The sequence below is a fragment of the Dehalococcoidales bacterium genome, from assembly GCA_041656115.1.
Lineage (GTDB): Bacteria > Chloroflexota > Dehalococcoidia > Dehalococcoidales > UBA5627 > UBA5627.
In genome coordinates this window covers 1-57,671 of record JBBAED010000003.1, presented here as the reverse complement: position 1 = coordinate 57,671, position 57,671 = coordinate 1, and the positions used below count along the sequence as shown (strand labels likewise).

Sequence of the window (57,671 nt, the reverse complement as noted above, 5' to 3'; positions counted from 1 at the left end):
CATCTCCACCCCTCTTTCCGCAGTACCAAGACCAAACGGACCTAAAGAAGACATTAAATCGCTCATTGGTTTTTCGTCATGTTTAAGTACTTTTTTAACAATTGAAATCGCTCTATTGTCCCTGACAAACACTTCATACTCATTAAGTTTTCTTTCTTGAGTTATAGTACTCTCCCCATCAATATATGTGTAAGTGCAAGTTCCTTCAAAGTTTTTATCCCAAATAAAATAACTAACACCACCAGCAATATCAACGCCAGGGAAGCAATCTGTTGAAAGCGAATAATCAACAATTTTCTTAATATGTTTATCTGATAACATTTCATTACGATATTCATCAAGTCCCATTCCCCCAGCAAACCACCTTGAAGGAGTAATCATCACTAAATAATTAGGGGTTAGCCTTTTTGCTTGATTCACAAAATGATGATATATAGGCTTTGCCTGCTTTCCAGCACCATCAGTTTCTAATTGATACGGCGGATTACTGATAATCACATCGAACTTCATTTTAAAAATCTCCTCAGGTTTTTGCGTATGAATCCATTCATAAGCGTGCGCTTCAAGTGTTTCCCCTCGCTCTTCATCTCCAAGCTTTGTACCACTCGAAATACCACAATGCACACATCTTCCGCTTTTCCATGTATGTTTAATATTTTTAAAGCGAATATTACCTTGCGCATCATCAAATAAAATTACCGAAAACTCGCTGTTTGGGTATTTTGAGCAATATACACTCCTGCGCGAAAGCAAGCTGGTAAGCTCGGTAATGGCAATTCCGTAAATTTGTTTATGAAAAATATGATCCAGGCGCTCTTGCAAATCCGGAAATTGAGGTTCAAGGCCTTTTATCAGCCTTTTTGCTATTTCCCGAAGAAACACCCCCGTTTTGCAAGCCGGATCAAGAAAAGTTGTATCGGGGTTTTGGAATAATTCGGGCGGGAGCATATCAAGCATTTGGTTGACGATGTTCGGCGGAGTGAATACTTCGTCGCTTGATAGATTCGCAAGGCAGGAGAGCACATCCGGATTATACACATTTTCAAATAATCCTACATTAGCCATCTTCAAACACCTTTTTGTAATGAGCAATATACTGCTTTAAGAATTTACCCTCCGCTTCCGGCTCCGGCTCAGGGTCTTCAAACAGCGAAGGCTGTATTTTAGCTTTGTTCTTCTTTTTTGACGTTGCGTTCCCGTTTAGCAACTGGTCAAAGGTATAATCTTTACGCTGTATTCTTGCATCATTGAACGGAAAAGTCCACTCTGAGAAAACAATCAATTCTTTTGTATCTTTTCCGTCGGCATCAACACAGCAAAGAGTCAGGGCGTTACCGCAGACAATATTACGGCTCAGAATATATTCCGCCGCCTTTCGGGTTTCTTCGCAATATTCTTTTTTAGACACCTTCTTGTATTCACGGTTCCATATATCAAAAAGCTTCTTTCGGCAGGCTTCGGCATTATCTTGAAGAATATCAATCCCGTAAATACTGCCTAAAGCAAGAAGGGAATTGCGCTCATAATCGTAAACGCTTTTTCGATACCTCTTTCTGACAACGGTAAGCTTACGCGATATCACTTCCGCCAAAAAATTCCCGTCGCCGCAAGCCGGTTCTAAAAATCTGGAGTCAATTCGTTCCGTTTCCTGCTTAACGAGGTCGCACATTGCCTTAACTTCGCGTTCGGCGGTAAAAACTTCGCCGTGGTCGGCGACGCGTTGTTTGGATTTTACTTGTTTTATCACTAATCTATTTGCCCTTTGTTCGGAACATGCCCAATATATCAATAATCTTGTTTTTACAAAATAAAAAGAGGTTTCGTTTCAAAGAAATCTTATCACGCAAAAGTGCTCCTGACAATATCGCAAAAATTCGGATACGTAAAATAGATGCCGGATTCGAAAATAAGGCAAAATTTCTTTGGGAAATAATATCCGTATGGGGTATAATAAAGGGACAAAATTATGGAACAGCAAGTCTTTTACCGAAAATGGCGTCCCCAAAAGTTGGCAGATGTTGCCGGGCAAGAGCACGTTACAAAAACGCTTTTAAATGCCCTAAGCCTCGGCAATGTGTCGCATGCCTATCTTTTTTGCGGGCCCAGAGGCACCGGTAAAACCAGTACGGGGAGAATCCTTGCCAAAGCGGTAAACTGCACCGTTAACGGTAAGGGTGAGCCGTGCAATACTTGCGAGATGTGCACCGCCATAACCGAAGGCAGAGCGGTCGATGTAATCGAAATCGATGCCGCAAGTAACAGAGGCATTGACGATATCCGGGGCCTGCGCGAATGCGCTAATTATGTACCCGCGGAAGCCAAATTCAAGGTTTATATTGTCGATGAGTTTCATATGCTTACCAAAGACGCCTCGAATGCCTTGTTAAAAACGCTGGAAGAGCCTCCGCCCTATGTAATCTTTATTTTGGCAACTACCGAGGCGCATAAGATTCTTCCTACGATTATGTCAAGATGCCAGCGCTTTGATTTCCGCCGGATAACCCAGAAAGATGTTGCCGGCAAATTAAAGCAAATATGCGACAGTGAGGGGATTAAAATCGAAACGGAAGCGCTCAATTTACTTTCCAAGAATGCTTCCGGCAGCCTCAGAGATGCCGAAAACCTGTTGGAACAACTCTACACATCTTACGGAGAGGATATCACCCTGCACCAAGTACGAGATATGCTGGGGATTACCGCAAACGAGCAAGTCCAAGAACTGCTAACCCATATCATTAATGCAAATATCAACGAGGGGATTCAAACCATCAACGCCTTAAAAAACGAAGGTTTCGATTTAAAACAGCTTAACAGAGAGCTTATCGCCTACCTTAGAGGCTTATTGCTTTTAAAAACCGGCTACAAAAACGACCTCGATTTTACCCAAGAGGAAATGGTTTTGCTTAACGAATTGGCTCAGAAAACAACGGTTGAGCATGCCTTAAATGCAATTAAAATCTTCGGAAAACTTGAACTTAGCCTCGACAGCTATTCCACCCTGCCGTTGGAACTGGCAATGGTTGATTGCGCACTTGCGGAATCCAAACCGGAAGAAAAACAGCCCAAGGCTTCCGTTTATCAGCCGGTAAGCACACCGGCATCGGCGGTTGCCGAGAAAAAGAAACAGGTTGTTAAAGATGTGCCCGAAACAAAGCCTGCCGAAGAGGTCAAAGAAATCAAACCGGAGGTAAAGCCGGAGGTAAAGCCCGAGGCAGCCCCTGAAGCCGAGGCAAAATCCGACAACAGACAAGAATACGATAACAAAACGGAATTCTTAAACAATAATTGGAAAAACGTCATCGAGAACGCTCCCGATAACATGAAAAGAAGTTCGGCGCTGGCAATTTTAAGAAGCGCCGGGGTAAGAGCGGTTGCGTTTGAGGGTAATACCGTTATCCTTTCTTTTAAGCATTCCATTCATAAAGATAAAATAGAACAACCCGAGCATAATAAAGATGCCGCCAAAATAATCGGTAATTTCCTTGGACATACCTGTGAGATTCAATGTATTCACGAGCCCGAAGAAAATTATCTGGTCCAGGAATTACAAAAAATGGGCGGTCAAATAGTCGAAGTGGAGGAAAAATGAACTTTAACATGGTCAAACAGGCAATGCAGCTGAAAAGCAGCCTGGAAAAAGCACAAAAAGAACTCGAGAAAATGAAGGTTGAAGCCGAATCTGGAAACGGTGCGGTTAAAGTTGTTGCTAACGGCAAACAAAAGGTATTATCGATTAAAATTGATCCCGAGGTTGTTGAAAAAGGCAAAGCATCCGACCTTGAGAAACTGGTATTTAAGGCAGTCTCGGAAGCCTTGGAAAAATCCAAGGAAATGGCTGATGAGAAACTGAAAAAATTAACCGGCGGAATGAAAGTCCCCGGATTAACCGATTAAAGGAAAGTGATTTGGAAGTAAACCCGTCTAATACAGCCGACCCCGTCAACCGGTTGATGCACGAGCTTGCCAAACTGCCCGGTATCGGGCCGAAGAGCGCGCAACGGCTAACCTATTACTTATTGCGTGCTCAGAAGGAACAGGCGGAATCTCTGGCGGATGCGATTGCGTCGTTAAAAAGCGGCACACGCCTCTGCGCAGATTGTTTTAATATTGCCGATTCTGCGCTCTGCCCTATTTGCCGGAACGAAAAGCGCGATAAGACCTGCATATGCGTTGTGGAACAACCGCAGGATATATTGGCGCTTGAGCATTCGGGGGTTTATAAGGGGCTTTATCATGTGCTCCATGGCGCCATATCGCCAACCGATGGAATCGGGCTAGGCGATATCAGAATCGAAGAGCTGACCGACCGTCTTAAAGATTGTGAGATAACGGAGATTATCCTTGCCACCAACCCGACACTTGAGGGCGAGCAAACAGCGATGTACCTTAATAAAATTATAACCCCGCTGGGGATTAAGGTTACCCGCCTGGCGAGGGGGTTACCGTTTGGCACAGAGCTTGAATATGCCGATGACGTGACCTTAACCCGTGCGCTTGAAGGCAGGCAAGAGCTGAAATAAAGGCAATTTTAAAATGCAATCGATCAGTTACGGGGATTTTGAAAAAGTTGATATTCGAGTAGGCAGGATTTTAAAGGCCGAGGATTTTCCCAATGCCCGCAAACCTGCCTACAAACTTTGGATTGATTTTGGTGAGTTCGGGCAAAAACAATCCAGCGCACAGATTACCGCCCGCTACCGCAAAGAAGATTTAAAAGACAGGCTGGTTCTCGCGGTAGTAAACTTCCCGCCGAAACAAATCGCCGATTTCAAATCGGAAGTGCTGGTGTTGGGGGTAGTTTTAAGCGACACGGATGTTGTTTTAATCCAACCCGATGAAGACGTCCCCGTCGGCAAAAGATTGCTCTAAAATTAGCGCCGGCAATTATTACACCCGCGACCATTTAGAAGTGAAATGACAGAACCGAGAAATTTTAAAAGCGAAGCAATTGTGCTTAAAAAGACCAAGCTGAGAGAAGCCGACCTAATCCTGACTTTTTACACCCTGCGCCACGGCAAGATACAAGCGGTGGCAAAAGGAGTCCGCCAACCGAAAAGCAAAATGTCCGGACATCTTGAACTCCTGACACACAGTATGGTTTCTTTTGCAAGGGGCAGGAATTTGGCGACGGTGACCGGCAGCCAAACCATTAACGGTTTCTTTGACCTCAAAAACGACCTTGAATTAAGCTCGTATGCTCTTTATATTACGGATTTAATGAACCAATTTACGGGAGAAGGGATTGAGGACTCGGCCCTTTTTTATACGTTTCTGGATGCGCTGCACAAGCTATCCGTTGAAAAGAACCGCGAAATGGTTCTGCGTTATTTTGAGGTGCAATTGCTGGAGCATATGGGGTATCGCCCCCAGCTCAAACAATGCGTAACATGCCACGTACAACTCAAACCGGTAGTTAACCATTTTTGCCCCGGTGCCGGTGGAACCCATTGCCCGACCTGTGCCAAGAACGACCTTTTCGGTTACCCGATTTCAATTAACGGATTAAAGGTCTTTCGGCTCTTGCAAGACGGCAATTACAATACCATCAGACGCATTAAAATGCCTAAAGAGCTCAGTTTAGAGCTTGAAAGGCTAATACGTTCATACATAAGATTTTTGCTGGAAAAAGACGTTAAATCGGTTGCATGGCTGGAAACGCTAAAGAGATGCCCGTTTTAACCCGGCAGCTTTACTATAACCGACCGATAAAATATAATGTCTAGAATAAGTTTGGCGGTTTAACATTAAAAGCCGCCATCAAATTAGTTTTTAAAAGGATCATTATGGCTTCGAGATTAGATGATTTAACACAACAAAGATTAGACAAACTGGAAAGAATGCGCAGTCGCGGGATTAACCCGTATCCCAAAAAGTACGGGCGCACCCACACCGCCAAAGAAGCTCGGGCGCTTTTGGAGAAAAACGAACAGGCGGGGATAACCGAACCCGAAACCATCAGTATTGCCGGGCGTGTAATGGCAATCCGCAAGATGGGCAAGAGCTCATTTTTGGATATTCAAGACGGTTCGGGAAAGATTCAGTTGATTTTTACGGGGGCGTTTCTTACCGATGAAACGTCGGCCGAGCTTTTTAAAGACCTTGATATAGGCGATTTTATCGGCGTTAAAGGCGGTTTATTGCGTACAAGAACCGGAGAACCGACAATAAGCGCCGAAAAGTTCGATATTTTGTCTAAATCCTTGTTGCCGCTGCCGGAAAAATACCACGGCTTGCAAGATGTTGATGCCAGGCATCGCCAAAGATATCTGGATCTTATCAGCAACCCCGAAGTTAAAGAAACCTTTGAAATGCGCAGCCGCATAATTGCAGCAGTGAGGAAATATCTTAACGAAAACGGTTTTTTGGAGGTGGAAACACCGGTATTGCAACCTTCTGCCGGCGGAGCCCTCGCCAGACCTTTTGTAACCCATCATCATTCGCTTGATTGTGATTTCTTCTTGCGCATTGCGCTTGAGCTGCATTTAAAGAGGCTGATTATCGGCGGCTTTGATAAAGTTTACGAAGTGGGCCGGATTTTCCGCAATGAGGGGCTTTCGGTCAGGCACAACCCCGAATTTACAATGCTTGAATGTTATGAGGCCTATGCCGATTACGAAAACGTAATGAACACTCTGGAAAATATGGTTTCTTTTGTTATTAAAGAGATATCCGGCAGCTTTAAGTTTAATTTCGGCGATAACGTAATTGATTTTACCCCGCCCTGGCAAAGGCTGGACTTACGCGAAACGGTTATTAAATACAGCGGAATTGATTACTTGCAGTTTCCGGACGTTGAATCGTTAAGAAACGAAATGCTGCGGTTAAACATGGAAGTTGACCCGACAAAAGACCGCGGCCGTTTAATTGATGAGCTTTTGGGCACATATGTCGAGCCCCATTTGGTACAACCGACAATTTTATACGACTATCCGTTGGATATGTCGCCCCTTGCCAAAAAGAAACCGGGTTATGATAATATAGTAGAGAGGTTCGAAGCATACGTATGCGGAATGGAACTGGCAAACGCCTTTTCCGAGATTAACGACCCGATTGACCAAAGAGAAAGGTTTGTTGACCAACAGAGAAGCCGCAACAAAGACGGAGAACAGGAAGTTATAGACGAGGATTTCCTGACGGCGATGGCTTACGGAATGCCGCCGGCGGGGGGGTTGGGAGTCGGTATTGACCGTTTAGTGATGCTTCTTACCAACCGGCAATCAATCCGCGAGGTAATTCTCTTCCCGCAGCTTCGAGAAAAGGAATAGGATATGTTAGACCCTAAGTTTATAAGAGAAAATCCGGATGTTGTCCGTCGGGCAATTGCCTTAAGAAACGATAATGCCTCGGTAGATGAGATACTTGAGCTTGATGTTAGCAAAAGGCAAAAGATGTCGCTTGTCGAAGAGCTGCGTTTTGAACGTAAAAACCTAGCAAAAACGGGCGGCGCCGAAACAGCGGAAAGGGGCCGTGAAATCCGCGATCAGATTAAAACTATCGATGATGAACTGAGAGAAATCGATCTGCGGCTTGATGACCTGTTATTGCGTGTTCCCAATATCCCGCAGGATTCCGTTCCGATTGGTAAAAGCGAAGACGATAACGTCATAGTAGAAACCTGTGGGGAGATGCGTACATTTGATTTTACTCCGGCCCCGCATTGGGAACTGGGCGAAAAGCTCGGGATTATCGATTTCGAAAGAGGCGTTAGATTATCCGGCACCCGTTTTTATGTCCTTAAAGGATTGGGTTCGCGCTTGCAGAGGTCGCTAATCAACTTTATGCTTAACCTCCACACGGAAGAACACGGATATCAAGAGGCCTATTTGCCTTATATGGTTAAAAAAGAATGTTTGGTCGGCTCAAGCAACTTGCCTAAATTTGCCGATAACCTCTATCGTGATATCGAAGAAGATCTTTGGCTGGTACCCACAGCAGAGGTACCGCTTACCAATATGCACCGTGATGAAATCATCGCGGCCGAATCCCTGCCCATCAACTATGTGGCCTATACCGCCTGTTTTAGGCGCGAAAAGATGTCGGCGGGCAAAGACACCCGCGGTATCAAAAGAGGCCATCAGTTTGATAAGGTGGAAATGTACAAATTTACCGAACCGCAAAATTCCAACGATGAGCTTAAAAAAATGGTTGATAATGCAGTCGATATTTGCCGTAAACTCGATATCCCGTACCGAATCAAGAAATTATGTACCGCCGATATCAGTTTTGCTTCGACTAAAACGTACGATATCGAAATGTGGGCGCCCGGTTGCCAGGAATGGCTTGAGGTAAGTTCATGCTCCAATTGCGGTGATTTTCAGGCACGCAGGGCCAACATCAGATACCGCCCTTCTGCCGATAGCAAGCCGCAGTATGTCCATACTTTAAACGGTTCGGGGCTGGCGCTCCCGAGAGTGGTCATCGCGGTTATGGAAAACTATCAGCAAGCCGATGGCAGTATTGCCGTTCCCGAAATATTACAACCCTATATGGGTGTTAAAACAATAAAATAATCTGAGTTTCCCAAGGGGATATTTTATGAAAAGAGAGGCATAATGGAACCCAAAAAAAATATTGGCAGAAACGAATTATGTGCTTGCGGCAGCGGCAAGAAATACAAAAACTGTTGTTACAACCAAAAACCGGTAACCGCGGGATTACAATTTAACGAAAAAACCTTTGATCCTTATCGCTTGAACCGGGAAATCGCTTATGTCGGAGAACTCGGCAAAAAAAGGGAAGAGTTCGCCAAAAACCAGGAAAAACAGTTAAAAAGTTTGAATGATTTTATCTACAAACAACAAATCGAAGAGGTTCAAAACAGCGAAAGGACAATATCCTGCCATAAGGGCTGCTCTATGTGCTGCTCGCAATATATCCCCGCCTCTCTGCAAGAATGCGAAGCGATTGTTTATTACCTTTACAATCACGAACGCAAATTAGTTAATTTCATTAATAATTACAAAAAATGGGAAAAAGCATTAGGGGAAAACAAAAGCATAATCGATGATTTTCAAAAAGCCTACAATGCTTTATGGGAATCCGAATTTGATTCGGAGAAAAGCCGCGATTTGGAAGAACTGGGTGCGCGTTATGCCAAACTGAAAATCCCGTGCCCGTTTTTGAAAGATAACGCCTGTATGATTTACGGAATACGCCCCCTTGTTTGTTCAAGCCAGGTTGCCGTTTCTCCGCCCGAATATTGCGACCCCGATAATCCGGACAGTATAAACCAAGAACTGATTCTGATGATACCGGAAGCTTTTGAATACTTGCCCTTCTATTACGACAAGTTTAATGAACTAAACTTAAACGGACTCTGCATGCCCTTTGTGGTTAACAGTTTGCTTGAGGGCGGATACCTTTACCTAACGGCGTTAATCGACGACAAAGAATTCAACGATGAAGTTGATAAAGATGACCAAGTAAAAAAGACTCTGGACGCCCAGTTGGACTATTACGAAGCCACTGACCCCGATTTTGAATATGTCTTTGAAGACGACGGAACCAAACCGGAAAACGCCGATGAAGCCGCAACAGACGAAGCCGAGGATAAATCCGGGGCGGAAGAAGAATCAGATAGCGCGGAAGAATCAAAACCCGAAAACGCAGATAATCCGCAAGAATAATTTACAAAATTATGTTTAATGCAATCACATCAGTCAGGGAAGGGAACCCCTTCAATCCGGCCCTCACCTGACGGTTTGATGGCAACATAATCACCCGCATCCTTGGTTTGATACATCGTAGGCGCGGCAATCAGTTTCAAAAGCTCAACAAAATTCTGCATTTGCATTGTGATATCTTCCGTTTCGTCCTTGTTGGTGCTGGCGAGAACAAAAACACCGTTTACGGAACGCGAATCGGCACAAACCTTCATAATGTCGTTATAAAGCATTTTAGTGCTGTAACCGAGTATCAATTTCCAAATACCGGGTCTTAGTTTATCAACGGATTGCAGATTCTTGATTGCCTCGTTGAGATTATCTTTGTTTAGCGTACCCTTAACCTGGATTACACATCGGACGGCTTCGGGGTTAACCACAACGATATCACCGGAAAGAAAGAGAGGGCCGTATTCGGCGGAACTGTAAACAATGATATCGCATTCGCGGGTGCTTTGTCCGTCTGCCGAAAGGATAACCCCTCGTTTTGCCGAAAAGTAATGCGATATACTTTCTCTGACGGCCTCCATAATAATCGCTTCGTAATAATCCCCAATCACTTTAGGGTCTTTAAGGAGTGAGCGAATTATGTCTCTCTGCACCAGTATTTTCTTTTGTACGTTCCAGTAATATTGCTGCATCTTACGACCTCTGTAATATATTACTCCTTAATGAGGATGTTAGCAATTTATCGCCCATATCCGCTATAATGTATATTGTTTTTTAGCGGGAGGGGTGTCCGAGTGGTCTATGGTGACGGTCTTGAAAACCGTTGTTCTCGCAAGAGGACCGTGGGTTCGAATCCCACCCCCTCCGCCATCTACTTTATTAAATAAACCTCATTTAATTTCACCGTTCCCAAGGCATTCAAATTATACCCTCCGACATACGGCTTAACCAAAATATCGTTTTTACCGAAGTATAAAGGGATACAAGCCGCATCATCAATTAAAATTTGCTCCGCTTCAGCGTAAAGTTTAAGACTTTGGTTGATATCTTGTTCGACCGCCGCCAACCGAAGCAAATTATCGACATCGTTACTTACGTACTGACCGTAATTACCCTCGGAGCCGCCGTAAAACAGGATTTGAAGGAAATTTTGCGGGTGAGGGTAGTCGGCACTCCATCCCCATAAAAAGACGTTGTCTTTTTCCTCTGCAAGCGAATATAAGAAGACTTGGGGTTCGAGTTGTCTAACCGAAACCGTAACACCGAGGTTTATCTGCCATTCGTTAATAACCGCTTCCAAGACTGTTGATATCCTGCCGCCGTACCCGCCGGAGGTAATCACAATTTCGGGTAAATTTGCGACGTCACCGTATATTGAATCGTTAATCAGTAACAGAGCCTGTTCTTTATCAAAGGCTAACGGCATAATATTTTCACTATAACCGGGCGTCCCCAGGGGAACGATACCGTCAGCCTCGGTTACCGTATCGTTAAACACTAAAGAAACAAGTTTTTGTTTATCGATAGCCATTGCGAATGCACGGCGAACATTTTTATCGTCAAACGGAGGGACTGAGCAGTTAAAGCACATATACATCAAACTTAATTCGGGAATGCTGTAAAATTGATTATAGAACCCTCCGTCCTTATCGGTAACGCGATAAATGTTACTAAGCCCGACGTTACAGACATCGATTTCACCGGTTTCATACATATCGAATTCGATACCGGCCATTATTTTGTAAACAACGTAATCCAATTTGGCAACGTTCCCGTAGTAGTTATCGTTACGCTTAAGAACCAGCTCACTGCCTTCTTTCCAGGAGGAAAGCTGAAAAGGTCCGGTGCCGTTAGGTTTTAGCCACCAATTTTTACCGTCGGAGATATTGTTCCGATCGAGGACAAAGGAAACCGGATAACTTAGTTTCTCCAAAAAGTAATTGACCGGTTTTCCCAAGGTTATTTGCAGCGTATAATCGTTAATTACTTCAACGCCGTTAATTGAGTTTGTGCGCCCCAAAATAAAATCGGTTGCCCCAAGGATATCACCCAAATACATCGATGCCGTTTGTGAGCCCGTTAAAGGATTGCACGCACGTTCCCAGGAATATTTGAAATCCCGGGCGGTTACGTTTTCTCCGTTATGAAAATAAACATCCTTTTTTAAGTAAAAGGTGTATTTTAAATTGTCATCGCTTATTTCCCAGTTTTCGGCAATATCAGGCACAACCTCAAGATTATCGTTAAAAGTGACAAGCCCGCTAAAAATCTGGAGAATGTAATTTACGGAAACGGAATCACCGGCCAGCGCCGGGTCGAGGGTATAGGGATTATCGCCGTAGAGATTCAGAACATCCCCCGAAACAGGAGTTGTTTCTATCCATTCACAATTACAAGCCGCCGGAATTGTGCTAAACAGTAAAACAAAAGCAAATATAATTGAACCGATTAAAGATAATCTCTTTTTCATAATCATCTGCCGCTAATTAGCGTATACTCCGCTAATATACGAATGCCACTTGGTGTTTAAGGTTTTCAAATCAAACCCGTAAACCTCTAAAAAGGCGTTATCGTAAGTTGACCCGTTTTTGAATACCCTCAACAGCTCGTGGATTTTGGCTTGACCGTACTCTTCAATTAAGAAAGCAACCAGGCTGTAGCTTTCGGCATACGACAAATAGCCAAGTTCGGGAGCAGCAGAAAACGGGCTGCACAAACTCTGTACCGACAGCAATGTTCCATCGGTAACCGCCGACTTTAAGAAATATTCGTATTCCGATTCCAAATCACCCTCGGCATACATCGATATCCCTTCGTTTAACCAAATCGGAATGCTGTTATAAGGATTTGAAGTCATTTGATGGGTAACCAAATGCGCTATTTCATGCGCCAGCGCCCTTTTACCCCATTCAACAGAGGTTGTTGAAATTCCGATGGCAATCACTCCGTAAGCGGGGTAAGCCACACCGCCTGTCCATTCCTTGGCAAAAAGCATCGCTTTTCTTAATGCCGAAGAACTTGAGTAGATATAGATACGAATCGGGAATTCAAGGTAGGAACCCGTACTCTCCCCTAACCTTAAAAGGGTATCCTGGCATGTTTCCATTAACTCGGCGGCAAATTTTGTACTGCCTTGATACCAATATAAAGAAACATTATTTTCGTTTAAATTTTGCCAGTTGTAATTTCCATCGTTAAAACTAAACGGGGTTATTTCGGTTAAATACAGGTTGTCACTAATATCGATAACTGACCACCAATATCGGATAACCGTGCCGGATGGCATTGTACCGGTGGTGCGCATATCCCATTCCCAACTAAACTCGTAATATCGTTGAGGTAATGGATTGACGTACAGAATAATTTCTTGGGTAACTTCACTGAAATTTGCTCTTTCGACAAAAAAATGGAGCCTGACATCTTTGATTGCGATATCGGTTTCAATACCAAGATTAAACCGAATTGAATCGGGGAAAGAAACCGCTATCGAATCGTTGAGTTTAACGGCATTTAACGAACTGCTTTGCGCAAGAAACGGATTACAGGAGACTGTCATCAGTATTAGCGAAAGCAGAACAATTGCCGCTTTTTTAATCATTGTCATCTCCGAGCCCGGACCTTAAATAGGCGTTAATAAACCCGTCCAAATCACCTTCCAAGACCGCGTCCGGATCACCCGTTTGGTAATCGGTGCGGTGATCTTTAACCATTTTATAGGGATGTAAAACATAACTTCTGATTTGATTGCTCCAACCGGCAACGATACGTTCCCCTTTTAGCTTTGCCCTTTCCAAGGCACGTTTTTCAAGCTCTTGTTTGAGGAGCCTGGAAAGTAAAATCTTCATTGCCGACTCTTTGTTTTGGTGCTGAGAACGCTCGCTTTGACAGCTAACCACCGTACCGCTCGGGATATGAGTAATCCTAACCGCACTGCTGGTTTTTTGCACGTTTTGCCCTCCGGGACCACTGGCTCTAAAAGTTTCGATTTTTAAGTCGTCGGGGATAATATTGATATCAACATCCCCTTCCGCTTCGGGCATTACCTCAACCAAGGCAAACGAAGTATGGCGGGCATGATCGGCATCAAACGGAGAAAGGCGCACAAGCCGATGCACCCCGTGCTCCGATTTTAAATACCCGAAAGCAAATTCCTGCGCCACCGAAAGTATAACGGTTTTAATACCGGCCTCTTCGCCGTAGGAAATATCGAGCACCTCGGCATTGTACTTTTTATTTTCGGCCCAACGCAGATACATTCGTAAAAGCATCTCGGCCCAATCCTGGGATTCAACACCGCCGGCACCGGCATAAATTGAAATTATGGCTTTGTTCTTATCATAACCGCCGCTAAAAGATAACCTAAATTCCAGTTCTTCAATCTGAGATTCTATGGAATCGATTTCTTTATTGATTTCGCGGTCTAAAGAAGGTTCATTATCATCGGCAACAAGCTCCGCCAGTTCGGTTATGTCAAATACTTTGCACTCCAAACCGCGCCATTGTTCAACCGTTTTTTTAAGATCGGACAAAAAGCGCATAACCTCTTGAGCTTTTGCGGAGTCCTGCCAAAAATCTTCCGCTAAAATCTGCTCTTCTATCTCGGCAATCTGTTTTTCTTTGGCAGGGACGTCAAAGACGCACCAATGCTGATGAAATTCTTTGTTTAAAATCTTCCAATTTATTCGATAGCTCGCTCATAATACTCCTTAAAAAATTCTATCGGTTTAATTAGTTTAATTTATTAGCCTCTTTTATTACAAGTCATTATTTAAAAAGAGAGGCTCAAGGAAGATTTAGGATAACACCGTAAGCCCTCAAACGCTGTAAGAGCGGCTAGACGAAGATATCCGAGGCTTCATACGGGGCAAAGCTGGTTTTTGATTTTAAGCGCTCTCAAGTATTTACTTAAAAATCGGTATTGTTATGATTGAATTTTAGGCCGAAAGCAGGTATGATTTAGAGACGCAACATTTCAATACTGTTGACATGTACGTATATTTTGTTGCATAATACACGAAAGTAAGGTAGGAAAGAACTGTAAAATATGGTAAAAATCAGATTAAGACGTGTTGGCTCTATTAAAAAACCGGCGTATCGTGTCGTTGTTGCCGATTCGCGTTCACCCAGGGACGGAGATTTTATCGCAATTATCGGGCAGTATAACCCTATGACTGACCCTGAGACGGTAAATATCGACGAACAGGAAGCCCTAAAATGGCTCGGTCAGGGCGCCCAGCCCACGGTTACCGTTAGTCGCCTGCTTAAAAAAGCAGGAATTTTAGATAAGTTTAAGGCGACAAAGGAGAAATCATGAAAGAACTGGTAGAATACATAGCAAAGTCTCTTGTAAACTCACCGGATGCTGTGGTTGTGACTGAAGAAGACGGAGAAGAGGGAATCACCCTCAAGTTACAGGTTGCCGATGAAGATAAAGGCAGAATAATCGGTAAACAAGGCAGAATTGCCCAAGCAATCAGGACTTTAATCAGAGTGAAAGCCGCCAAAGCCGGAACTCGCGCCACTCTTGATATAATCTAGTTTACATCCGTTAACAGATAAATAAATTCCGAACTACGGCAAATCACAAGGCGATTTGTACGGTTTGTTGTGTCTTAGCGGTAAAAGAAGAAATGAAAAAGGATGGGATAAAACCCATCCTTTTTTTAATCTGTAATTAGAACGATTTAATAACGCGGGGTCTTTTTCTTACGCCTTTCGGCAACCTTAAGTCTGACCAAAGAGCGGCGTAAAGCGGCTTCCGAGGCACCGATATCTTCGCCTGAGGCATATTTCTCAGACATCAATTTTTCGGCGCGTGCCTTAGCTTCTTCGGCTCTGGCAATATCAATCTCTTCTGCCCTTTCGGCGGAATCGGCTAAAACAATTACACCCTCGGGGCGGACTTCCAAAAAGCCGCCGGAGATAGCAAGCGAATACTCTTCGTTGCCTTTGCGGGCAACCAGCTCACCCGGTTGGAGCATAGTCATTATCGGCGCATGATTGGGGAGGATACCGAGTTCGCCCTCAATTCCGGGGGCAATAACGATATCCACATCATCGGAATAAACCGACCGCTCAGCCGTTACGATATCCAATTTAATTGTACTCATATTAAGCCCTCGCTTATTCCGCTCTCAATGCTTCGGCAGCTTCCAAAACGTCATCAATAGTACCGGCCATATAGAAAGCCTGCTCCGGTAAATCATCGTGTTTACCGTCAAGAATTTCTCTAAAGCCTCTGATAGTTTCGGCAATCGGTACATATTTTCCGGGACGTCCGGTAAATACTTCACCGACAAAGAATGGTTGAGTTAAGAACCTCTGAATCTTACGGGCACGGTAAACAATAAGTTTATCGTCTTCGCCTAATTCTTCCATACCGAGAATGGCTATTACATCTTGCAAGTCTTTATATCTTTGCAGAATCCTTTGAACCTCACGGGCAACAAAATAATGTTCTTCACCGACATTTTCCGGAGCCAAAATCCTCGAGTTCGATGCCAGAGGATCAACCGCCGGATAAAGCGCCTGTTCAGCCAAAGATCTTTCCAGAGCAATAACCGAATCAAGGTGACCAAAAGTTGCCACAACACCGGGATCGGTATAGTCATCGGCGGGAACATAAATAGCTTGGAATGAAGTAATTGAACCCTGCTTGGTGGATGTAATTCTGTCTTGAAGCATACCCATCTCAGTCGCCAGCGTGGGCTGATAACCAACCGCCGAAGGCATACGACCAAGCAAAGCGGAAACTTCCATACCGGCCAGTGTGTAACGATAAATATTATCAATAAACATTAACACATCTTGCTTTTGGACATCACGGAAATACTCGGCCATTGTAAGACCGGTCAGAGCCACGCGTAAACGCACCGCAGGCAACTCGTTCATCTGACCGAAGACCATAACGGTTTTAGCCAAAACACCGGATTCTTCCATTTCTTTCCAGAGGTCATTACCCTCTCTGGAACGCTCTCCAACTCCGGCGAACACGGAATAACCGCCGTGCTCGGTAGCAATATTACGAATCAGTTCCTGAATAACGACGGTTTTACCGACACCGGCACCGCCTAACAGGCCGGCTTTACCGCCCTTGGCAAAAGGAGTGATAAGGTCAATAACTTTAATACCGGTTTCAAGCATTTGAACAGAAGATTCCTGCTCTTCAAAAGAAGGAGGATTGCGATGGATTTTCCACTTCTCTTCACTTTTAACTTCTCCGCGGCCGTCTAAAGCCGCGCCGGTAACGTCAAACAAACGCCCCAGACATGCCTCTCCAACCGGAACCATAATTGATTTCCCGGTATCCACCGCCTCTACGCCTCTGGCTAAACCATCGGTCGGGGTGAATGAAAGGCATCGCACCCAGTTATTACCCAGATGACTCTGGACTTCCAAGATAAACTTATCATCGCCGCTGCCGATTTCTACCGCATTAAAAAGTGCGGGCAGTTCGTCAGGCGGGAATTGAATATCAACAACCGAACCAATAACTTGGACAACTTTTCCTTTTGCCATTACTTCCTCCTACTCAAGAGCTGCTGTGCCACCGGTAATGTCCAGCAACTCGTTAGTTATCATTTCTTGTCTTGCTTTATTGTAAACCAGCGTCAAATCCTGAACCAATTCCTTGGCATTTTGCGTAGCATTACGCATTGCCACCATTCTGGCCGATTGCTCGCTGGCGATAGATTCCAAAATTGCGTGATATACCTTCATTTCCACAAAGCGAGGGATAAGCCCGTTCAAAACAGCAATTTCATCGGGCTCGTAGGTATAGGGAATATTTTCGGTGGGAGGAATTTTAGCCGGCTCAACGGGCAACAACTTCTCCATCACCGCTTGCTGTGACATTGTGTTAATGAATTTGGTATATGATATGTATACTTCGTCCGTATTACCGGCGGGAAATTCGTCAAGGACAATGTGAGAAATCGGTAAGGTCGAAAGCAAATCGGGATAATCTCCTAAACCCGTAAATTCCGCATCGATTTGACGGCCGGTTCTTCTTAAGAAATCCAAGCCCTTTTTCCCAACGGCAATAACGCCGACTTTGGTGTTTTTTTCTAAAATAAACCGACCGGTAACGCGGTTAATATTACCGACCAAACCACCGGCAAGGCCTCTATCGGGTGTTATATGAATTATAGTAATCTTTTTGACATCTTCCCTGCTTTCCAAGCACGGATGCAAGGGCTGCCCGGAAGTAAATGCCATCAAGTTGGAAATAACCTGCGTAATTTTTTCCGAATAAGGACGACCGGCCAAGCCATATTCTTGGGCCTTCCTCATTTTTGAAGCGGCAATCATTTCCATTGCTTTGGTAATCTTAGCAATGTTTTTTACGCCCCTTATACGGTTTCTTATCAGTCGTATGTTAGCCATTTACACTCCTAGACATACTTGAAGCTTTTCTTGAAATCTTCAATCGCTTCTTTCATTTCCTCTTCCATTTTGTCATCGAAGTTCTTTTCTTTTGCCAATTTCTGAACCAGTTCGGAGTGAGTTGAACTCATCGAACTAAGCAATCTGTTTTCGAATTCTTTGACCCTATCAACAGGCAAATCATCAATATAACCGTTGATAACGGCAAAGAGAATAATGACCTGCTTTTCAACCGGCATCGGTTCGAATTGGAGCTGTTTTAAAACCTCTTCAATTCTCTTGCCCCGGTCAATCTGCAATTTGGTTGCTCTATCAAGCTCCGAGGTACCAAACTGAGCAAAAGCGGCCAATTCCCGGTATTGTGCCATTGCCAATTTCAACTTGGCAGCCACTTTCTTCATAGCCTTGGTTTGGGCCGCACTGCCGACGCGGGATACCGAAATACCGATATTAAGGGCCGGTCTGATACCGGCGTTAAAGAGATCCGGTTCAAGGTAAATCTGACCGTCGGTAATTGAAATAACGTTGGTCGGGATATAAGCCGAAACGTCGCCGGCCTGTGTTTCAATAATCGGGAGCGCCGTAAGAGAACCGCCGCCTGACTCATCGTTGAGCCTGGCAGCCCTTTCCAACAAACGGCTGTGTAAATAGAAGACATCTCCGGGATAGGCTTCTCGCCCGGGAGGCCTTCTAAGTAAAAGCGATAACTGGCGATATGCCCATCCGTGTCGGGAAAGATCGTCATAAACAATCAGGGCATCTTTGCCGTTTTCCATAAACTCTTCGCCGATAGCACAACCGGCAAACGGAGCCAAATATTGTAAGGCAACCGATTCGGAGGCATTGGCAGCGACAACAATGGTATGTTCCATAGCGCCCTGTGCCTCTAAGTTAGCGACAATCTGAGCTACCTTGGCAGCCTTCTGTCCGATAGCGACATAAATACAATATAAATCGCCGCCTTTTTGGTTAACAATCGTATCCAAGGCAACCGCAGTCTTTCCGGTTGAACGGTCGCCGATAATAAGCTCTCTCTGCCCCCTGCCAATGGGAATCATACTGTCAATCGCTTTAATACCGGTTTGGACCGGGGTATTAACCGACTTACGTGAAACAACGTTGGCAGCAACTTTTTCAAGGGGGCGAGTACTTTGTGTTTTGATGGGACCCTTACCGTCTAAAGGCCTCCCCAGAGGATCAACAACCCTGCCGATTAAGGATTCGCCAACCGGAACCTCAGCGATTTTACCGGTGGCACGAACTTCGTCGCCCTCTTTAATGTTATCGGCATCGCCCAAAAGGATAGCGGCAACGCTGTCTTCTTCCAAGTTAAGCGCTATACCGACTACATCACCGGGAAACTCCAACATTTCATTGTATTTAACACCGGCCAACCCGTAAATTCTGGCAATTCCGTCGCCGACCTCAATAACCGTTCCGACGTCAACCAGATTTACCTGGGTGCCGAATTGTTCAATTTGTTGCTTGATGATTGAAACTATTTCTTGTCCCTTAGCCAAATTACCCACCTCCTGTGTACAGCTTGGTAGTTATACAAACTAACTGATTTCTTTTTTCAGATTATTTAAAGCAGTCCTCGTGCTGCCATCAAGCAACTTACCGCCAATCTTGACGACAACCCCACCGATTAACCCCGGATCGGTGCTTTCCGGTTCAATTACAATTTTCTTATTTAACATTTCACCCAAACGGCCGGCGATTTTTCCTCTCAAGGCATCGGTAAGAGGAACAGCGGTAACAACCTCGGCCCTCTCAACACCCTTGGTATCGTCAACCATTTGCTGATATTCGTTAATAATAGAAGGAAGCATATCTATTCTGCCGTTAGCCAATAATAAATAGATTAGATTAACAACTGTTTCCTCTACATTCGGCAACTTTCCGGCAAGCAAGGTTTCTTTTTCTTTGAAACTGATAACCGGGTTACTCAAATAAGCGAAAACAACAGAATCGAAATTAAGTTGAACAACATTCTCCAACTCAACCGATATTTCATCCAGCCTGTTTTTCTCTTGCGCTACGGCAAAGAGCGCCTGCGCATATCTTCTGGCAGAAAATTTTTTTGCCACTTTAACTCCAAAAACCGTTTAACTAATTTTTATTCAGAACGCTGCTTTCTTCAAGCACCTTGTCTATCAATTGGCGATGCTGCTCTTCGCTTAACGAACCGGCAATTACTTTACCGGCGGCAATTATCGCCAAATCGGCAAAAGCACTGCGAAGTTCTCCGATAGCTTCGTCGCGTTCTCTTTCGATTTCCGCTTTCGCCTTGATTAACAGCTTTTCGGCTTCAACTTTTGCATCCTGTTTTGCCTTCTGCTTGGTTTCTTCGGCAACGAGCGTAGCCTGCTCAACTATCTTTTGACCTTCTTTGCTGGCCTCGCCGATTAACCTTGCCGTCTCTTTTTCCGCAAGCTGCGCCTGTTCTTTTATTTGCTCCGTCTGGTCAATGCTTTCCTTAATTTTTGCCGAACGCTGGTCAAGCATATTCATAATCGGTTTATAGGCAAATATATACAACAGGACTAAAAGGAGCCCGAAGTTAAATATTTGTGTTATTAATAATGGTAAATTGATTCCTAATCCTTCCAAAAGGATCCTCCTCTATACTTCGCGACTAAACAACAAACAGAAGTAAAATAGTAATTACCAGAGCATAAATAGCACACGCTTCGGAAAGAGCAAGCGCCAAGATCATATTAGTAAAAATCTGACCTCTGGCTTCAGGATTCCTGGCAATCGCCTGAACAGCTCCGGCGCCAAGTACACCGATACCGATTCCGGGACCGATAGCACCCAAGCCCATACATAAACCTGCGCCTAATAATTTCAATGCTTCTACTTCCATATTAATGCCTCCAAAAAATTTTACTCTTTTTAAGTCTTTTTATATTAATCCTCTTGATGCGAGGGTGTAATAGCCATTTGAGTGAACACCAATGTCAGGCTTGAGAAAACAAGCGCCTGGATAAAGCCGACAAGGACTTCCAATCCGTAAAAAGGAATCGCCAACAGGAAAGGCGCGAGCGATAACATCATAAGAAGCAGTATCTCACCGCCGATCATATTGCCAAAAAGTCGGAAGGTAAAACTGACAATGCGCATCAGCTCACTGAAGAGTTCAATAATTCCGATGAAAATATCGATAAAACCGAGCAGCATACCGCCGATTCCGGCCTTAACATCTCCCTTTAGTAATTTACCGGTTGAAGATGTGAATTTACGGGTATTGGCAAACCTGCCAAAGTATTTGAAACCGTTAATTTTAATACCCCAATATTCAATAAAAAAGAACGCGAGGATTGCCAATGCCAACGGCAGGTTAATATCAGTGTTAGCGGCCCTAAAGAGTTCGGCTTCACCCTCGGCTGTATGAACAATAATAGACCCTACACCGGGAATTAACCCCATCCAAGCGTTGGTAATAACAAACAGGAAAATAGTGGTAACAAATACAAAGAACTTGCGCCCGTATTTTTCACCGACTACATCGTTGCATAAATCGCTGACATAGCCGATAACGGATTCAAGCGCCATTTGGAAGCGACCCGGAACCATTTTTAGTTTGCGGGTGCCAAAGTAAAACACAACCGTCAAAAGAATAATTGACAACCAAGCGGTTATGGTCGTGTTGGTAACGGGATAATTGAAAACATGAAACAGTGTTGATGCCGGAATTTCCGGACTCGGAGTGGGCACGGAAAGCCAAGCGGGAAGACCCAAATCACCAAAGAATACTTTACCGAGCGTACCGCTCAGGAAGCTGACAACCCCGATACCCAATAAAGCCAAAAGAATTATAATAGCAACTGGAAAAGAGCAACCCAAACAGCCTTTCTTTTTTGCCACTAGTCGTTCTCCTTGTCTTTCATAAGCACTAAAACCATCCTATACACACCGTAAAACGCTAAAATAAGCCCTAAGAATAATCCGATTAGTATAAAAATTGGCTTGGTATCAAATCTGTTATCAAGCCAAAGACCGCCGAGTGTACAACCTGCTATTGCCAGCACTATGTACCACCCCGCCCCTATAAACTGTACGGCTGAACGCCATTTATTAATCCTCACGGCTTAGTCAACCTGCCAGAAAGCATATCAAATTAAGACGCCTTAAGTCAAGCCTATAAAACAGTTTATTTCTTGTTATTAACACAAGCCTATACACACATTTGTGTATAACTTCAGTATACAAAAAGACAAAATAATAAGCCCCCATTTTTTTGAGGCTTATTATTATTTTTCAAAGTTTAAGATTTATGCTTCCCGAAATCATCCATATCAAGATTATCAATAAAATCGCGGAAAGCGGAAAGCCTTTTCATTTCTTCTTCGCTTACTTTGCCGCCCTTGCTTTCAATTTCACCGTAATCTTCTTTCGGCAAAATGGGGTCACCGGTTTCTTTGTCCTGATCCAGCGGGATTCCGGCCTTTTCCAAAACGGATTCGTCGGCAAATATCGGCGTGTCCATTCTTACTGCCAGAGCCAACGCATCGCTCGGCCGCGAATCGATTTCTTCTTGCCTGCCGTCGATATTAAGTATGATTTTAGCATAAAAGATATCGCTTTTAAGGTCATTTATAAGGATAGAATCAACCGTAACACCCGTTGTTGCCATTACCGTTTGCAACAAATCGTGAGTTAAGGGGCGAGGGACATTTTCTCCCTTAAGCTTTATAAGGATAGCCTTTGCTTCGGCCGGACCGATAAAAATCGGCAGAAACCGCTCGGCTGCTTTTTCTTTGAGAAGAACAACATACTGATATTCCATATTTCTGTTCATCATACCGATACGCACGCTGTCAACCGTCATCTCTACCATTAAAAACGCCTCCTCTGCAATCGTCAATCCAGCTTATTCTACCCTTTGCTTTCTTGATGTGTCAAGAAATTTAAATACAAATTTTTTATAAATTAAGCGAATCGGATTTCTTTTCAAAACGAATGTTAAATACTTTTTTGGAGAACCGTTTTTTATCTTTCGCAAGGGCTTGACAAACAGACAAGCAATGTTTTATAGTAAACCTCAGTTGAATATTCAAAGGCTGTGAACAGGGTTAGTAAGTTTTAAGACGGGGCACAGAGAGTCGGGTAAGGTGTGAGCCGATGCCGCCGCAGAAGCCGAATGGGCCTGGGAGCCGTAAGCCGAAAGATGTTACAAGTAGGCTTTACCGCAGAGGAAGCGTTATCAAATCCGAAGATATTCTTATGTATCTGAATTAAGATGGTCCGTTTTATTGCGGACTAAGAAGGGTGGCACCGCGTAGGTAGACCTTATGCCCCTTCAGCCGTTTGAGGTTGAAGGGGTTTTTTGTTATTAAGCGAATTCAAGCAATTAAAAATAAAAATTTATAAAAGGAAGGGAGACTAAAATGAAAAGAACAATGTTTTTTCTGGACCAAAAGGATATGCCCACAAAATGGTACAACATTTTGCCGGATTTACCCGAGCCGTTAGCGATTGACTTACACCCCGTTACCGGTAAACCGATAACACCGGAGGACTTAGCGCCCCTATTTCCGATGGAGCTGATTATGCAGGAATTCAGCCCGGAACGTTATATTGAAATTCCGGAGGAAGTTCAAGAAATTCTGCTTACCTACAGGCCAACCACCCTGCACAGGGCTTATCAATTAGAAAAAGCCTTGGATACACCTGCCAAGATATTCTACAAATACGAAGGGACAAGCCCTGCCGGCAGCCACAAACTCAATACCGCAATCCCTCAGGCTTATTACAATAAAAAAGAGGGCATTAAACGTATCAGCACCGAAACGGGCGCCGGTCAATGGGGAAGCGCTCTTTCAATTGCCTGCCAACTTTTCGATATGGAATGTAAGGTTTATATGGTTAAAGTCAGCTATAACAGCAAACCTTACCGCCGTATCTTAATGGAAACCTACGGTGCAACCTGTGTTGCTAGCCCCAGCATGGATACGCAGGCCGGAAGGGATATGCTGGCAATCGACCCGGATTGCAACGGCAGCCTCGGGCTGGCTATCAGTGAAGCGGTTGAAGATGCCGTTTCCCGAGATGATACCCATTATGCCCTTGGCAGCGTTTTAAATCATGTTTTACTGCACCAAACCATAATTGGTGAAGAAACAATCAAACAGATGGAGATGGCCGGTGAATATCCCGATATTCTCGTCGGGTGCGTCGGCGGCGGTTCGAATTTTGCCGGCTTATTTATCCCTTGGCTGAGAGATAAAATGAGCGGCGCCAAACCGGATATGCGCGTAATCTGTGTTGAGCCGACGGCAACCCCAACCCTTACCAAGGGACCCTTTGCTTATGATTACGGTGATGTTGCCGGGCTGACCCCTCTTCTCAAGATGCACACTTTAGGGCATAATTTCATGCCTCCGCCCGTGCATGCCGGCGGTCTGCGCTATCATGGAATGGCTCCTATCGTTTCGCATCTTTATAATCTTGGAATTATCGAAGCCAGAGCAGTACCGCAATTATCCACCTTTGAAGCCGGTATTTTGTTTGCGCGCACCGAAGGCATCTTGAGTGCACCCGAATCGACTCACGCAATTAGAGTTGCGATTGACGAAGCGGTTAAATGCAAAGAATCGGGCGAATCGAAAAATATCCTGATTTGTCTCAGCGGCCACGGACACTTCGACCTTTCCTCTTATGATGCCTATCTGCAAGGCAAGCTCCAGGATTTGGAATTTTCCGAAAAAGAAATGCAAGAAGCCTTAACAAAGTTACCCAAAGTCGGATAGATATAAAACACAATAACGTAAAAGAGGGGCGAAAATTTCGCCCCTCTTTTTTATTTGCAATCAAAATTTATTTTAAATTAATTTGCTTTAACAACAGCCAGTTGCATTTCATAACCGTTTATTTTGCAGCTTGCCGAACAGACACCCTCAGTAGGAACACCCAGCTTGATATCGTCGGAAAGGGTCTCGTGCTTAATATAATCAGCGTAATCGTTAATTACCTCCGCAACGTACCCTTCACCCTCATAGTAAGAAAGAATACGGTCGGCAATCTCAAAGCCGGCTTCCTTCCTCATGTTTTGTAGACGGTGAACAATCTCGCGCGCCATTCCTTCTTTGAGCAGTTCCGGAGAAACCTCAGGGTTAACAACAACGGAATAAACGGAATCGGTTTCAACAATAAACCCTTTTTCCTCCAGGTCGCAAAGATCGCTAATAACCTCGACATCTTTTATGTTAAGTTCATCAATAACCTGCGTTTTTACTTTTTCGAGGCTGCCTTTTTCAGCGCTTGACGATAATTTGACCTGTACCTTCTCCAGCGGTTGGCGTACTTTTAACTTTGCCCTGCTTCGGGCTGCCCTGCCTAAACTCGATAGCTTAATCGCCAATTTGGTTGCAATTGATAAATCTTCATCGATTTTTGTTGCATCGGAAATCGGAAAAGCCGCCAGATGAACGCTTATCGGAGCCTCTTTATCAACAGAGCGAACCAAATTCTGATACATTTCTTCGGCAATAAACGGCATTAGCGGCGCAATCAATTTGGTCAGAGTAACCAAACACTCGTACAGAGTGGCATAGGCCGACAGCTTATCAGTATCGTTTTCGCTCTTCCAGAAACGCCTGCGGCTGCGGCGGACATACCAGTTCGATAAATCTTCCACAAATGCATCGATGCGCCTGCCGGCTTCAGTCGGATTATAGGTATCAAAAGCGGTATCAACATCCGCAATCAATTTATTTAATTCGGAAATAATCCAAAGATCCAAGGTTGACGGAACGGTTTCGCCTTTTTCGGTTAGCGGATTATATTTATCGATATTGGCATAAAGAACAAAGAACGAATAGGTATTCCAAAGCGTAAGCATAAACTTATGCGTAACCTCTGAAACCAATTGTTCCGAAAAACGGCGGGCATTACCGGGAGGAGATGCGGTAAAAAGGTACCAGCGCAACGCATCTGCTCCGTATTTATTTAAAATCGGCCAGAACTCGACAACATTCTTTTTGCTTTTACTCATCTTTTCGCCTTTGGCATCCAAAATATGCCCCAGGCAAATAACATTTTTATAGCAAGGGCGGTCAAATAATAAGGTCGATAAAGCGTGCAGGCTGTAAAACCAACCGCGTGTTTGGTCAACCGCTTCACAAATATAATCAGCCGGGAATCTGCCGTCAGCAAGAAGCGTATCGTTTTCAAACGGGTAATGATACTGGGCAACAGGCATTGCCCCCGAATCAAACCAGCAGTCAATTACCTCCGGCAAACGTTTCATTTTGCCGGTACAATCGGCACAATTGAAGGTTAAATCATCGACATAAGGGCGATGCAAATCGACCGGTTCGGAAAAACCCGAAAAGCCCTTTTTATTGTTTAATTCTTGCAAGCCGCCGATGCATTCCAACTGCCCGCAGGAATCGCATTGCCAAATCGGTAACGGGGTTCCCCAATAACGCTCTCTGGAAAACGCCCAATCGACATTGTTTTTAAGCCAGTCACCGAAACGCCCTTCCTTAATATGGTCCGGATACCAATTTACGATTCCGTTATTCTCAACAAGCCGGTCTTTTACGGCGGTGGTACGGATATACCAACTCTGTTTTACGTAGTAGAGCAAGGGCGCATCACAGCGCCAGCAAAACGGATAAGTGTGGCTGACAGTGGAACTGCGGAACAGTAAACCCATCTCATCCAACTCTTGGATAATCATTTGATCGGCCTTTTTAACAAATTTACCGGCAAAGCTGTAATTACCGATAACCTTACCCTGTAAATCAACCGTTTGCACAAAATCCATCAGGTTTTGCATACCGGCTTCGAAGTCTACCTCACCGAATGCAGGGGCAATATGAACGATACCGGTTCCGTCTTCCATAGAAACAAAATCGGTTCCCCAAACGCGATAAGTTAAATTATCATCAACGGGCTGCAGCTCCAATTCGGAGCTGTTAGGGGTTATAAAGCGCAGGCGCTCCATTCCGTAACTGTGAGGGTTATAAAGTGGTTTATATTCCAACCCGATAAGGTCTGAACCCTTTAGGGTTTGGAATACGCGGTTTTCATCAGGCATAACGGAACTTAACAGAGCGGTTGCCATAATGATATATTCCCCGTTAACCTCAACGATTGAATATTCGGAAGACGCCGAAACCGCCAGGCCGGTATTACTGGGTAAAGTCCACGGGGTTGTCGTCCACGCCATCAGAAAAAGCGGTTTTTCGGCAAGTTCGGGGTTTATTTTGGCGGAGGATTGAGGGATTACCCGAAACTTAATATAAACCGAGGGATCAACCGTATCTTCTTTATAACCGAGCGCAACCTCGTGAGAACTAAGCGAAGTACCGCAACGCGGGCAATGAGCCGCCGTTTTATAACCCTTATAAATTAAGCCTTTATCCCAAAGCTGTTTAATAATCCACCAGCCGGATTCTATATAATCGTTTTCCATTGTGATATAAGGATGGTCCATATCGCACCAATAGGCGATACGCTCCGTCATTGCATTCCAATCTTCCAAATAACGGAAGACGCTTTCACGGCATTTGGCGTTAAACTTATCGATACCGTATTTTTCAATATCGGATTTGTTGGTAAAGCCGAGCTCCTTTTCAACACCCAGCTCAACCGGCAAACCATGCGTGTCCCAGCCGGCAATACGCGGGGCATAATAGCCTTTCATCGTTTTATAGCGAGGGATAACATCCTTAAATATACGCGAAAGGACATGATGAATCCCGGGGTTGCCGTTAGCGGTCGGCGGCCCTTCGTAAAGTACAAAACGAAGGCAATTACTGCGCTCTTCGATACTTTTATTGAAAATATCTTCTTGGCGCCAAAATTCAAGAATATCCTCTTCTTTTTTGGCAAAATCTACTTTGCTGTTAACCGGTTGAAACATATAAACTCCTTATAAAAAAAATCCCGCCCCCAACTAGGGACGGGAAAAATTAACCCGCGGTACCACCCCGATTCCTCTCTAAAAAGAGGCACTCGATAAGGTGTCAAACACCTTTTGTCAGCTATAACAGGCGACAACTCCGTCCAAATCTACCGGGCTTAGTGCCTTTCGGTTGGCAGCTCCGGAGTGATTTTCAATAGAACTTACAGGCCCGCTTACACCGTACCGGGCTCGCTTTCCGCAGGATTCTATTTACTCTTCTCCATCATCGCTTTTTAAAAAATTACCACAATATTTTTATTATTTCAAGGTCGCATCTTTAAAAAGATTACAAACTGTTTTTAGTGCTTGGGAATAACGGAAACCTTGCGGTCTTCACCGTAACCGACACTTTCGGTTAAAACCCCCGGATGATCGATTAAGGCAAGGTGAATAATGCGCCTTTCATAGGGCGGCATCGGTTCCAAAGTAAACGACCTGCCGCTGGCTTCCACCTGCCCGGCAACGCGTTCGGCAAGCTCTCTTAAAACCTCTTTGCGCTTTTGTTTGTATCCGTTAACATCAATCACAACCGAAGGCAGCGCATCCTGGATTTGGTTGGCGGCAATGATTTTAACAATGTATTGTAAACAGGCCAGCGTTTGCCCGCGCCTGCCGATTAGAATTCCTAAATCATCGCCCTCGATGTTATAAACAGTCGGAGAATCTTCGCCTGTTTCGTCAAAAGGGGTATCGCTCTCCAGATATTGAACGGAAGCTTCCACCCCCATTCTCTCCAGAATATTTTCTAAAGTATCTTTAATAATGTCCATAAAACCCTTTTAACGCCTAAACAATAACGCCGGTTACAAACCGCTACTTTCGTTTAGAACGTTTACTTCTACCTCCTCTCGGTTTCTGCTTAGCTCTATCAAAGCTGGTCTTACGACCGGTTGCTTCTTTTGTACGCACTTCGTTTTCAACTACATCGCTTTCTTCTTCTGTCTCCGCTATTTCGGTTTCTTCCGATTTGGAGGCTTGTAACGCCTTAACATTATCTTTTTTAGTGTTTTCAACGGATGCAATTCGCTGTTTTAATTTTTTATCCCTGGAGCTTTCTTTTTTAGCGGGAATCAACCCTTTAAACATTGCAATATATTTGGGAACGTTTAAGGAACCCCAACTCTTTGTAATTTTGTACTGTATTGCAATTGTAATAACGTTGGACATAATCCAATACAATGCCAACCCGCTGGGGAAAGTCATCGAAAGGAAAACAAACATCAGCGGCATCATGATTGTCATCATTTGCGCCTGCGATTTTTGCTGGGGATTGGTTGTCTGAGGCGATGACATCTTCTGAGTTACCCACATCGAACCGCCGACAAGAAGAGCCAGCAGTAAATCGGGCGTTCCCAAGTTGAGCCACAAGAATTGGCTGTTGACCGGCAAGGCCTGGAAAACTATCGGCCAAGAGTAGAGAAATTCCGATAAGTTTAGGAAATTACCCGGAGCAACCGCCAGTACGCGCATGATTGATTGGTACAACGCAATCCATATCGGCATCTGCACCAACATCGGTAAAAGGCACCCTGTCGGGCTTACACCGGACTCTTTGTAAAGCCTCATTTGCTCCTGGGCAAACTTTTGGCTGTCTTTGGCGTATTTCTTTTGCAATTCCGCAAGCTTCGGTTGTAACGCCTGCATTGCTTTGGTGGCATTCATTTGCTTGCGGGTTAGCGGGAACATCAAAGCCCTGATTACAATAGTCAGCAATATAATAGTTAACCCGAAGCTGCCAAATAAGATATCAGATAAACCGATGAGAATATTTATCATCGGGCCAAGTGCGATTACATCCCAAATTGCACCTATATTCAATTTAAACCACCTTGCTTTCTAAGTTAACTGACTTCATAATACCAAACCATAACACCGGAGCCCGCATTGATTGCATAGAGATTTTCATCTCTGATTGTATGAACGTAGACAATACCTTCATCAACATAAAGCGAGGATTGAATTGTCATATCAAGCGACCTAAGTAAAACTTTTGTATTATTACTGATATTAATGGAGTACAAAGCGCCATGCTGAGTAGCCACAAGCACCCACTCGCCGTTAAGGACGGGATTGGATGAAACCGCAGTACCCAGCTCCAAAGCATTCATGAGTTTGCCGTCAGCCGCATCTATAATATAGACAAAGCCGTCCATATTGGGGGCATATATAACGCCGTTAACCAGTAACGGTGTTGCCCAGAACCAATTTTTAGGGGTACGGGAGGCATTACTTGAGGCATTAAATTCCCAAATCAGAGCCCCTGTTTCAGCACTTATTGCATATATCCCCCGGTCAAGCGAAGCGATATAAACAACCCCGTTATCGTAACCCGGCGCTGCGGTAATGGGGCCTTGTGTTTCAAAAGGCTTACTCCATTTCGGCTCGCCGGTATTTTTGTCAATAGCAAAGAGTTTCTTCCCGTAAGAGGCGACAAAGAGGGTATTACCGTTTACGGACGGAGATGCCCATATTGTATCTTTAGTATCGTATTCCCAGACAACAGCTCGAGTTTCGAGGTCCAAAGCGGTAACAACACCGCCGACCGCCGCAAAATAGAGCTTTCCTTCATCAATAAGCAAATCACCGATTATCTGTGCAACGTTTCCTTCAACCGGGTATTTCCACAAAAGATTCCCCGAAGCGGTGGCAAAGGCAAATATCTTGCCGGTGTAGGTTGCCACATAAACAACATCATCATAAACGAGCGGATCGGCATACATTACCGAAGCCGATGCCCCCATTCCGCAACCCAGGGATCCGGAAGGAGCGGTATCTTTTTCAATTTCCCTCTGCCATTTAACCGAACCGTTATCTTTTTGCAAAGCGGTAATCTTCCCTTGCGATGCAACAAAGATAGTGTCGCCGTCAACCACAGAACCGGTCCAACCGTAATTAACGTAAGCGGATGAAGAACAACCGGCGGTAAAGAAGGAAACAAAGAGGACTAAGACAGCCAACGCCGCCTTAAATATTGTACTTTTCTTTTTCTTCATATCAATACTCAAAATCTTTTTCCAATCAGCTAATTATTGGGGCTTCCCGTTTGCTTCCGGAACGGGGTCAAACCCGCCCTCATGCCAGGGATGACAACGGGCAATTCTTTTCATGCCCATCCAGGTACCGCGAAAAACACCGAATCTAACGATAGCCTCGTATGTATATTGCGAACATGTGGGGGAATAGCGACAGCTGGAAGGCAAGACCTTTGATATGGTTAACTGGTAAAACCTAATTAACATCAAAAATGGTTTTTTCATTGTGCTCCGTTATTAAAGCGGCTTGCGATAATAATCTCAAAACCGTCTTTTTTAATTCCTGATACCCTAAATCGGCTATCCCCGCCCGGGTAATAAAAACTATATCAAACCCGGGTTTTAGGTTAACCTGCCTCATTATCTCTCGCAGCAAACGCTTGGTTTTATTCCTGACAACCGCATTGCCTATTTTCTTGCTGACGACATATCCGTATCTGGAATAATCCATTCCGTTCGGCAAAACCTTCGCAACCAGAAATCGGCTGCCCCAAGGCCTGCCTTTGCGATGCACGGAGAGATAATCCGAGGTACAAGTAATACGTTCTTTTTTTGCCATAATCCAAACAACGAGGCAGAATTACATACTTAGAAATGTTACGGTGATAATATCAGTAAGAGATATATGAATGCTGCTTCTTCGGCAGTTTTTAAACAACGGTTAAACGCTTACGACCTCTGAGCCTTCTTGCTCTTAATACAGCTCTTCCGCCCCTGGTACTCATCCGAGCCAAGAAGCCGTGCTCTCTTCTTCTGGGAATCCTTTTCGGTTGGTATGTTCTCTTCGGCACTATAAACTCCTTAATAAATGCATATCCGTCTCGCTTACAGCGACAACCTTAAAAAATTGCCGACGCAAGGGGACAGAATTATTTTTTATATTTTTGTAAGTAACCCTCCGGTTAGGAGTGGGTTATTCCTATTCGGAAACCTCGGTTTCCTCTTCTTTAGGCTCAGCAGTCTCGACAGCTTCTTCCTGAACTGCCTCAACTTCTTCTGCCTTAACCGCTTCTTCTTTTACAGGGGCTTCCTGAGAAACCGCTTCCTTGACTTCTTTGGCGGCCTCCGGTTTAGCCTGTTCGGCTTTAGGCGGAGCAATTCTGATTGAAGCGACATCACCCATTAAGCTGATATGCTCGGGAGCAAAGGGAAGCAGTGCAATATGACGAGCCCTTTTAATAGCAACCGCCAACGCCCTTTGATGCTTGGCGCAAGTACCGGTCCGGCGGCGCGGTTCAATCTTGCCGCGATCGGTAATATAGTTGCTGAGCATTGTATTGTCTTTATAATCGATTTCTTTTATTCTCCCGGTACAGAACGCACAAACCTTTCTGCGTGAAGTAAACTTCCCGCCGCTTCTCCATGAACCGGTTCTTCTCGTGTTGGAAACAATTCGTTTAGCCACTAGTTATATATCCTCTACCCTATAATATTTTTCTGCTTTGTTATGCCGTTAAAACGGTATATCATCAGGTTCAATCTCAACCGTCTCCGGCTCGTCGTCCCTTTCTTCACCCATAGATGAAGATTGTTTATCTAAAAATGTTACCCTGTTGGCAATCACTTCGGTTCTGAAGCGTTTTTGCCCGTCCTGACCTTCCCAGCTGCGGTTATGTAACCTTCCCTCGACATAGACAAGCCTGCCCTTGGCAAGGAACTGATTGCACTGTTCGGCCAGTTTGTTCCAAGTAACTACGGTAAACCAATCGGTCTCTTGTTTGCGTTCCCCTTCGGGTGTGGTATAGATTCGATTTGTAGCAATGCGAAAGGACGTCACCGGATTCCCGCTGGGAGTATAACGCATCTCCGGATCACCACCCACATTCCCTATAATCATAACTTTGTTTAAATTCGCCATTCCGGTAGCTCTCCTTTTTCTCGTCTATCGCATAAATAAAATTAATCTTCGGACTTTATCACCATATGACGTAAAACATGCTCGGTTATACGAAGCCTACCCTCTAAATCGGCGACCTGAGAAGGTTTCATAACGCAGTGAGTCAGAATGTAATAACCTTCTGTGGCATTCTTAATCGGATACGCCAATTTTCTCCTGCCCCATTCTTCCACGCTGGATATCTCTCCGCCGAAATCGGCTATGCTTTGTTTTAAAGCATCGACTTTAGTTTCTATCTTTTCTTCCGCAGAACCGGAATCAAAAATTACAACCAATTCGTAATTTCTTTTTTGTTCCGCATCTCCGGCAACGCTAATTATTTCTTTCTTTTTTCTTTTTGATGTCACTACTCTGGCCACTAACTTAACCCCTCAGAAATTTTATTGCTAATTATAGCATATAAAAAGATTTGCAAACAACGCCGGGCACTTTATACCGATTTTAAATTTATCTCAAATAATATTTCATTCGGAAGAAGCTTGGAGTTTACGATTGATTTGACAGTTTTTAGGATACTTGATAGACTTTGTGATGTCAAAATCTTAGACATTACGGCCCCGTGGTGTAGCGGTCTAACATGCCACCCTGTCACGGTGGAGATCGGGGGTTCAAATCCCCCCGGGGTCGCCATCTCAAGCTCAAACTTTCGCAAGCCTATCTTAATTTCACATGCTTTGGGTTATAACTTGGATGCCCTTTTGCGTCTGATAACATTAAGGATTATTGTTAAAATCACAGCTATTACGGCAATAGCGGACCAAATAGTTATCAGAGCCGCCGTACTCCGTGTTTTTAGCTCGATATTAAACCCCTGCCCAAATATTGTGCTTCCGCCGGGGGTTGTAACGATAATATCCCTCGGACCCAATAATGCATCCGCCTTGATATTGACGTTTACGCGTAACTGGGTGGGGCTGATATTGGCAAAATCGATAATTTCAACCCTATCTCCGAAACTGACCGAGGTTGCACCGGCCAAGTTGCTGCCGTTTACAATAATTGTCATTGAAGTGCTCGGTTCTCCTCTATCCGGGTTGATTGATGTAATTACAGGCAAGGCTTGTTTGATCGTAAACCCTTCCGCAAATACCGAACTGCCGCCGGGAGTGGTAATTGTTACATCGCGTTTACCGGCAGCGGCACCGGTTTCAACGGTAATGCCGACAACTATCTGCTCGGGGGTAACGGCATTAAAGGAATTAACGGCGATTCCGGAACCGAATTGGACCTTACTTGTTCCGTTAAAATTGGCGCCGGTTATTGTTACATTTAATGTTGCCCCCTGATTTGCGCTGCCGATACTCAAACCCGTAATCAGAGGCAGTTCTTGTTTTACCGTAAAGCCGCCGGAAAGGGTAAAACTGCCTCCCGCGGTAATAACGGAAACATCTCTCGGCCCCGTTTCGGCATCGGGGACGATGACAATATTTACCTGTAACTGTGAGGGGCTTATGGTAATAAATTCACTTACCGTAATACCTTCACCAAAAACAACCGATAATGCCCCGTCCAAGTTATTGCCGTTTAAAATTACGGAAACAGTCGAACCGCGGTTACCGTTTGCAGGGCTAACCGATTTAATAAGCGGCGAAGCCTGTTTGACCGTAAAGCAATCCGCAAGGATAAAAGTGCCGCCGGAGGTCCCCACCGCAACATCTCTGAGCCCGACGGCGGCATCGGCGGAAACGGTGATATTTGCCGCTATTTGATGAGAACTGAGAACATTAAAACCGTTAACTGAAATGCCGATACCGAAATAGAGCATATTCGCACCGATAAAGTTATCACCGGTAATTGTCAGGTTTAAAGTTTCCCCCTGGCGCCCCAAATTTGGTTCAACCGTTAAAATTTCCGGCAGTGCCTGTTTAACGGTAAACCCGTTTGACAGCGTATAACTGCCGCCGGGGGTGGTAATTGTTACATCCCTGACCCCGATATCGGTATTGGGTGAAACAGTAATATTAACATTAACGGAATTGTTGTCGTTTACCGTAAAATCATTTATCGAAATACCGGCACCGAACGAGAATGCGGTTGCGTTACTAAAATCGGAACCGCTAAGCAAAACATCCAATGTTTCCCCTTGGCGGGCATTGTTTGGATCAGTGGAATCAATTACGGGCGGGGCCTGCATCACCGTAAACCCGTTTATTAACGTGTAGTTACCGCCCGAAGTGGTAACAGCTACATTTCTGAAACCGCCGGCAGCATCCCGAGCCACGGATATATTTACAATTAATTGATTCGGGCTAAGCTCGGTAAAATTATTAACCGTAACGCCGCTGCCGAAGTCCAGTTTGGTAACGCCCGTTAAGTTGTTGCCCGTAACGGTAACATTTAACGTTTCGCCTTGCTTGCCTTGTCCGGGCTCAACCGAAGTAAGAGACGGAAGGGCCTGTTTTACTTTAAAACCGGCCTCTAACGTATAGCTGCCGTTCGGTGTCGTAACGGTTATATTTCTGGAGCCTAATACAGCCCCCGAGGTAACGGTTAGATTAACGTTGATTATAGTTTTACCGATTAAGGTAAAACTGTTAACCGATATACCGGCACCGAAAGTGATTGCAGTTGTCCCGCCGAAGTTATCCCCCGTGATGGTTACGTTTAATGTTTTTCCTTGCAAAACCTCGTTGGGGGTAACGGATGAAATTACGGGTGGAGCATATTTTAAGATTGTCCCCGAATCCCCGACCGCAACCAGATTATAATAAGAGGATCCCCACAGCGAGCGGAGTTCGGTGATAATATTTCTATCCATCGGGACAAACACTGCCCCGTCGTAGCTTAAAATAACACCCGATTGCCCGACAACAAAAATGTGTGAACTATCGATCCCCCAAATTCCGTTAAGGGTTACCGCGGTACCGCTTGCTACGCCGGACCAGGCGGTACCGTTGTAGCGTAAAACAGTACCTGATTTGCCTACGGCATAGATGTTATCCGCACCGCTGCCCCATATCCCGTACAAATCGGTGCTGACCCCGCTTGTTTCCAAAGACCAACTTGTGCCGTTATAGTGTGTGATAATGCCCGATTTACCGATGGCATAAATGTTATCTGCACCACTGCCCCATATCCCGTATAAATCGGCATTAACTCCGCTTGTTACGGCGGACCAACCGGTGCCGTCGTAATGTGTAATAATGCCTGAATTGCCGACGGCATAGATGTTATTTGCATCGCTGCCCCATATCCCGTGCAAATCGGCGCTAATTCCGTTTGTTTCTAAAGACCAACTTGTGCCGTTGTAGTGTGTAATAACTCCTGATTTACCGACAGCATAAATATTATTTGCACTGCTGCCCCATATCCCGTATAAATCGGAGCTGACACCGCTTGCCTCCGAAGACCAATTTGCGCCGTCATAATGCAAAACGGTCCCTGCTTTACCGACGGCATAAATATTATCCTTACTTGCCCCCCAAACAGCGTTTAAATCCGCCGTAGCGCCGCTATCAGAAAGCGACCAAAAACCAATCCCCGCCGCCGATACCGAAGTACCTACCGGAATAGCGTAAACCGATAAAGCGATTATAATTGCAATGATTTTATGTATCGTTTTTATGGCACACCCCGTATCAGTAAAATAAAACTATTCTGGTATATCCATAATTATACGCAATTTTACCATATTAAACATCCCGGCGTTAGCCCTCCGGTAACTCGAATTACTTGAATTATTGAATATGTCGGTGATATTATGGCTTTAATCGGCGTTACGCTGTATTAATAACCGCAATTTGTTACAAAGGCAGCCATGAAACAACTGATAACGGCACTGATAGTAAGTATAGTCTCGGTTGCAATGTTATCCGGGGTCTCTGCACCGATAACCGTGCAGGCAGCGGAAGATTACGATATTAAAGAGATTAACTTTGTTTTTCTGCACGGCTTTAACAGTAATGCCGGAATGCCTCAACCGCTTGAGGATATGGTCTGGGATAAACTTCCCGAGTATATCGCACGCTACGAGCGCGAAAACCCCAATATTAAAATCAGCGCCGATACATTAAACAGATCTTATGCCAATAAAGTAGATATCGAAACTTGGGCAACCAATGTCGCCAAGGATATAAACAAGCGTTTTTCCGGTAAAAGCAATTTGGTTCTGATTGGGCACAGCATGGGAGGCAAAGCCGCCCTTTATGCCGTAGCCCATAATATCGAAAACATTGCCGAAAAGGTAGCAATGGTTGTAACGGTTAACAGCCCGATTAAAAGCCTCACCGATTATTATTTTATCGGCGGAGATACTAATTTGGGATACGAAGGGGTCCAGCTTTTAATCCCCGATCAAGGAGTGCTTAATTCGTTAGCCCACTACGACAGTTCCGCCGACGGGTTATGGGTCGCCCAAAACAAGCGTTGGCTGGCTTTGGTTTCAGCCGAATCGTATCCGTTAAGCCCTCAGTTTGATTCCGGCGGGGTTGACCTCTTACCCAGGGATATGGACGATAAAATAGTGCCTATTTCATGCCAGTACGCCGACGGTGCGGATGTGATTTATTACGGCGAATACGGCCACAACGACTTTAACACGGAAACGGAATTAGCCGCTAACTTGGCAGACCAAATATTAAAATATGTTTTCGGCGGCGTTATGGATTTTTCGGTTCTCGGCCGAGCCGGTTCTTTTGAGCACAAATCCGCCCTCCTGCCGGGAACGGATTATTGGGATGATGTGGTGGGGGGAATACCGGTTGCCAGCGGCACAATAAGCCACTTTAACGAATCCTACTTCAAATGGCAAAGCTGGGAGGATATTGTCGGAGAAAATGAAATTGAGGGCATTCGGGATATCTTCCAAACAAGCCAAAAGGTTTCTTTTCCGCTCTTTAGCGGTGTTACGGAGGTCGGTTGGGTTAATCTTCAAAACCTTGAAGACGGACGCATACGTATTAAAACCAGAGCCGCTCCCAGAAGCACGGTGCAAGTTTTTTGGAACGTTTACCGACAAGGGTTACTGCCAAGCGGAATTGAACGCAACCATTATGAGGTCGAGATTGAAACGGGAACTCAATCGACAGGCATCAGAGGCGTGTTTTGGGAAACCGGTAACCCCAATGATATTAGGCTGCATATCAGATCACAAGCGCAAAGACCCTTCCATTGGTTTAAAGTGCAGTGGCGAGTTTACTACACCGAAAGCCGTGAAGTTAAACTGATTGACACGCTGCCGCTAAAAGAATTAACAGAATAAATTGTTTTGGTGCAAAATTTACAGCCCGAATCCGGAGCGAATTTTGTAAGCATTCATTAAGGCGCGCATTTTGACAACCCCAACTACTTTTTCACCCTCTACAATCGGCACGTACTCAATGTTTTGTTGATACATATCGTCATATAACTCGTTTGCCGCTTGCTGTCTGAAGGCAGTCCGCATTTGGGAGTAAGGAGTCATAAAATCGATTACCAAAGCATCCGCTTTTCCTTTGCGCAGAGCCTTTTTAATCTGTTTTAGGGTTAAAATCCCTTGCAATCTGTCATTTTCAACAATAAGAACATAATGCAAGCTTTTAATAAGCACAACCTCTCGAATTAAGCGCCGAATCGTATATTGCGCAGGTATAATCGCAAATTCCCTTGTCATGACATCTTCAGCCTCAATCGGCTTTAAAACATCATGAATCCGCATTTGTTTACGCGTAAATCCCGCGGCGATATAAACGGTAAAACCAAACAGGACTATTAGTAGGTCAATCGCCCACTGTCCGGTTATAATCAGAAGCATTACCCCGGCAAAAATTAAAATTAAACCGAAAGCCCACCCTATCACGCTGACAATACGCGTTGCCCGGTAATAATTACGGGTCTTTTTCCATAATAACAAGCGCACGATTTCCCCGCCGTCAAGGGGGTAAATCGGAATAAAATGAGCTATAAAAAATAAGAAGAACATATAAGTAAATGCCTGAGAAGCCCTTGCCAAAACCAAAAGGTCTATATCGACAAAGGTCGCGTAAAGCCCGTAAAATAACGCCGCCAGCAAGAAGTTAAACAGAAATTTTGAAAGATAAAGAAGCGGCGGGTGAATCGAGTAATATTTATCGGCGCTTTCTTTATAAACCCCGCCAAAAAAGAAAAGGGTTATTTTTTTTAATTGCAGTTCCCTGCGGAAGATAACCTTCGCCAACAAGAGTTCCCGCAAAAAGATTATTGCAAAAAAGATTAGTGCGACCACTACCCCAAAAAGTATTCTGGAAAAGAACGAATAGTCCTCGGCGTATTGCAAAGCTACAATCGTTGCAAAAAGCACCCCAAAAGCGCCCCATGTATAATGAATCTTTATACTCAAAACACTAACCCCAACAAGTGGTACATAGAGTGTATCACACGACACCAACGGCTGGAAATAAATAATATCGGTTAATATCTTAAAAGTATAATTTTATAGGTTTAGCTAAGTGATTTGAGTGCCTAGATTGCCCTTAAATCAATAAAGATAATCCCGCGTTGCACACAGCATACTTTGCGGGATTATTTTGTTAAATATGTCCTTTAAAAGAAAAGATTTTTAATGCCGTTTAATGTTTATAGATTCCGTTTCTCATTATCAAAGGTGATATTATTGTTGTTAGCAAACAGACCAAGATTATCGCCGAATAAACGCCCATATCAATCAAGCCTTGATTTAAACCGATTAAACCGATAATCATACCGACTTCGCCGCGGGGCGCCATCCCGACCCCTACGACCAAGGAATCCTTCCAATTCATTCCGTACAGTTTGGCCGGTATCCCGCAGCCGATAAATTTGGTAATCATGGCAACAACCGTGAGTACCAAAATAAACCAAATAATATCCAGGGTGATGTAGTGCGTATCCATTATGACGCCCAGCGAAACAAAGAAAATCGATGAAAATATAATATGCAAATGCTCCGCGCCGTCTTTTAATTTTACACTGTTTTTAAACTTGATCCCCGAGAAAGTCGCCCCCGCTAAAAATGACCCCACAATTGCAGACAGCCCGACCAATTCGGCTGTTAAGGCATATAAAAATGCGGTCATAATCGTAAATATAAAAATGGATTCGGGGTATTTATTCCCCAGTGCCGTATTACTGAGCGTCACTGCCAGCCTGGCAAAAACAAATTTACCGACTATAATTCCAATAGCGATAAATGCAACGGCAACAAAGGAGGTAAGCAAGAGCGTCCCCACCGAAATATTGCCCGAAACAACGCCTTCGGCCATCGAAAGAAACAAGAGCGCCAAAACGTCATCAACAACGGCAATGGCAATAATCGCCTTGGCGGCCTCGGTTTGCAGTTTACCCATTTCGCGCAGGACATTTGCCGTAATAGCGATACTGGTAGCGGTAAGCGCGGTACCGATAAACACCGCCGCTTTAAAATCAAATCCGAAAAGTTCGGCGGTAAAAAACCCGCCGATTGCGGGGATAATCACACCGCACAGACCAATCACCAGATAGCGCACCTTGGCAATTTCTTTTATGTTAAACTCAAGGCCGATGGTAAAAAGTAAAACCACCGCCCCCAGATGCGCCAGTGACGAAACAAAATCGGTATACGTCACAAGCCCCAAAAAACTGGGGCCGACCAAAATACCGGCCAAAATAATTCCGACAACGGCGGATTGGTTAATCCTATAGGCAATTAAATAACCCGCTAAAGCTACAAAAAGCAATAACGGCATTTGAAAATCGGGGCTTAAGAGAATTGATTCGCTAAACAATTATTTCATTCCTTCCAGAATAAAGATTAGAACGCCTGTTTAAGTCGAACATCTTTTATTTGAACAACTACGCGGAAACCGGCGGAATTGCCTTTAGAAACAACAAAAAAGCAATTAATTACGTTCAGAATGGTAACCGAAAATTACGTTTGATGTCAAGTACAAAACACCGTTTTAGAGATAGGATTTTACGCTAAAATTTTAGTACGCTATTCCGGCATAACAACCAATAAGTCGGGGTTTAAGTAAAGGTTGCAATCGTTGTTTACGCTTAGCAGGCTGACGGAATTTTTGGGGATAACGGCTTCGATATATCTTTTTTCCGAAGCATCGGAGTTTACATGAAAGCGGTAATTATTACTGGCAATCCCTTCCATTTTATGAATGATTTTAGAGGGAAGAGTATTTACCTCACGCCCCTCGCTAACGGTAATATATTCCGGACGTATTCCCAAAATTACGTTTTGATTTAAATAAAAGTTATCGCCTTTTCGGTTTGCCGCTTCCAGGGCAACACCCCATGAATCGACGTAAACGGTGAGATTATCGGCGTTTACAGCGGTGATAACCCCTTCAATCAGGTTTGACATACCAATCATTTTGGCAACATTACGGCTGGCCGGATAAGAAAAGACATTTTCTTTGGTATCGTGCTGAACAATAGTTCCGGAGTGGTAAACAGCTACCTTTGAACCTAACCTGTATCCCTCTACAAGATCGTGGGTCACAAATAAAATACTGCCGTCAAATACCTTCTGCAAATCCATAAGTTCCAATACCAAGCGGTCTCTAAGGATGGGATCAAGTGCCGAAAAAGGTTCATCAAGCAGGAGCACATCCGGTTCCGGCGCCAGCGCGCGGGCAATGGCAACCCTTTGCTGCTGACCGGCTGAAAGCTGACGCGGATAACGGTTTTCCAAGCCGCCGATATTCATTGTTTTTAATAACTGGATTATCTTTTTATCGATTTCGTCTTTCGGTTTATCTTTTAACCCGTAGGCAATATTTTCCCAAACGGTACGGTGCGGAAATAATGCATAATGCTGAAAAACAAACCCGACTTTGCGTTTTTGTACCGGCATATTAATTTTATTTTCGGAATCAAATAAGACCTTACCGTTAACCTCAACAAAGCCCTCATCCGGTTTCATCAGCCCGGCAATAACCTGTAAGGTCATCGTTTTCCCTGACCCCGATGGCCCTAATATCGCCAATATCCCGCTATCGGCGGTGAGGCTAACATCCAAGTTAAATCCCGAAAAATTTTTCTTAGCTTCTATTTTTAACATTTTGACCTGTTTTTAGACATTAGGAATAGACCTCGGCCGATTTGACCGGTTTCATCTTTTTGGAGATGCCGTTCCAGTAAGCAATCGCCGCAAGGGAAATAAAAGAGATTGCCAAGACGATTAGACAGAGAATCATCGCTTTTTGATTATCACCGGCTTGAATTGCAAAATAGATAGCAATCGGAATTGTTTGTGTTTTTCCGGCGATGTTTCCGGCAAGCATTAAAGTGGCGCCGAATTCTCCTAAAGAACGCGCAAAAGCAAGTACGGTTGCCGCCAGTATCCCCGCTTTAGCCATCGGGAGGGTTACCGTCCAAAAGATACGCCACTCTCCGGCACCCAATGTGCGCGCAGCGGCCTCAATATTGGGCTCAACTTGTTCAAAGGCACCTTTGGCTGTCATATACATAATCGGGAAAGCCATAACGGTCGCCGCAATAACCGTTGCTTCCCAGGAGAACACAACCTTTTCACCGATTGCCAACAGTGCTTTTCCGATTATGCCGTTAACGCCAAACACCAGTAGCAACCCGTAACCGACCACGGTCGGCGGTAAGACCATCGGCAGAATAAACAGCCCGTCAATCAGGCTTTTAAATTTACCGTTATAACGTGCCATCCAACGTGCTGCGGCAATCCCGAGAAAGAAGGTGACCACGGTTGTTGCCGCAACCGTCTTCATTGATACAAGCAATGGTTCCAGATAATTCATTAACAGTCCGCAATTTAATGTTTATTTAGCCCACTATTTTAATATGATTGGCGGTATTACTCAAATATCGGACTAAATCCGTACTTTTCAAAAACAGCCGATGCTTCTGCACCGCAAAGATAGTTAAGATAAGCAATTGCCGCATCGGGGTTTGCGGAAGCCTTAATAACAGCCCCCGGATAAACGATTTTAGAATTGATTTGATCCGGGGCAATCGCCACAACTTTAATTGAATCGATTAAAACGGCATCGGTTAAAAAGACCAACCCGGCATCTACGTTACCGGTTTCCACATAAGCTAAAACATCCCTAACCGTACTGCCCAGTATCAATTTATCTTTTAAACCGTCGGTAATTTTTAATAAATCAAGTGCCTCGTAAGAGTATGTTCCGGCGGGAACAAACGAGGGATCTCCGACGGCAATCAGTTTAACGTCATCGGCAATAAGTCCCTCAAACGAATTTAATTCTAATTTAGTATCTTTACGCACAATCAGTGCAATGCTGTTTTTAAGGACATTAACGCGCGTATTTTCCAGGAGGAGGGCTTTATTTTCGAGGTTATCTATTTGTTTGGCGGCTGCCGAAATAAAGACATCACAATCGGCGCCTTGTTCAATTTGGGTTTGTAAGGTACCTGAGGCGGCATAGTTGGAAATAATTTTGATATTCGGATTAGCATCCATGTATACGGAATTTATTTCTTCCAAAACATCGGTTAAACTTGCCGCGGCTGATATATTCAGTGTGATATTTTCCGCCGGTTTGTCACTGCAAGCCGCTATCGGTAAAACCATAGCCGCCACAATCAAAAGCACCGCAGTTTTTAACAATTTTCTTGCTATCATTTGCCTACTCCTTTAATATATCCCGAAATTGATAATAACCGTTTACAAGGCCTCCAAAATCTTTCATAATAATACATACTCGCTATAGCATTGTCAATATACCGCTCTCCTTTTTATTTTAAAACCCTATATTGCTATGGGGACACAATTTTTGATAAGCTAGTAAGGTGTTAAATGTTTGGAATGCGTTTTTTATATTGCCAAAAACCAATGCTACCGCTTTTAATTCCTTTTAGACAGTACAAATTGCTGCTATAATTTACCAATAACATAAGGAAAGGACAGATTTATATGGATGTTGCGGATATACGTAAAAACATTAAACTTTTGATTGACGGAACCCCCTATAACGTGGAAGATCTTGAATTCACCAAGCCCGGTAAAGGACGCGCAATCTACCGCGTTAAACTCAGAAGCTTGCTTGACGGGACTATTATCGATAAAACCCTCCATTCCGGAGAAAAAGTGGATGAAGCTCAAACGACATATCGCGAAGAGCAATTCCTTTATAAAGACGGCGACGAGTATATCTTTATGAATACCGAAACCTTTGAACAGTTACATATCAGCGAAACCCAAATCGGAGACAGGAAGTTGTTCTTAAAAGAGGGAATGCTGATTGATATGCTGATGTTTGAAGATCAGCCGGTTGAAATTACGCTTCCCAACTTTATTGAAGCCGAAGTATTGGAAAGCGATATTGCAATTAAAGCACAAACAATTTCTCCGCAATTAAAAGCCGCCACCATAGAAACCGGTGCAGTTATCGGTGTGCCGACTTTTATTAATGTCGGGGATATTATCAAAGTGGACACCCGTACCGGTGTATACGTAGAGCGTATTAACAAGAAATAGACTATGGAAGATGAAAGAAAACATCTTATCGGGCTCAAGTCTAATTTAAAAACAAGGGCTCTAATTTACAAATTAATCCGCAAATTCTTCGAGGACAGGGGTTTTTTAGAAATAGAAACCCCCGTCCGTTTGCCGGAAATCGCCCCCGAGGCCTACATCACACCGATTAAAAGTGAAGAATGGTTTTTATCCACCTCACCCGAACTGCATATGAAACGGTTGTTAGCCGCCAGATACCAAAAAATTTTCCAATTCGGACGCTGTTTTCGCAAAGGCGAGCGAGGGCGATTGCATAACCCCGAATTTACAATGCTTGAATGGTATTATGCCGATAAAGATTACACGACTATTGTAAAGCAGATTGAAGATTTGATTTCTTACCTTGGCCAAGAGATGGGATTTAGCCAAATCAAATACGGTAGTTCCGTTTTCGATATTGCAACCCCATGGCCCCAAATTACGGTTAAAGACGCCTATTTGAAATTTGCCGGCTGGGACCCCACCACCGAGGTTGACCCGTTAAAATTTGATATCGATATGGCAGAGAAGGTCATACCCGGCTTTGCCAAAGACCGCCCGACCGTCCTTTTGGATTACCCGTCTTATGCTTCCGCACTGGCAAGAATTAAACCCGATAACGCAAAAGTTGCCGAAAGGGCTGAAATATTTTTCGGAGAACTGGAACTTGCTAACATTTACAGCGAACTGATTGATGTTAACGAGCAGAAAATACGGTTTCACGAGGCCATTGAACAAATTGAAAAGGAACAGGGGCAGCGCATGCAAATGCCGCAAAAGTTTATTGATGCGGTGCCTTTTATCCCTCAATGCGGGGGTGTGGCGCTGGGGATTGACCGCCTGGTTATGCTGTTATGTAATGCAGATTCGATTGACCGGGTAATTCCGTTTACATCCGACAGCGCTTAGCGAATATCCGTAAACCGTTAAAAAGTATTGATACAGTTATAAACCGAGGGGAGCGTTAAGCTCCCCTCTTTTAATTTATTAATCCTTCTTGATTCCCAGCTTTTTATGCCCAAACGGCCACCAATTCACTCTTCCGAAGATATTTGCTATCGCCGGTAACAACAAAGGCACGACAACAAAGGCTTCCAAAAAGACTCCTATAGCAACCGCAACGCCGATTTGGAACATTGTTTGAATCGGAGAGAGAACCATCGCAAGGAAAGTGCCTCCCAATATCAAACCACAGGCCATAATCACATAACCGGTGCTCATTACCGTTTTGGTTATCGCTTCTTTCATTGATTTATTATGGGCTTCTTCACGAACACGCGACATCATAAAGATATTGTAATCGGCGCCAATGGCAATCATCAGCACGAACACAATAATCGGCACCGCAAAACTAACCCCCGATTGCCCCAACAGGTCGGTAAAGATCCACGAAGAAATTCCCATGGTGGCACCGTAAGCAAAAGTAACAATGCCCAGAATGTAGAGCGGGGCAATAAAACTGCGCAGAAGCAAGCACAAAATTATAAAAACACCCGCCAAAACAACAACTATAATCTTGGTAAAATCAACCTCGAGTACGGAACGTACATCCAACATTGCCGAAGATGCGCCGCCGACCGCCGATTCATTGGTATCAAAATATGTATATGCATTCCCGTTATGGATAAGGCCTTTGATATCCTGAATTGTATCCATTGCCATTTCGGCATACGGGTAATCGCTAAGCGTCACAATCAGTTTAACCGCCTTGGAATCGGAAGAGACAAAGGTATCTATAAGCTGATTGAATTCGGGATATATTGAGACTAACGTTTGTGGTACATAATAAGGATTGCCGTTTGTCACAAAATAATTTCCCAGACCGCTAAGCGCCTGAACAAACTCCCCTATGGACTGTTGGAACGAGGCTAACAGAGCAGGCAGGGTTGCCATATCAATATTTTGCGGATTGATATTTGCCATTGCCTCGTTAATATTATTTAAGACAGTTAGAGCGGCGATATAGGAGGGCTCAGCGGTAACCGCAGGGAAGGCCGTACCTAATTCTTGCAAGTAGCCCCCTAAAAGTTGAAACATCTGTGCCGTAGCAGGGTCAAAAAGTGCTGTCGGATCGGCAGAAGCATTACCGATAGCGGCGTTTAACTGCTCAAGTAATATATTTATTTGCCCCGACACGGTTAATATTGCAAGCGCTTCTCCGTTACCCGAAGGAGAAACAAGGGATATCACTCCCGAAACCCCGTTTAAGGCCGCGATATCGGATGATATTAAATCAATCTCTTTTAATGCCTCGCTTGAAAGGGCGCTGCCGGAGCTAACGGGTAAAATCACGGTAGTCGGCATCATTTTTCCGATATCGAAATGTTTGCCTAAAACATCAAACCCTTTGATTGAATCGGAATCGGCTGAGAGTTCCGATAACGTATCAAAAGATAAAGTCATCTTCGAGTACGGAATATAAGGAACCGCAAGGATAATCGCAACCAAAAGAACAACAATAAATGAGTGTTTAGTTGTTATTTTAGAGATTCCGCGCCAAAAAGCGTTTTCTTTAACCGGTTCCGTTTTGGGTTTGGAAGTATCGGCATGTTTTCCGGGCCAAAACATTATTTTCCCAAAAAGGGCCGAAATTGCGGGGGTTAAGGTCAGGGAAGCAAGGAAAGTAATCAAAACAGCAACGGATAAAGCGAGCCCCATAGTTTCTAACATTCCGTATTCGGCAACAGCCAAACCGGCAACACCGATAATAACCGCAAAGGCGCTGGCGGTGATAACCGAACCGATTGAACCAACGGTATTGCGTAAGGCTTCCAAACGGCTGGTGCTATGCCTGAGCTCTTCTTTGTATCTTGAGACCATAAACAAACAATAATCGGTACCCACCCCGAATATTAAGACGATAATAATAACATCGAGTTGAGACCAGAGACTAATCCCCCACTCGCCCATATAACCCAGCACTCCGCGGCTAACCAGGTATGCAGCACCGATAGTTAATAAAGGTACAAGCATAGCAATCGGCGAGCGGTAGATAAAAAGGAGCAGCACAATCACCAGAATTAAGGTCACAATAGTTGTAAGATCGATACTTTTCATCAAAGTACTAATCATATCGTTCATAATGCCGACTTCGCCCGAAACATAAACCTGTAAAGAAGTTGAACTGTTGTTTCCGATAACATAATTTCGAACCGATTCCAAAATCTCGTCGGAAGTTTTACCCGATACCGCCGTATTTAATCCAACGTTAACAAGCATCGTGGTATTATCCGGAGAAATCAAATTCGGAGCCAGTGTCGGGTCGGTAAAAATTGATGTTACCGATTCAATCCCGCCTGAAACGCCTTCATTGTTAAGCCAGTCCGAAAAAAATTGTACAAAAGCCGTATCGGAAGCATTAATCCCATCCGGATTATGGATTACAATCGTTATTGAAGAATCGTTAACTTCATCCGGAAAATATTCTGTAACCAGTTCAGCGGCTTTTGCCGATTCGGTCCCTTCGGGCAAGAAACCGGATGTATCCAATTTACCCGTTTCACTTAAGGTCGGGGCAAACATCGCCATATAAACAGCAATCCCGACCCAAAAAAGAATAATCAGGTACTTGAACTTAGAGGTAAAACCCCCTAATTTTCTAAACATAACAACCTCGCAAACAAACTAAATTATAAAAAGCCCTTAGGCATTATTTAACGTTTCTCTTCTTTGAGCCCATGCCCTTTGCAAAATATCAATCGAATTACCGATAACATCCAATTCTTCGGATGAAACAAACTCCACCAGCGACTGAGCATTTTCAAGCACAACACGCCAGATATTATCGGCAATTTTAAATCCGTCTTCGGTTAGAGTACAATAAATTATTCTTCTGTCTTCGCAGTCGCTTTCCCTTTTTATGTATCTTTTTACAATCAGCCTGTCTATTAACCCGGTAGCGGTGGATACATGGATATTCAGAGCGGACGCAATCTGGGTCATATTCATCTTATGGTTGATTTTAAGGAGTAGGAGCACGCGTAACTGCGACATTGTAAGGTTACCTTCGGACTCAAGCAGTATATGACCTTCCGAAAGCATTTCCCCCGTAAATACGGTCAATTTATTTAAAATAAGGTCAAATTTTTTCTCTTTTTCATCCGGCAAGCTATCCATAAATACTACCCTCCGAAATTACTTTGTGTAATCAATAGTATTATTATAATACATATATTATGTTTGTCAAATAGCATTTCATTGATTATTATTGCTGCCTATATCCCCTATACACATAAATAAGTATTGACAAGTACACATTTTTACTGATATCATCTTTCACGTATTACCAAATTCTAATATTTTAAAAATTTCAGAATTTTCATTTCAGGAGGTTAAAAATGTCTCAAGACAAATCCGCTTCCCCGAAAGAAATCCCTTCGATACTTGTCGTGGAAGACGATAAAGGTCTCTGCAATTCCATTGTGAATTACCTAACTCAAAAGAACTATCACGTCGTTACGGTCGACAGCGCCTCTGCGGCTTCGGCACTCGCCGATAAGTGCTTCGACGTAGCCGTACTCCCCCAGGAAACGGCCGACGCTGTTGGGACTGATACGCTTTCCGGGTTTATTAAAGAGCAAGCAAACTTTAAATTTATTATTACATCCAATAATCCGACCGCGGATTCAATTGCCAAATGGATGAAACAAGGGGCTTCCGACTATGTTGTCGCCCCTTATAACGACAAAGAACTGGGTAAGACAATCGATAGCGCCATGGGCATTGAAAAGGTTAAAGAAGAACCCAAAGCCGACACTGCCAAAGAGGGCGAAGAAAAGTCTCAAGAAATTACCTCAATGATGGAAGAAACAAGGGTATTCCCTCCATCGCAGGGATTTGTTGATAAAGCCGCCGTTTCAGGGTTAGCCCACTACAAAGCACTCTACAATTGGGCATCCAAGGACATGGAAGGGTTCTGGGGGCAAATGGCAGAACAGATTGATTGGTTTGAAAAATGGGATAAAGTCAGCGATTATACCTTTACCGGTAAGGTTGATATTAAATTCTTTACCGGCGGGAAATTGAACATCAGTTACAACTGCCTTGACCGCCATTTAAATACTTGGCGCAAAAATAAAGCAGCAATTATCTGGCAAGGCGAAGGCGAAGACGAAGTGCGGACTTTTACCTACCAGGAAGTACACTATGAAGTAAGCCGATTTGCAAATGTACTCAAAAAATTGGGCGTTAAAAAAGGTGATTCGGTCACAATTTATATGCCGATGATTCCCGAAGCCGCATTTGCAATGTTAGCCTGTACCCGCATCGGGGCGGTTCACAGCATCGTCTTTAGCGGATTTAGCGGCGAGTCGCTTCGGGACCGCATATTGGATTGCAAATCGAAACTGGTAATCACCGCCGACGGCTATCATCGCAACGGGCAAATTGTTCGCTGTAAAGACGCCGCGGATGTGGCAATGAAAGATTGTCCCGATGTTAAAGATATAATTATCGTAAAGCGTTTGGGATTACATATCAATATGTATGAAGGCCGAGACCGCTGGTGGCACGAAGAAATCGAAGCCGATGATATTTCGTCGGTTTGCGAGCCGACCGTAATGGATTCCGAAGACCCCTTATTTATTCTTTATACCAGCGGCAGCACCGGTAAACCCAAGGGGGTGTTACATACCCAAGGCGGCTATTTACTGCATACCATGCAGACTATGAAATGGGTTTTTGATGTTAAAGACGAAGACGTTTTCTGGTGTACTGCCGATATCGGATGGGTAACCGGCCACAGCTACGTTGTTTACGGGCCGATGGCAACCGGGGCAACCAGTTTTATTTACGAGGGTACGCCCACCTATCCTAAACCCGACCGAATGTGGCAAATTGTCGAAAAGTTTAAGATTAACACATTCTATACCGCTCCTACTTTAATCCGCGCGCTTATGCGTGAAGGCGAAGAGTGGCCCAAGAGACATGATTTATCAAGCCTAAGGCTTTTAGGCACCGTCGGTGAACCGATTAACCCTGAGGCTTGGATGTGGTATCATCGTGTTATCGGCCGTGAAAAATGCCCGATTGTCGACACATGGTGGCAGACCGAAACCGGCGGGCATCTGATTACCCCGCTCCCCGGTGCCGTACCAACCAAACCCGGTTCCGCAACCCTCCCCTTCCCCGGCGTGGAATTAACAATAGTTAACGCCGAAGGGAAAGAAGTCGAAACCAACGAGGGCGGCTATTTATGCATTAAAAAGCCATGGCCGGGCATAATGCGCACTATCTACGGCGACCATACGAAGTTTATTGATACATACTTTAAACGCTTCCCGAATATGTATTTTACCGGTGACGGGGCGCGCAGAGATGAGGACGGTTACTATTGGATTATGGGACGCATTGACGATGTTTTAAATGTTTCAGGGCATCGTATCGGCACCGCCGAAGTTGAAAGCGCTTTTGTTTCGCATCCCAAGGTTGCCGAAGCGGCTGTAGTCGGTATCAAGCACGATGTTAAGGGTCAAGGGATATATGCCTTTGTTACTCTAAAACACGGTGAAAAAGCAGACAAAGCCGTTGAGAAAGAACTTAAAGCCCACGTTAGAAAAGTAATCGGCCCGATTGCTACCCCCGATAAAATCCAGTTTGCGGAAGGGCTTCCCAAGACACGCAGCGGCAAGATTATGCGCCGTATATTGGTAAAAATCGCTAACGGCGATGTCAGTAATTTGGGTGATATCACCACACTGGCAGACCCGAGCGTCGTTGAATTATTGGTCCAAGAAAGGGTTTAGAACCCCCTTTTTGAATTACAAAATAGTAAAAAAGACCCCGAACCGATTCAGGTTCGGGGTCTTTCATTTAAAGGAAACTTAATTAATTTTAGTCTTCTTTTTCGGCTTTCTTGGCCGGTACTTTTTCGGTGATTGATTTTAAGATATTCTCGCCCATCGGGATAATAAAATCGGCTTCATAATCTTCAACCCTGCCCTCGTCAACCAGTTTGGCAAGATTCGGATCGACCGGAATCTGCGCCAAAAGCGGAGCGCCGGCAGCTTTAACCATCATTTCGGCCTGGCTGGCACCGAAAAGTTCCATTTTTTGATCTAACTCGGGAATATAAATATAGCTCATATTTTCGACAACGCCCAAAACGGGTTTATCCATATTCTTAGCCATGCTGAAAGCCTTTCTGACAATCATCATCGCCAAATCTTGCGGGGTGTAAACAACAACGGCACCGGTTACGGGGATTGACTGCATTACGGTTAAAGCGGCATCAGATGTCCCCGGAGGAAGGTCTATAACAAGGTAATCCAGCTCGCCCCAGTGAACGTCCTGCCAAAACTGTTCAATCGCCCTGGCAATTAACGGGCCGCGCCAAATAACGGCATCATCTTCGACCGGTAAAAGAAGGTTAATTGACATTACCCTGATACCGGATTTAGATAAAACAGGTAAAATGCCGGTTTCATCTCCGATAGGCCTATCGGTAACCCCGAACATTTTAGGAACGCTGGGGCCGGTAATATCGGCATCTAAGATACCCACATTATAACCCATTCTTCTAAGCGAAACGGCAGTTAAACCGGCAACCAAGGATTTACCTACACCGCCCTTACCGCTCATGATGGCTACAACATTTTTAATTTTGTTTAATACACCGGGTTTAATGTTTTCGTAATTAACTTCAACTTCGATTTCTTCATCAAACCCTTTAATAATTTTAGTAATCTTAGCCTTTAAAACCCCCTGAACCAGTGTCGCCATTCCTGCCGCGGCCAATGTTAAAGTGACTTTCTTTTCTTCAATTTTGGTATCCAAAATCAAATTCATACTGCCGACGGTTCTTGTAAGGCCGGGAACTACTAAATCTTTAAGTTCTTGCCTTATCTGTTCTTCGGTTACCATTAAATACCCTCCAAAATTTTTATAGTTTTTAAAACATTCTGTATATAATACAGTTTATTCACGGTTTTTGTCATATTTTACTGTTTATTGCGCATCGGACAGTTTTTAGGCAGTTGCTCTGTAACGTTTTCCCCGGTTGTATACCATTTATCCCCCCGCGGGCAGGAAAAACGTCGGATTGGCGCTATTTCAAAATTACCGCCCTCAATTATGATTTCTTTTCCGTTCAGAATGGCCTCGGCGATTTTCTTGCGCGCCGAATCCAATATACGCGAAAAAGTGGTGCGCGATACATTCATTTCATGGGCACAATCTTCAAGCTCCAACTCTTCAATATCCTTTAAACGAATAGCCTCCAAATCCTCAACGGTAAGTCTTACTCCCTCAACCATGGAGCGCTGCCTGCCTGCCGGAATAAACCTGCTAACCGACGGAACAAAACCCACCCTGCGGCGCAAAGGTCGTCTACCCATTACCGTTAAACCCACTAACAAAATTTATTTTGCCCATATGTCCATTATTATAGTTTTTTAATCAGTTTTTTTCAATTCTAATCGTTATCAGGATTTGATTGCAAAATATTACTGTTTCGAACGGTTCGGTGACGGTATTTATTGTCAACCCTATCCCCAAACCCCTATAATACAAGGGTAAGATGGATATCAAAGACCAAGAACTTTTGGAATTCCCACGCATCCGTGAAATTGTTGCCGGCTATTGCTCTTTTTCAATCAGCCGTAAAATGGCAACGGATTTATCTCCTTCCGATAATATTGACGAAATTCAAACAAAGCTTACCGAAACAAAGGAAGCCCGTATTTTAATTGAAACAGAGGGAGGGGCATCAGCAGACGGGGTTGAAGATATTCGTGATTACAGTGTCGCCGCCTCTCGCGGCCAAATCATTGACTCTAAAACATTAAGAATAATCGGTAACGCCCTGCAAACCATGCGGTTATTGCGTAATTTAATAACGGCAAGTTCCGATAATTACCCAATGCTTACAAAATATGCCAATCTTATCGGTGAATTTGCTCCGATCGAAAAAGCGATTGACCGTGCAATTTCTCCCGACGGTGAAATCCTCCCCAATGCCTCACCGGAACTAACCGCAATCCGCCGTAACCAACAATCCAAAAAAACAGCGCTAATCAATACTTTGCAAGGGTTAATTTCAACCGGAACCCAAAATCATTATATTCAGGAAGCATTGATTACCGAGCGTGAAGGCCGTTATGTGATACCGGTAAAAAGCGAATTTCGCAAGGACATCCAAGGGATTGTTCACGATGTATCCAATTCGGGAGCCACTTTATTTATCGAACCTTTGCAGGCATTGGAACTCGGCAACGCCCTTAAAGAGGAACAAATCCGTGAAAAACAGGAAATAGCACGCATATTAACCGAAATCAGTGCGCTTGTCGGCGGTGTAAGCGAAGATATTATCGAGAGTATCGAAGCTGTTGCAGTAATAGACTTAGCTTTGGCAAAGGCGCGTTTTGCTCGCAGATTCAAAGCCAACGAACCCGAAGTTTTTCTTCCCGATGAAAAAACGCCCACCGTTATTAAATTAGACTCCGCGCGCCACCCCTTACTGGGTGATAGCGCCGTGCCGCTTAGTCTTGAAATCGGCAATGATTTTTCAATTTTAACAATTACCGGCCCCAACACCGGCGGGAAAACCGTTGCCCTAAAAACAATCGGGTTACTTTGCATGATGACACAAGCGGGTTTACCGATTCCGGCAGGTCCCGCCAGCAGATTGCCCGTCTTAAACGGAATCTATGCCGATATCGGCGATGAACAAAGCATTGCGCAGACACTATCGACTTTCAGTTGGCATATGAGTAACATCGCCCGCATCTTAAGGAAATTACAGGGATTTAACTTGATTTTATTGGATGAACTGGGAGCCAGCACCGACCCCGGCGAAGGATCGGCACTCGGCAGAGCCATTCTTTTGCATATACTTGCCTCCAAATCGCTGGCGGTCATCACCACTCATTACACCGATTTAAAAGTCTTTGCTCATATAACGCAAGGATTGCAAAATGCTTCGTTTGATTTTGATCCCGAAACAATGACCCCAACTTACAAACTAACCCTGGGGACGCCAGGCGGATCGAATGCCATCGCCACCGCCGCCCATTTCGGATTACCCAAAGAAGTAATTAGTACCGCCAGAAATTCATTACAAGAGGGCTCACGGCAGCTTGAGGAACTGTTAACCAACATTCAGCAAGAAAAACAACGCTTAGAAAACCTCAATCGTGAACTTGAAGATGAAAAGAAAATCTTTACGCGGCAAAATAAAGAGCTAACGACCGAACTAAAAAAATTCAACGAAGAAAAAGAGCGGCTAAGACAAAACGCCCGCGATTCAATTATTGAAGAGGTGGCGCGGCTTGAAAGGGAATTAAAAACCGTAACCGCCGAACTGCGCAGGGCAAAATCCGAAGAAACCATTAGAAAAGCGCGCCAAGCTTCACAATCCGTACGCCGGCAAATCAGTGAAGGAATTTTGGCCGAAAGCGATGAAATTTTACCGGAAGAAGATACGGAAATTAATGTCGGCGATAATGTTTTAATTAAAGAAGTCGGCGTTAAAGCAACCGTTATCGCGATTAACGACAAAACCGGGCAGGTAGAAGTTTCGTCCGGCTCAATGAGTTTTAAAACCGCTAAAAACAGCATTATAAAACTAGCGGGAAGCGAATTTAAAGACAAAACTTTCGAGGTAAAAGTGCAAGTTCCTTTAAAGCAAATATCACCGGAGTTGGATTTGCGCGGTAAGCGTGCCGATGAAGTGGAAGTGCTTTTGGATAACTATTTAAGCGATGCGGCCGTTTCCAATCTAAAAAGGGTTAGGATTATCCACGGTTACGGCACCGGCACTGTGCGCTCAATGGTACGCGACTTAGCGTCATGTCATCCGCTGGTTAAGAATTTTGAAACAGTGCCCGCCACCGAGGGTGGGGATGGGGTTACGGTAATTAATTTGAGGTAAATACCATTGACAACCCTGATAGCCACTGGTAAACTGGAAATGTGATGACAAACAATAATATCGCTATTAGAACTCATAAACTAACCAAAAGCTACGGACGTAAACGCGGTATTTCGGACATCACCCTCGAAGTGAAAGAAGGGGAAGTTTTCGGATATCTCGGTCCCAATGGTGCCGGTAAAACCACAACTATCCGACTTCTTCTTGATTTCATACATCCAAACACGGGTGAGGCTACTATCTTTGGGCATGACATCAGCAAAGAAAGTGTTCAGATAAGAAAATCTACAGGGTACCTACCGGGCGACCTTGAGCTGTATGAAAATCTTACCGGTCATGAATTCTTGGATTTTGCTGCAAAAATTCGCGGCAACATTGACCAGAAATACGTTAAAGAGCTTTGTGAACGGCTCAAGTGTGACCTGTCTGTACGCATCCGTACGCTTTCTCAAGGCAACAAGCAAAAGATAGGACTGATACAGGCTTTAATACACCACCCCAGGCTTATTATTCTTGATGAACCTACCAGCGGTCTCGACCCTCTAATACAGCAGGAGTTCTATCATCTAATAGCAGAGGTAAAAAAAGAAGGTGGAACTGCTTTCATTTCTACACATATACTGCCTGAAGCTGAACGCATCTGTGATAGGGTAGGCATAATAAGAAACGGCAAGCTGGCAACCGTTGAAGACGTGAACCGGTTAAAAGCCAGAGCGCTGCGCGAGATCGAGATACACTTCGACCGGCCTGTTTCCCCAGATGAATTTGCCGGTATCAGCGGTGTGCAGAATATCAGAGTCGAAAATAATATTCTTCAATGTTCGGTAATCGGCGAACTGGATGGGCTTGTAAAGTCAGCCTCCGGGCACCGGGTTTTAAATATCATAAGCCGCGAACCGAATCTGGAAAAGGTCTTTTTAACCTATTATGGGGAGAGTGAAAAAAGCAATGATTAGCTTGTTTGCTAAAACACTGAGAGACCATCGCAACTCTCTCCTGTTCTGGGCACTGGGTCTGGCAGCCGCCGCATTTCTAATGGCGACGTTTTACCCGACTATAGCGGAATCGGCTTCCGCTATTAATCAGTATATTGAAGCCATTCCGCCGGAACTGCTTGCTCTGTTTGCCGGTGGGCTTAGCGATTTTACTTCACCGGCAGGTTTCCTGAATACCGAGCTATTTTTTATGATAATTCCCCTGCTTTTTATGATATTTGCAATCGGACGTGGCAGCGGCGCAATCGCCGGAGAAGAAGAAAGCGGCACCCTCGATATCCTTCTCTCTTACCCGCTCCATCGCTGGCAAATAGTCATCTCTAAATTTGCTTCAATAGCGATGCAGACATTTATCCTAGCCATAGTTCTATGGCTGAGTCTTCTAATCGGTGCTGCTATTGTGGGCATGAAAATCGGTTGGGCTGAGCTCCTTGCAGGCTGTATAAGTGCAGCGCTCCTGGGATTAACCTTCGGAACTCTGGCACTTGCTGTCGGCTGCGCCAGCGGAAACAAGGGGCTGGCAATCGGAGCGGCCAGCGGGATTGCAGCCATATCGTATTTTACCAATGCGCTGGCGGGCGCCGTTTCCTCTGTCGAACCCTATCAAAAGTTTTCACTGTTTTACTATTACATCGGAAATGACCCGTTAAATCACGGATTAAATGCAGGCCATGCAGGAATATTGCTTGGTGTCTCGATAATTCTTTTAGCAGCCGCCCTCCTTGTTTTCAATAAAAGAGACCTGTCTGTTTAATGCCCTTTTGGGTAAATTAAAGACCAAGAAGAAGCATTCGGTCACATTTGCAGTTCGACCAGCTCGCTTCTCGCAAAGACGGTAGTGTTATTGTCATTCTGAGCTTGCCGAAGAATCTAGGGGTTGGCGAATAGTGCACCGTTCGGTTATAGATTTTAGAGTAGAACGATACCTCTTTTTTGCGTCCGAAGATACCTCACAGCCTGTATTTCCCATCCTCTTAGATCCTTCACTGCGTTCAGGATGACAAAATGAGGAAACGGGATGAGGAAAAAGCCCGTTCGCCCTGAGCCTGTCGAAGGGTCTCACGAACGGGAGTAGATAAGGATTGCCATTCGACCGCCGTTATGGTTCGACAAGCTCACCACGAACGGCCGGAAAACCCCTTGTCTTTGCGAGACCTTTTCCAACAAGAAAGACAACGCAACTTACCTTTGTCTTTGCGAGCGTAGCGAAGCAATCTCATATAGATTAAATTCATTGGAGATTGCCACATCACTCGCCTAACGGCTCGTTCCTCGCAAAGACGTTTATAATTTGTCATTCTGAGCTTGTCGAAGAATCTGGGGGTTGGCGGATAGCGCAGCGTTCGGTAGTGGATTTTGGAAGAGAACGATGCCTCTTTTTTGCTTCTGAAGATGCCTCATAGTCTGTATTTCCCGACCTCTTAGATCCTTCACTGCGTTCAGGATGACAATATGAGGAAACAGGATGAGGGAAAAAGCCCGTTCGCCCTGAGCCTGTCGAAGGGTCCAACGAACGGGAGTAAACAAGGATTGCTATCCATTCGCC

At 44.4% G+C, this 57,671-nt stretch carries 53 protein-coding genes, 2 tRNA genes, 1 pseudogene and 2 other annotated features (1 of these 58 running past the window's edge); of the genes and pseudogenes, 20 read left to right on the top strand and 36 right to left on the bottom strand.

Annotation, left to right across the window (positions count from 1 at the left end):
- Nucleotides 1-1,065 carry the 5' portion of an Eco57I restriction-modification methylase domain-containing protein gene (locus WC958_02825; GenBank protein MFA5629176.1) on the bottom strand. 489 nt of this gene lie to the left of the window's left edge, so the window shows 1,065 of its 1,554 coding nt (coding positions 1-1,065); it begins with the start codon at nt 1,063-1,065; its stop codon lies off the left edge, out of view.
- Complete coding sequence (locus WC958_02820; protein MFA5629175.1) at nt 1,058-1,747, bottom strand: hypothetical protein; 690 nt, start codon at nt 1,745-1,747, stop codon at nt 1,058-1,060. Before WC958_02820 ends, WC958_02825 begins: the two co-directional genes overlap by 8 nt.
- A gap of 219 nt (nt 1,748-1,966) precedes the next feature.
- Here WC958_02820 and dnaX point away from each other — a divergent pair, with 219 nt between their 5' ends.
- The 8 genes from dnaX (at nt 1,967) to WC958_02780 (ending at nt 9,626) form a co-directional block, all read left to right on the top strand.
- On the top strand, nt 1,967-3,589 hold the full coding sequence (dnaX, locus tag WC958_02815; GenBank protein ID MFA5629174.1) for a DNA polymerase III subunit gamma/tau: 1,623 nt from the start codon (nt 1,967-1,969) through the stop codon (nt 3,587-3,589).
- Nucleotides 3,586-3,894, top strand: coding sequence for a YbaB/EbfC family nucleoid-associated protein (locus WC958_02810; protein MFA5629173.1), 309 nt, complete (start codon nt 3,586-3,588; stop codon nt 3,892-3,894). Before dnaX ends, WC958_02810 begins: the two co-directional genes overlap by 4 nt.
- On the top strand, nt 3,882-4,520 hold the full coding sequence (gene recR / locus WC958_02805) for a recombination mediator RecR (GenBank protein MFA5629172.1): 639 nt from the start codon (nt 3,882-3,884) through the stop codon (nt 4,518-4,520). Before WC958_02810 ends, recR begins: the two co-directional genes overlap by 13 nt.
- Nucleotides 4,521-4,533: 13 nt before the next feature.
- Nucleotides 4,534-4,869: a tRNA-binding protein gene (locus tag WC958_02800; GenBank protein ID MFA5629171.1), complete on the top strand. Its 336-nt coding sequence runs from the start codon at nt 4,534-4,536 to the stop codon at nt 4,867-4,869.
- A gap of 45 nt (nt 4,870-4,914) precedes the next feature.
- The gene (recO, locus tag WC958_02795) at nt 4,915-5,679 is read left to right on the top strand and encodes a DNA repair protein RecO (GenBank protein ID MFA5629170.1); all 765 of its coding nucleotides are present in this window, start codon (nt 4,915-4,917) and stop codon (nt 5,677-5,679) included.
- A 104-nt stretch (nt 5,680-5,783) separates the two neighbouring features.
- Nucleotides 5,784-7,265 (top strand): lysine--tRNA ligase, encoded by a 1,482-nt coding sequence (gene lysS / locus WC958_02790; GenBank protein MFA5629169.1) that lies wholly within the window; start codon nt 5,784-5,786, stop codon nt 7,263-7,265.
- A gap of 3 nt (nt 7,266-7,268) precedes the next feature.
- The gene (gene serS, locus WC958_02785; GenBank protein ID MFA5629168.1) at nt 7,269-8,510 is read left to right on the top strand and encodes a serine--tRNA ligase; all 1,242 of its coding nucleotides are present in this window, start codon (nt 7,269-7,271) and stop codon (nt 8,508-8,510) included.
- Nucleotides 8,511-8,552: 42 nt separating this feature from the next.
- Nucleotides 8,553-9,626 carry an SEC-C domain-containing protein gene (locus WC958_02780; GenBank protein MFA5629167.1) on the top strand — a complete coding sequence of 358 codons (1,074 nt, stop codon included), beginning with the start codon at nt 8,553-8,555 and terminating at the stop codon, nt 9,624-9,626.
- 29 nt (nt 9,627-9,655) lie between these two features.
- On the opposite strand, the gene WC958_02775 is transcribed toward WC958_02780, so the two are convergent.
- Nucleotides 9,656-10,303, bottom strand: a complete 648-nt coding sequence (locus WC958_02775; GenBank protein ID MFA5629166.1) for a DUF6602 domain-containing protein — start codon at nt 10,301-10,303, stop codon at nt 9,656-9,658.
- An 88-nt stretch (nt 10,304-10,391) separates the two neighbouring features.
- Between WC958_02775 and WC958_02770 the strand changes: the two genes are divergently transcribed.
- Nucleotides 10,392-10,481: transfer RNA gene (locus WC958_02770), tRNA-Ser, on the top strand.
- 1 nt (nt 10,482) lies between these two features.
- Here the strand turns inward: WC958_02770 and WC958_02765 are convergent.
- From WC958_02765 to prfB, 3 genes are all read right to left on the bottom strand, one after another.
- The gene (locus tag WC958_02765; protein ID MFA5629165.1) at nt 10,483-12,081 is read right to left on the bottom strand and encodes a peptide ABC transporter substrate-binding protein; all 1,599 of its coding nucleotides are present in this window, start codon (nt 12,079-12,081) and stop codon (nt 10,483-10,485) included.
- A gap of 12 nt (nt 12,082-12,093) precedes the next feature.
- Nucleotides 12,094-13,209: a peptidase MA family metallohydrolase gene (locus WC958_02760; GenBank protein ID MFA5629164.1), complete on the bottom strand. Its 1,116-nt coding sequence runs from the start codon at nt 13,207-13,209 to the stop codon at nt 12,094-12,096.
- A protein-coding gene (gene prfB, locus WC958_02755; GenBank protein ID MFA5629163.1) for a peptide chain release factor 2 occupies nt 13,202-14,309 on the bottom strand; the annotation gives its coding sequence in 2 pieces (ribosomal slippage) (nt 13,202-14,242 and nt 14,244-14,309; 1,107 coding nt in all). The genes WC958_02760 and prfB overlap by 8 nt, the downstream gene beginning before the upstream one ends.
- 346 nt (nt 14,310-14,655) lie before the next feature.
- Here prfB and rpsP point away from each other — a divergent pair.
- Nucleotides 14,656-14,925, top strand: coding sequence for a 30S ribosomal protein S16 (gene rpsP, locus WC958_02750; GenBank protein MFA5629162.1), 270 nt, complete (start codon nt 14,656-14,658; stop codon nt 14,923-14,925).
- Nucleotides 14,922-15,149 (top strand): KH domain-containing protein, encoded by a 228-nt coding sequence (locus WC958_02745; GenBank protein ID MFA5629161.1) that lies wholly within the window; start codon nt 14,922-14,924, stop codon nt 15,147-15,149. Before rpsP ends, WC958_02745 begins: the two co-directional genes overlap by 4 nt.
- Nucleotides 15,150-15,295: 146 nt before the next feature.
- Here WC958_02745 and WC958_02740 read toward each other — a convergent pair whose 3' ends face one another.
- The 10 genes from WC958_02740 to WC958_02695 all read right to left on the bottom strand — a co-directional run bounded on the left by WC958_02740 (nt 15,296) and on the right by WC958_02695 (nt 22,839).
- Nucleotides 15,296-15,721, bottom strand: coding sequence for a F0F1 ATP synthase subunit epsilon (locus WC958_02740; GenBank protein ID MFA5629160.1), 426 nt, complete (start codon nt 15,719-15,721; stop codon nt 15,296-15,298).
- Between the two features lie 13 nt (nt 15,722-15,734).
- Complete coding sequence (atpD, locus tag WC958_02735; GenBank protein MFA5629159.1) at nt 15,735-17,129, bottom strand: F0F1 ATP synthase subunit beta; 1,395 nt, start codon at nt 17,127-17,129, stop codon at nt 15,735-15,737.
- Nucleotides 17,130-17,138: 9 nt separating this feature from the next.
- Nucleotides 17,139-17,996 carry an ATP synthase F1 subunit gamma gene (atpG, locus tag WC958_02730; GenBank protein ID MFA5629158.1) on the bottom strand — a complete coding sequence of 286 codons (858 nt, stop codon included), beginning with the start codon at nt 17,994-17,996 and terminating at the stop codon, nt 17,139-17,141.
- Between the two features lie 8 nt (nt 17,997-18,004).
- Nucleotides 18,005-19,516, bottom strand: a complete 1,512-nt coding sequence (gene atpA, locus WC958_02725) for a F0F1 ATP synthase subunit alpha (protein MFA5629157.1) — start codon at nt 19,514-19,516, stop codon at nt 18,005-18,007.
- Between the two features lie 39 nt (nt 19,517-19,555).
- Entirely contained in the window at nt 19,556-20,086 is a 531-nt protein-coding gene (gene atpH, locus WC958_02720) for an ATP synthase F1 subunit delta (protein ID MFA5629156.1), read from the bottom strand.
- Nucleotides 20,087-20,108: 22 nt separating this feature from the next.
- The gene (atpF, locus tag WC958_02715) at nt 20,109-20,609 is read right to left on the bottom strand and encodes a F0F1 ATP synthase subunit B (protein ID MFA5629155.1); all 501 of its coding nucleotides are present in this window, start codon (nt 20,607-20,609) and stop codon (nt 20,109-20,111) included.
- A gap of 25 nt (nt 20,610-20,634) precedes the next feature.
- Nucleotides 20,635-20,865 (bottom strand): ATP synthase F0 subunit C, encoded by a 231-nt coding sequence (gene atpE, locus WC958_02710; protein ID MFA5629154.1) that lies wholly within the window; start codon nt 20,863-20,865, stop codon nt 20,635-20,637.
- A 44-nt stretch (nt 20,866-20,909) separates the two neighbouring features.
- On the bottom strand, nt 20,910-21,866 hold the full coding sequence (locus WC958_02705) for a FoF1 ATP synthase subunit a (GenBank protein MFA5629153.1): 957 nt from the start codon (nt 21,864-21,866) through the stop codon (nt 20,910-20,912).
- Nucleotides 21,866-22,087, bottom strand: coding sequence for an AtpZ/AtpI family protein (locus WC958_02700; protein MFA5629152.1), 222 nt, complete (start codon nt 22,085-22,087; stop codon nt 21,866-21,868). Before WC958_02700 ends, WC958_02705 begins: the two co-directional genes overlap by 1 nt.
- Before the next feature lie 179 nt (nt 22,088-22,266).
- Nucleotides 22,267-22,839, bottom strand: a complete 573-nt coding sequence (locus tag WC958_02695; GenBank protein ID MFA5629151.1) for a bifunctional nuclease family protein — start codon at nt 22,837-22,839, stop codon at nt 22,267-22,269.
- Nucleotides 22,840-23,055: 216 nt separating this feature from the next.
- Nucleotides 23,056-23,304: a binding site (T-box leader), on the top strand.
- An 85-nt stretch (nt 23,305-23,389) separates the two neighbouring features.
- Here WC958_02695 and WC958_02690 point away from each other — a divergent pair.
- Complete coding sequence (locus WC958_02690; protein MFA5629150.1) at nt 23,390-24,751, top strand: TrpB-like pyridoxal phosphate-dependent enzyme; 1,362 nt, start codon at nt 23,390-23,392, stop codon at nt 24,749-24,751.
- Nucleotides 24,752-24,828: 77 nt separating this feature from the next.
- Here the strand turns inward: WC958_02690 and ileS are convergent, their stop codons facing one another.
- From ileS to rpsF, 10 genes and pseudogenes are all read right to left on the bottom strand, one after another.
- Entirely contained in the window at nt 24,829-27,873 is a 3,045-nt protein-coding gene (gene ileS / locus WC958_02685; GenBank protein MFA5629149.1) for an isoleucine--tRNA ligase, read from the bottom strand.
- Between the two features lie 32 nt (nt 27,874-27,905).
- Nucleotides 27,906-28,151 (bottom strand) — a binding site (T-box leader).
- Between the two features lie 63 nt (nt 28,152-28,214).
- Complete coding sequence (locus tag WC958_02680; protein ID MFA5629148.1) at nt 28,215-28,685, bottom strand: R3H domain-containing nucleic acid-binding protein; 471 nt, start codon at nt 28,683-28,685, stop codon at nt 28,215-28,217.
- A 43-nt stretch (nt 28,686-28,728) separates the two neighbouring features.
- Nucleotides 28,729-29,733 carry a YidC/Oxa1 family membrane protein insertase gene (locus tag WC958_02675; GenBank protein MFA5629147.1) on the bottom strand — a complete coding sequence of 335 codons (1,005 nt, stop codon included), beginning with the start codon at nt 29,731-29,733 and terminating at the stop codon, nt 28,729-28,731.
- A 23-nt stretch (nt 29,734-29,756) separates the two neighbouring features.
- On the bottom strand, nt 29,757-30,908 hold the full coding sequence (locus WC958_02670; GenBank protein ID MFA5629146.1) for a PQQ-binding-like beta-propeller repeat protein: 1,152 nt from the start codon (nt 30,906-30,908) through the stop codon (nt 29,757-29,759).
- A 33-nt stretch (nt 30,909-30,941) separates the two neighbouring features.
- Complete coding sequence (gene yidD, locus WC958_02665) at nt 30,942-31,172, bottom strand: membrane protein insertion efficiency factor YidD (GenBank protein MFA5629145.1); 231 nt, start codon at nt 31,170-31,172, stop codon at nt 30,942-30,944.
- The gene (gene rnpA / locus WC958_02660; GenBank protein MFA5629144.1) at nt 31,144-31,506 is read right to left on the bottom strand and encodes a ribonuclease P protein component; all 363 of its coding nucleotides are present in this window, start codon (nt 31,504-31,506) and stop codon (nt 31,144-31,146) included. The genes yidD and rnpA overlap by 29 nt, the downstream gene beginning before the upstream one ends.
- A gap of 91 nt (nt 31,507-31,597) precedes the next feature.
- On the bottom strand, nt 31,598-31,741 hold the full coding sequence (gene rpmH / locus WC958_02655; GenBank protein MFA5629143.1) for a 50S ribosomal protein L34: 144 nt from the start codon (nt 31,739-31,741) through the stop codon (nt 31,598-31,600).
- Between the two features lie 350 nt (nt 31,742-32,091).
- A pseudogene (rpsR, locus tag WC958_02650) lies at nt 32,092-32,340 on the bottom strand (30S ribosomal protein S18).
- Nucleotides 32,341-32,400: 60 nt separating this feature from the next.
- Nucleotides 32,401-32,805 (bottom strand): single-stranded DNA-binding protein, encoded by a 405-nt coding sequence (ssb, locus tag WC958_02645; protein ID MFA5629142.1) that lies wholly within the window; start codon nt 32,803-32,805, stop codon nt 32,401-32,403.
- 41 nt (nt 32,806-32,846) lie between these two features.
- Entirely contained in the window at nt 32,847-33,203 is a 357-nt protein-coding gene (gene rpsF, locus WC958_02640; GenBank protein MFA5629141.1) for a 30S ribosomal protein S6, read from the bottom strand.
- 194 nt (nt 33,204-33,397) lie between these two features.
- Here rpsF and WC958_02635 point away from each other — a divergent pair.
- A tRNA-Asp gene (locus tag WC958_02635) sits at nt 33,398-33,474 on the top strand.
- 49 nt (nt 33,475-33,523) lie between these two features.
- Here WC958_02635 and WC958_02630 read toward each other — a convergent pair.
- Complete coding sequence (locus tag WC958_02630; GenBank protein MFA5629140.1) at nt 33,524-36,217, bottom strand: IPT/TIG domain-containing protein; 2,694 nt, start codon at nt 36,215-36,217, stop codon at nt 33,524-33,526.
- Nucleotides 36,218-36,601: 384 nt separating this feature from the next.
- Here WC958_02630 and WC958_02625 point away from each other — a divergent pair, with 384 nt between their 5' ends.
- Complete coding sequence (locus WC958_02625) at nt 36,602-38,044, top strand: alpha/beta hydrolase (GenBank protein MFA5629139.1); 1,443 nt, start codon at nt 36,602-36,604, stop codon at nt 38,042-38,044.
- Between the two features lie 18 nt (nt 38,045-38,062).
- Here the strand turns inward: WC958_02625 and WC958_02620 are convergent, their stop codons facing one another.
- The 5 genes from WC958_02620 to modA form a co-directional block, all read right to left on the bottom strand.
- Complete coding sequence (locus WC958_02620) at nt 38,063-39,139, bottom strand: CBS domain-containing protein (protein ID MFA5629138.1); 1,077 nt, start codon at nt 39,137-39,139, stop codon at nt 38,063-38,065.
- 229 nt (nt 39,140-39,368) lie between these two features.
- Nucleotides 39,369-40,541, bottom strand: coding sequence for a cation:proton antiporter (locus tag WC958_02615; GenBank protein ID MFA5629137.1), 1,173 nt, complete (start codon nt 40,539-40,541; stop codon nt 39,369-39,371).
- 209 nt (nt 40,542-40,750) lie between these two features.
- On the bottom strand, nt 40,751-41,830 hold the full coding sequence (locus tag WC958_02610) for an ABC transporter ATP-binding protein (protein MFA5629136.1): 1,080 nt from the start codon (nt 41,828-41,830) through the stop codon (nt 40,751-40,753).
- Between the two features lie 19 nt (nt 41,831-41,849).
- A complete protein-coding gene (modB, locus tag WC958_02605) occupies nt 41,850-42,542 on the bottom strand; it encodes a molybdate ABC transporter permease subunit (GenBank protein MFA5629135.1) in 693 nt (230 codons plus the stop codon).
- Nucleotides 42,543-42,598: 56 nt separating this feature from the next.
- The gene (gene modA / locus WC958_02600; GenBank protein MFA5629134.1) at nt 42,599-43,390 is read right to left on the bottom strand and encodes a molybdate ABC transporter substrate-binding protein; all 792 of its coding nucleotides are present in this window, start codon (nt 43,388-43,390) and stop codon (nt 42,599-42,601) included.
- 291 nt (nt 43,391-43,681) lie between these two features.
- Between modA and efp the strand changes: the two genes are divergently transcribed.
- Both efp and WC958_02590 read left to right on the top strand, forming a co-directional pair.
- Nucleotides 43,682-44,245, top strand: a complete 564-nt coding sequence (gene efp / locus WC958_02595) for an elongation factor P (GenBank protein ID MFA5629133.1) — start codon at nt 43,682-43,684, stop codon at nt 44,243-44,245.
- A 3-nt stretch (nt 44,246-44,248) separates the two neighbouring features.
- Nucleotides 44,249-45,172 (top strand): amino acid--tRNA ligase-related protein, encoded by a 924-nt coding sequence (locus WC958_02590; GenBank protein ID MFA5629132.1) that lies wholly within the window; start codon nt 44,249-44,251, stop codon nt 45,170-45,172.
- 78 nt (nt 45,173-45,250) lie between these two features.
- Here the strand turns inward: WC958_02590 and WC958_02585 are convergent, their stop codons facing one another.
- Entirely contained in the window at nt 45,251-47,869 is a 2,619-nt protein-coding gene (locus WC958_02585; protein MFA5629131.1) for an MMPL family transporter, read from the bottom strand.
- Between the two features lie 36 nt (nt 47,870-47,905).
- On the bottom strand, nt 47,906-48,379 hold the full coding sequence (locus WC958_02580) for a MarR family transcriptional regulator (GenBank protein MFA5629130.1): 474 nt from the start codon (nt 48,377-48,379) through the stop codon (nt 47,906-47,908).
- A gap of 221 nt (nt 48,380-48,600) precedes the next feature.
- Between WC958_02580 and acs the strand changes: the two genes are divergently transcribed.
- Nucleotides 48,601-51,006 (top strand): acetate--CoA ligase, encoded by a 2,406-nt coding sequence (gene acs / locus WC958_02575; protein MFA5629129.1) that lies wholly within the window; start codon nt 48,601-48,603, stop codon nt 51,004-51,006.
- An 88-nt stretch (nt 51,007-51,094) separates the two neighbouring features.
- Here the strand turns inward: acs and WC958_02570 are convergent, their stop codons facing one another.
- The gene (locus WC958_02570) at nt 51,095-52,123 is read right to left on the bottom strand and encodes an Mrp/NBP35 family ATP-binding protein (protein ID MFA5629128.1); all 1,029 of its coding nucleotides are present in this window, start codon (nt 52,121-52,123) and stop codon (nt 51,095-51,097) included.
- 77 nt (nt 52,124-52,200) lie between these two features.
- Complete coding sequence (locus tag WC958_02565) at nt 52,201-52,596, bottom strand: DUF134 domain-containing protein (GenBank protein ID MFA5629127.1); 396 nt, start codon at nt 52,594-52,596, stop codon at nt 52,201-52,203.
- 182 nt (nt 52,597-52,778) lie between these two features.
- Here WC958_02565 and WC958_02560 point away from each other — a divergent pair, with 182 nt between their 5' ends.
- From WC958_02560 to WC958_02550, 3 genes are read left to right on the top strand one after another with little or no spacing between them, the layout of a single operon-like run.
- Nucleotides 52,779-55,130 (top strand): endonuclease MutS2, encoded by a 2,352-nt coding sequence (locus WC958_02560; protein ID MFA5629126.1) that lies wholly within the window; start codon nt 52,779-52,781, stop codon nt 55,128-55,130.
- A gap of 44 nt (nt 55,131-55,174) precedes the next feature.
- Nucleotides 55,175-56,086, top strand: a complete 912-nt coding sequence (locus WC958_02555) for an ABC transporter ATP-binding protein (protein MFA5629125.1) — start codon at nt 55,175-55,177, stop codon at nt 56,084-56,086.
- Nucleotides 56,079-56,879: an ABC transporter permease subunit gene (locus tag WC958_02550; protein MFA5629124.1), complete on the top strand. Its 801-nt coding sequence runs from the start codon at nt 56,079-56,081 to the stop codon at nt 56,877-56,879. Before WC958_02555 ends, WC958_02550 begins: the two co-directional genes overlap by 8 nt.
- The last annotated feature ends 792 nt before the right edge of the window (nt 56,880-57,671 follow it).

Excerpts from the sequence above, each read along its gene's own strand:
- dnaX (MFA5629174.1), top strand. The coding sequence starts at position 1,967 with ATGGAACAGCAAGTCTTTTACCGAAAATGGCGTCCCCAAAAGTTGGCA.
- WC958_02810 (MFA5629173.1), top strand. The coding sequence starts at position 3,586 with ATGAACTTTAACATGGTCAAACAGGCAATGCAGCTGAAAAGCAGCCTG.
- WC958_02800 (MFA5629171.1), top strand. The coding sequence starts at position 4,534 with ATGCAATCGATCAGTTACGGGGATTTTGAAAAAGTTGATATTCGAGTA.
- recO (MFA5629170.1), top strand. The coding sequence starts at position 4,915 with ATGACAGAACCGAGAAATTTTAAAAGCGAAGCAATTGTGCTTAAAAAG.
- lysS (MFA5629169.1), top strand. The coding sequence starts at position 5,784 with ATGGCTTCGAGATTAGATGATTTAACACAACAAAGATTAGACAAACTG.
- serS (MFA5629168.1), top strand. The coding sequence starts at position 7,269 with ATGTTAGACCCTAAGTTTATAAGAGAAAATCCGGATGTTGTCCGTCGG.
- WC958_02780 (MFA5629167.1), top strand. The coding sequence starts at position 8,553 with ATGGAACCCAAAAAAAATATTGGCAGAAACGAATTATGTGCTTGCGGC.
- WC958_02775 (MFA5629166.1), bottom strand. The coding sequence starts at position 10,303 with ATGCAGCAATATTACTGGAACGTACAAAAGAAAATACTGGTGCAGAGA.
- WC958_02765 (MFA5629165.1), bottom strand. The coding sequence starts at position 12,081 with ATGAAAAAGAGATTATCTTTAATCGGTTCAATTATATTTGCTTTTGTT.
- WC958_02760 (MFA5629164.1), bottom strand. The coding sequence starts at position 13,209 with ATGATTAAAAAAGCGGCAATTGTTCTGCTTTCGCTAATACTGATGACA.
- rpsP (MFA5629162.1), top strand. The coding sequence starts at position 14,656 with ATGGTAAAAATCAGATTAAGACGTGTTGGCTCTATTAAAAAACCGGCG.
- WC958_02745 (MFA5629161.1), top strand. The coding sequence starts at position 14,922 with ATGAAAGAACTGGTAGAATACATAGCAAAGTCTCTTGTAAACTCACCG.
- WC958_02740 (MFA5629160.1), bottom strand. The coding sequence starts at position 15,721 with ATGAGTACAATTAAATTGGATATCGTAACGGCTGAGCGGTCGGTTTAT.
- atpD (MFA5629159.1), bottom strand. The coding sequence starts at position 17,129 with ATGGCAAAAGGAAAAGTTGTCCAAGTTATTGGTTCGGTTGTTGATATT.
- atpG (MFA5629158.1), bottom strand. The coding sequence starts at position 17,996 with ATGGCTAACATACGACTGATAAGAAACCGTATAAGGGGCGTAAAAAAC.
- atpE (MFA5629154.1), bottom strand. The coding sequence starts at position 20,865 with ATGGAAGTAGAAGCATTGAAATTATTAGGCGCAGGTTTATGTATGGGC.
- WC958_02695 (MFA5629151.1), bottom strand. The coding sequence starts at position 22,839 with ATGGTAGAGATGACGGTTGACAGCGTGCGTATCGGTATGATGAACAGA.
- WC958_02690 (MFA5629150.1), top strand. The coding sequence starts at position 23,390 with ATGAAAAGAACAATGTTTTTTCTGGACCAAAAGGATATGCCCACAAAA.
- ileS (MFA5629149.1), bottom strand. The coding sequence starts at position 27,873 with ATGTTTCAACCGGTTAACAGCAAAGTAGATTTTGCCAAAAAAGAAGAG.
- WC958_02680 (MFA5629148.1), bottom strand. The coding sequence starts at position 28,685 with ATGGACATTATTAAAGATACTTTAGAAAATATTCTGGAGAGAATGGGG.
- WC958_02670 (MFA5629146.1), bottom strand. The coding sequence starts at position 30,908 with ATGAAGAAAAAGAAAAGTACAATATTTAAGGCGGCGTTGGCTGTCTTA.
- yidD (MFA5629145.1), bottom strand. The coding sequence starts at position 31,172 with ATGAAAAAACCATTTTTGATGTTAATTAGGTTTTACCAGTTAACCATA.
- rnpA (MFA5629144.1), bottom strand. The coding sequence starts at position 31,506 with ATGGCAAAAAAAGAACGTATTACTTGTACCTCGGATTATCTCTCCGTG.
- ssb (MFA5629142.1), bottom strand. The coding sequence starts at position 32,805 with ATGGCGAATTTAAACAAAGTTATGATTATAGGGAATGTGGGTGGTGAT.
- WC958_02625 (MFA5629139.1), top strand. The coding sequence starts at position 36,602 with ATGAAACAACTGATAACGGCACTGATAGTAAGTATAGTCTCGGTTGCA.
- WC958_02610 (MFA5629136.1), bottom strand. The coding sequence starts at position 41,830 with ATGTTAAAAATAGAAGCTAAGAAAAATTTTTCGGGATTTAACTTGGAT.
- modB (MFA5629135.1), bottom strand. The coding sequence starts at position 42,542 with ATGAATTATCTGGAACCATTGCTTGTATCAATGAAGACGGTTGCGGCA.
- modA (MFA5629134.1), bottom strand. The coding sequence starts at position 43,390 with ATGATAGCAAGAAAATTGTTAAAAACTGCGGTGCTTTTGATTGTGGCG.
- efp (MFA5629133.1), top strand. The coding sequence starts at position 43,682 with ATGGATGTTGCGGATATACGTAAAAACATTAAACTTTTGATTGACGGA.
- WC958_02590 (MFA5629132.1), top strand. The coding sequence starts at position 44,249 with ATGGAAGATGAAAGAAAACATCTTATCGGGCTCAAGTCTAATTTAAAA.
- WC958_02585 (MFA5629131.1), bottom strand. The coding sequence starts at position 47,869 with ATGTTTAGAAAATTAGGGGGTTTTACCTCTAAGTTCAAGTACCTGATT.
- WC958_02580 (MFA5629130.1), bottom strand. The coding sequence starts at position 48,379 with ATGGATAGCTTGCCGGATGAAAAAGAGAAAAAATTTGACCTTATTTTA.
- acs (MFA5629129.1), top strand. The coding sequence starts at position 48,601 with ATGTCTCAAGACAAATCCGCTTCCCCGAAAGAAATCCCTTCGATACTT.
- WC958_02570 (MFA5629128.1), bottom strand. The coding sequence starts at position 52,123 with ATGGTAACCGAAGAACAGATAAGGCAAGAACTTAAAGATTTAGTAGTT.
- WC958_02565 (MFA5629127.1), bottom strand. The coding sequence starts at position 52,596 with ATGGGTAGACGACCTTTGCGCCGCAGGGTGGGTTTTGTTCCGTCGGTT.
- WC958_02560 (MFA5629126.1), top strand. The coding sequence starts at position 52,779 with ATGGATATCAAAGACCAAGAACTTTTGGAATTCCCACGCATCCGTGAA.
- WC958_02555 (MFA5629125.1), top strand. The coding sequence starts at position 55,175 with ATGACAAACAATAATATCGCTATTAGAACTCATAAACTAACCAAAAGC.
- WC958_02550 (MFA5629124.1), top strand. The coding sequence starts at position 56,079 with ATGATTAGCTTGTTTGCTAAAACACTGAGAGACCATCGCAACTCTCTC.